Below are 56,795 nucleotides of genomic sequence, written 5' to 3' on the forward strand. Positions count from 1 at the left end.
TCGACGCGCAGCGACCGGGCGAGTTGCTGCAGGCAGCTCCATGCACCGTCGGTGAGAAGGTCCAGTTCGCGCGGCGTTGTCGGGACCTGACCGTCGGACTGCTCGCCGGACGGTGACACGGGCTCTAACACGCTGGCCATGGCCTCGTATAAACCAATCGACTTACACCCAAACCTTTGTGTTCCGAGCCGCACAAAGCGACGCGGCACCCGGTCGGGGTCTGCGCCCGCGGCGTGAACGCGGACCCCGACCGGCTGCGCTCGCGTGTCAGTGGATCTGCGGGTCCGGCGGATTCTTGGCCGCCCGGCCGCTCAGAGCGTCTCGCAGGTGATCGACAACGGCCGTGACCATGCCCAGGGTCTTCAGCAGCATGGCGCTGGGCGGGGTGTTCGGGTGGGGCCGGGTGGGAGCGACCTTCTTGGCCGTCTCAAGCCGGCGACCGATGGTTTCCAGCTCTTCGCTGCCCACAGCTGCCTGAAACTTCGGCCACACCGTTTCCTGTTCGAAGGCGATGTGCTCACGGGCCGCCGCGACGAAAGCCTGCAGAGCCCGTTGATACTCCGGCTGCCCCGGTCGGGTGTCTTCGAGTTGCTGCAGCAGCCTCTTGCCTTCCTGCTCCTGCGCGATCGCGGTGTCCGCCAGCGCGTCACCGTCTTCCAGGGCCCTGCGGACGGCCGGCCAGAAGAACTGTTCCTCGATGGCCTCGTGTTGCGACTCGGCGATGACCAAGTTCGTCACCATGGTTTCCAGGCCGCTGACCTGGCTTCCCTTCTTCGAGGGTGCCCCGTCGAGCACCTCCAGCATGCCCAGCACGCTCTTGTGGTCCTGGCGCAGAAATGTCAATGCGTCCATGTCAGTGTCCGTTCGTGTCGTCGATTGTGGTTGCGAGCGAGGAGCGGCCCGCCGGCGCCGCAACGCGCCGGCCGGCGGGCCTCGGTGATGGGTCAGGTGGTGGGAACGCGCTGCTCGTGGGTGAAAGGCTTGTCACCCTCGACGGCCGGGGTGCCCGCCGGGTTACGTTGCGCGCCGGTGTTTTTGCGTATGTCGGTGCCCAGCCATTGCTGTTCGGGCTTCTCGACGTACTCCCACTGCACTCCCTCGGGCCACGGACCCTGACCCTCGTTCCACGGACCGCGCACCGATTCGCCGCCGCCGTTGGACATGTTGAACGCGACGTTCTGAAAACGGTTGTCGCCAGCGAGAATCCCGGGCGGGAAATTGACCGGCAGCTCGTTGAGCGCGGCGGTGAATTGTTGGTAGTGCGCCACTTCGCGTGTCATCAGGAAGGTGAGCGTGTCCTGCACACCGGGGTCATCGGTGAACTGCTTGAGGTACTCGTAGACGACCTTGGCCCGCGATTCGGCCGCGAGGTTGTTGCGCAGGTCCACCGTCGGATCGCCGTTGGCGTCGATGAACGCCCCCGTCCAATTGTTGCCCGCGGAGTCCTTGACGCCCGGGCCGCCGCCACTGAGCACCAGGAACATGGGGTTGACCGCGACCTGGTGAATGGCTTGTTCCCGGCCATCGCGACTGGCCACCGCCGGCATCCAATCACACTGCTGGTGAGCGACTTTGAGGTTGTCGTTGAGCCCGTCCAACAGCATGGTGATCATGGACCCGACCATCTCGAGGTGGCTCAACTCCTCGGTGGCGATGTCCATGAACAAGTCGTAGAGCCTGGGATTCTTTTCGCGCAGCACGAACGCCTGGGTGAAGTACTGCATGGCGGCGGTGAGCTCTCCGTTGGCGCCGCCGAACTGCTCCATCAGTAGCGACGCGAAGCGAGGATCGGGCTGACCTACGCGAACTTCGAATTGAAGATCTTTGTTGTGAACGAACATGGGAGCCTCCAAACGGCAAGGTTGAGTCTGCTGATCGGAAACCGGAGAACGGGACGTGAACCAGGGACTGTAGCTCGTCCGGCGTCGAACCAGGTGCTGTAGCTCGTCCGGTGCAAATGACACGGCGCGCGCCGCGTCCTATCAGCGATACCCCGGCGTGGGGCGCGCAAACACCAGGTTCACGCGGTGCGGCGATGGGTGTCGGTCGACCAGAGATGGCCGCAATCCGAGCATTGCAGGTGGACCAGCGTCCCCCTGTTGCTCAGCAGGTACTGCCAGTGCGTATCGCAATTGCGCGTGCTCGCGCAGTCACCACACCGGGCGCGGTGATCGCAGCGCGGGCAGGGCAGCCATGCGCGGCGGCTGCGGTCGGCGGTCGGGTCAATCGGAAACACGATCGGCCGTTCGTGCGGGAAGGACGCCGGCACGGACCAACTCCTCGTAGATCCGCTGCTGCTCTGCGTCCAGGTTCGAGTAAAGCATGTCGTGGGCCGTCTGTTCTTCGCCGAGCACCGCGATGGGATCCCAGTCCTCGTTCATCGCCTCGAGCACCGCGCTGCGCCGACGCGCCTCGTCGAGGGTCATGTCGTAGGCAAAATCAAAGTAGGCCATCGCGCTCCCAGCCGTTAGATACACAAACGAACGGTTAGGATGCCCTCATTAGCGCTGGTCAAGCTATGACTCGCGTCACTTTTCGCGGTTGAAATTCGTCACATCGCCGAGCAATCTGCTGTGCGTTCCGGGTCGAATCCGGTGCCGGTGCGCAGTGGCGGTGACGTGCCTTTGCGACAGCGCCGCGACTTACTTCAACCTGTCCTTCGACCTGTCGTAGCCTCTGCCTCGTGCCCGATTCGCGGGGTGTGACATCAGCTCACTGACGACGGAGCGGCCCTGGCCCCGGGGAGACTCCTGCGCGGCCGCCATCAAAATATCGAGGGAGCGCGCGATCCCGGTCGCGAGATCGTCGACCGCAGGCACGTTGTCGGGGCACGCGCACACGCTCACATCCAGAGCGTCACCGCGGGAGGTCAGCGCGATGTTCAACCCGCTTTCCGCGGCTAGTGGCGCCACGGTGTGCATACCGACGACCTTGGCCCCCGCGCAATATGCGGGCGCCGCCTCACCGGCGATGTACGAGACACGGCCGTGACATATCGGCTCGAGCCGGTGTCGCAGGCCCGATCGGGTGTAGAGCTGCATGCCGATGCGCGCCAAGCTCGGCGGCACCAGCGAAGCCACTGTCGCCAAATCAACTGAGGGATACCCTTTTTCGCTGGCACCACTACGGATGGCATTCAGCCTTTCGGTGGCGGTATGGAGGTTGGCGAGGACTTGCACCGGGTCGTCGAGGTGTACCGGGATGCGAAGTCGCCCGACAGTCAACGACTTACCGGCGGCCGGGGGGTCCGTGGCCGGCAACTCGAACGGCATCCGCATGAGCAGCGGGTCGCTGGGCACCTTGTCGTGCTGTTTCAACCAAGCACGCAGCGAAAGGGTGCAAGCGGCCAGCACCACGTTGGGAATGCTGCCCCCGAACGCGTCGCTGACCGCCTTGACGTCTGCCAGCCGAATCGAGGAGAAGGCAACTGCACGCCGCCCGGTCAGCGGCGCGTTGAAAACTGTGTGCGGCACCGGCCCGCTCGTCGGCGATACTGCCGGCGTCATGGAGTCCCGTCCGGCGGTGCCGGACAGCCGGACGCTCATGGCCCGCAGCACGTTGGACATGGTCTCGGCAATCAGCCACACACCGGTGACATAGTTCTCGGCGATCTCGGCCATTACACCGGTGACGACTTCGCCGACGGAGGGAGCGCAGCCGAGGCTCGGCTCGGTCGGCAGGTTGCTGCTCGCGTCGGCATGCGGCGCCGTAGTCAGCAGCCGCGGCCACATGGACGCCATCCCCGCCGCGCCGTCGTTCAGCGCAGGTGACATCTTCACCGCCAGCGCCCACCGGCCACCCGCGAGACCGTTGATGCTCCAGGCTTCCCACAGCTGGTTGTATCGATGCGGTCGGCCGGTGCTCAAGGTCGCGACGAGATCGGCCAACTCGCGACGGCCGCCTGGAGCGCGCACCGTTGCGCAGTGAATTTGCGGATCGGGGTCGTAGTCCTCAATCTCGGCCCACAAGGGTTGCCCCACCCCGAACGGCTTGGTCACCAGTCGGCTGCGGAACCGCGCCAGCCGCGGCAACGACCCGGCTAAGAGCCGGCGTAGCCGCTCATGGCTGAGCTGATCAGACGCTTCGATGATGACCAGCGATACCGTGTGGGCGGGAACGGTTGAGCTCTGTGTATGCAGCGACAGCGCATCAATGCCCGACAACCGCGTAACCATCAGCGCACCATCCCTTTTCCCACGAAACCTGCTGCGGCCCAAGCCCGACGGGCGTCGGTGACGAGTGCGTCACCCCGCTTCGGACAGCTACTTGTTCAACTCGGCAAGCTGAGGAGCTCAACGAGCACGACAACCTTATTGTCTTTGGCGTCAAAAACGGTTGAGGCACTGGACGGTCGGCCGCAGGATGCGTCACCGCGTGGCCACCCGGCACGCGTGAAGTGATTGCGGGCACTCACCTGCGTCACGTCGACGCTCCCGTCTTGACCGCGACACCGGCCAAATCAAATCGGATCGGCGACGACATACCAAGAACGGGGACGAACGGGAATACCGCCAATTGCTTTTCAGCCTACTCTGATCCGGTGCAGAAAACAGCGTCATGGCCGACGGGTCGAGCCGAAATCGCGTCGGCTCCAGCGGAGAACTTCTGCGTTTGTGCACACAGCGAAGAGTCGATGGCGGCCAGCCTGGTGCTGGCTGCTTAACACCACAGTTGCGCACCAACGGCCATCTAGCAACGGACTACAAACGCAACCTGCCCAATCAGTTGCTGCCTTCCACGGTAGACGAGACGCGCTGATATTAGAAGATTCGGCGAGGACGGCGGTATCGCAGATGGAGCCGACACGGCGGCGGCGGCAGACCCTCGGGTCAGTGCTGCAGCGACGACGTCGGCTGACCCGCCGGCCCGTAACAACGCTGCCCCTCGCCTGGCGGATCGCCGATATTTGGCGCAGTATCGCGGGATGAGACGTGAAGTGGGCGCCGAGATCGAAGTCGAAATCACCGCCCCCACCACGCTGGAGTTTCAGATTGCCGTTGCACCGCATCCGCGAACCGAGGTCTTCGAATCGCTACGATTCGTCTTGAACGGAAGACCCGTCCAGCCGTTGGAGGTCAGCGGGGTGCATGGCAACCGCATCCACAAGTTCGATGTGGAAATGGGCACACTGAAGGTCGACTATGCGGCGACGATCGTGGGGCAGACCGACCCGGCGCCGGTGACCGAATACGACCTGTCCATGTATCTTCGACCCAGCCGCTACGCCGAGGCCGATAAGTTCTATGGTTTCGCTGCAACCGAATTCGGCACATACGACGATTCGGCGACGCTGTTGGAGAATGTAAGCTCGTGGGTGGGCACCAGGCTGAACTACGTGCCCGGCTCCAGCGATCCGATCGACGGGGCGGTGGACACCCTGCTCTCCGGCAAAGGTGTCTGCCGGGACTACGCGCACCTGGTGGTGGCCCTGCTGCGGGCGGTCAACGTCCCTGCCCGCCTGGTGGCCGTGTACGCGCCGGGCCTGTACCCCATGGACTTTCACGCGGTGGCCGAGGCTTTCGTCGAGGGGCAATGGCGGGTGGTCGACGCGACGTTGCTCGCGCCACGGCAAACCCTGGTGCGCATAGCCACCGGCCGCGACGCCGCCGACACGGCGTTCCTCGACAACCACAAGGGCCAGATCGAGCTCAAGCAGCTGACCGTGACCGCGGTCGTGGACGGCGACCTGCCGGCGGACTCGATCGACCAATTGATTTCCATCCGCTGAGACGCGCCCACCGGGCCAGCCGAGTAGGGTAAACGCATCGGCGATCTTTCGTACCTGACTATTCAGAGCCATGTCGTCGCCGAATCGAACGATCTGACCGGTCTCGCGGTCAAGACGGGAGCGTCGCTATGACGCTGAAAAAAGACAACCTCGACGTTGGGCACCGGCATGCTCCGCCCGAACGCACGCCGCGTCTGAGGCTGAAGTCCAAGGCCCCCCGCAGCGGTTACGTCGACGGTGCATGGTGGCCCCACAGTGACGACCTCACCGCAGAGCTGCCGGACCTGTTGTCGGTCCTCTCAGTCAGGCTCGGGCCGATCGGGCGCGTGGTTTACCGCATGTCCGAATGGGACACGCCGCCAACCAAATTGGCGACGGACGGGCGCACGGTACGACTCGACGGATATCGCCTCCAGCCGGCCAATACCGTCGAAGTGATTGGCCTTGATTCCACGAAGATCGTGTTGTTGGTTGTCCCCCCGCACGCCGACCCGGCCCAGGCACATGCCGTCATGATGACCTCGGCAGGCCCCGGCAACGACTCGACCGTCGAGAAGCTCCTCATCACCAGTGTCGCCGACGGCTGAGAACTCGTCATCAACCGCGCGTAAAGCCTTGGGACATCGACGGATTCCCGATGCGGCCCGGTCGGGTGCGTCCCTGGCCGGCGCCGCATCGGCGGATGTCAGGCGGAACCGGGCTCGTTTCGATCCTGACAACTTTGAGCTATCGCTCCGGAGTTAACCCGGGCCGTGGCGCGCGCTTCGAACATTCGCTCACCGCGGGCCACCCGGACGATGGATTCGGCGATATGAAAGGCGCGTGAATCACGATGCGCCTCCAATACGGGCAGGCCGGCGGCTTGGCGCAGCACCATGACCGCAAGCGCGGTAGCAGTCCGGTGCGGAACGATCAGCAAGGTCGCCCGCGCATCCCGGCCGCCAACGGTCATGAGGTGTGGGCGTATCCCCTGCCACCAGTCCCAATTGAGGTCGTGCTGGCGTTGCAACGATGACCAGTTGACGTCGATCTCGGTGATCGGGCCCAGCCGGGCGTCCATTATGGCCACCAATTCAGCCAACTCCCGCGAGATCATCGAGGTGCGGGGCCACCACGCGCCATCGATCTTGCTCCCGAGCCGGTGTGCCAGAGTGAGCCGCACCGGGCTGGCGGGGCGCCTGGGTCCTGTCCTGATCGCGCACGCCAAGGGATCCGCCAGCGCTGCAGTCGTCCACTCGTGCGGTTGCTCGATAGGGCCTGCGATCACGTCTACCGGCGAATTCCGTCGAGAAATAGTGGCACCTGACGGCGCACCTGCTCGCTTCATGCGGCAACCCTTCGCAGTTCGATTCGGTCATCCCGGAAACGGGCCGACGGCGAATCACATTGGCCCGTGATCTCGATGGGAATGCCGTACGAGGCACCGAGCCTACCGTTGACGACGAAACGGCTCGTGTTAACGACGCTACGCCGCGATTCAATTTTTTGCGATCACACGGGTGGAGCGACCGCACTCGCGCGGGCCATCGTGCTGCATGGCTTCACCCGTCCGAATTCAGTTGGCCACCTTGGAAGACCATTGCATCGTACGGCGTACGCCGCTGCGGTACAAGTGATTTCGCCGAAGCAACCGCAGCTTGTTCCGGGCCCACTCGCAGTCGAGCCCCGCGCCGTCGGATCGCCGACCGGCGGGGCGTACACTCTGGGAACAGGGACCGACACAGGCCCCAAAAATCAAAGGGCCGCAATGTCTGACAAATCCCCAAGACAGAGCATGACCAAGAAATCGGCTAAATCTTTGAAACAGAAACGTGCCGCCAAGCGCACGAAGGCAGCCGAGGCGCTACCGGGAGATGCGCTGGTCCATTCCAAGAACCGTTAAGGCCCAACGCATCTGAGTGCCCTCGGCATCCGGTGTGCCGTTGCGACGCGCGGCTGTGACGTCCGGCCGAGTAAATTCGAACTCGTGGTAAACCGCGTCCGCATTCGAATTCCGCCGAGCTTTCCGGGCGTAACCCCCGCGACGATCGACGACCGCTCCGCGACCTCCACGCAAAATAAATTTGCGGTGCGGGGCGTGTTACGCTCCTGGTTGTGGATGTATCGAAATTAATGTCCACACTGAAGTAGAGAGAAGTCGCTATGACGCAGGGAACCGTCAAATGGTTCAACAACGACAAGGGTTTTGGTTTCATCGCCCCTGACGGCGGCGCAAAGGATGTGTTCGTCCATCATTCCGAAATCCAAGGGGACGGCTTTCACTCCCTCGAGGAGAATCAGCGAGTCGAGTTTGAAATCAATCAGGGTCCTAAAGGCCCACAAGCGGTGGGAGTGACCGCCATCTAGCAACGGACAGAAACCTCCGGGAGCATCACCCCTGGCTGCACTACCGGCCTCGTCACCCAGCCTCCGAGGGTCTGAGCAACGTTTCGAGCGGCTTCCGATGGCGGATGAGGAGTCCGCATTTTCGTGCGCCGTGCGCATTGCACTTTTGTCGTCCGGTGTGACTTTGCGCGCGTATCCGCCGCCTGACACGGCTGCGGTCGACCGGCCTGGCGTCGCGGATTAAGCAGCGCGCCCGTCCGGCGACGGTCGCCGACAAAATTTTTTCGAAGAAGCGCGTCTCTGGGTCCGTCAGAATCCGCTGCTCGCGCGAAAACACGGGCGGCACTCGCACGGCAACGGAGGTTTTCCATTACGGAATGCGCCGCTGCGATATCGTTGATGGTGGTTGACTCCCCAGCCTGTCGGAAACGACCGGCGGCGATCCGTTGAGGTCCCCGCCAGTAACGGTTCCGCATCGCCTGAATGGCCATACGGTCACGAATTCGTGCTGTGGGCCAGACATCGACGGAGTCGTATGCCCGGGGGCTCAAGGGCAGTCACTGAAGTTAACGGCGGCTTGAGCGCGCCTTCGCGCCTCTTTGCCGGTCGTTACGTAGCATCAACGCGTCTGAACTGCTCGACCCCTCGCTTTGACCGGCGTGACGGTGCGCGCTTCAAGGGGGCAGGCGTACCGGCCGTAATAGCGGTCAGCCTCCGTCTCCGTCCGCGGCAGTCACGCCCATTCAGCGCTTTACCGCATCACGTGTGTCTGCCATCCAAAGCCTCAGTCGTCCCCTGCGGGCACCCGCCGGGGGCGAAGCGAAAGGGAGATCTTGAGTAAGTTCACCGAAACCATGTACGGCACCGCGCAGTCCAGTTGCAACGGGCTGGTCACCGGGGAGCCGAACTGCCCGGTCCGGCATACCTGGGGCGAGGTGCACGAGCGGGCCCGTTGCATCGCGGGTGGCTTGGCCGCCGCCGGGGTCGATCGCGGCGATGCCGTGGCGGTGCTGGCCGGTGCCCCAGCCGAGATTGCGCCCACAGGTCAGGGCGTGTGGATGCGCGGTGCCAGCCTCACCATGCTCCACCAGCCCACCGCCCGCACCGATCTTGTGCGCTGGGCCGAGGAGACCACCGCGGTCGTCAAGATGATCGGCGCCGAAACGGTCGTCATCTCGGATCCGTTCATGGCCGCGGCGCCGTTGCTGTCCCAGCTGGGTATGCGGGTGCTGACCATCGAGCGGCTGCTTGGCAGCCGCCCGGTCAATCCGGTCGACACCGACGACGACGACATCGCGTTGCTGCAATTGACGTCGGGTTCCACCGGATCGCCCAAGGCCGTGCGGATCACCCACCGCAATGTCGTTGCAAACGCCGAGGCGATGTTCGTCGGCGCAAAGGTCGACATCGACACCGACGTGATCGTGAGCTGGCTGCCGCTCTTCCACGACATGGGAATGACCGGCTTCTTAATCGTGCCAATGTTTTTCGGTGCCGAATTGGTCAAGGTCACCCCGATCGACTTCCTGCGCGACATCCTGCTGTGGGCCAAGCTGATCGACAAGTACAAGGGCACCATGACCGCGGCGCCGAACTTCGCCTACACACTGCTCGCCAAACGCCTCCGCAAGCTGGCCGAACCGGGCAAGTTCGACTTGTCCAGCCTGCGATGGGCGCTGTCCGGTTCCGAACAGGTCGAACCGGCCGACGTCGAATACCTCTGTGAAGCGGGGCGACCGTTCGGGTTGCGTCCCGAGGCGATCCTGCCCGCCTACGGAATGGCCGAGGCCACCGTCGCGGTGTCGTTCTCTGAGTGCGGCGCGGGCCTGTTGATCGACGAGGTCGACGCCGACCTGCTGGCGCTGCTGCACCGAGCCGTCCCCGCGACCAAGGGCAAGACCCGGCGGCTGGCCACACTCGGACGCCTCCTCGATGGGCTGGAGGCGCGCGTCGTCGGCGAAGACGGCAGCATCCTTTCGGCCCGCACCGTCGGGGTTATCGAGGTGCGTGGAGAACCGGTGACGCTGGGTTACGAGACGATGGCCGGTTTCGTCACGGCGCAGGACGCACAGGGCTGGTACGACACCGGCGATCTGGGCTATCTCACCGAGGCGGGCCGCATCGTCGTGTGCGGCCGGGTCAAGGACGTGATCATCATGGCCGGGCGAAACATTTACCCGACCGACATCGAGCGCGCCGCCGCGCGTGTCGCCGGCGTGCGGGCCGGCGGTGCCGTCGCAGTGCGCCTGCAAGCAGGTCACTCCCGCGAGACGTTCGCGGTCGCTGTGGAGTCCAACGAATGGCAAGACGCGGCCGAGGTGCGTCGCATCGAGCAACAAGTGGCACACGAGGTGGTCAGCGAGGTCGATGTCCGGCCACGCAACGTCGTGGTGCTCGAGCCCGGAACGATCCCGAAGACACCGTCGGGCAAGCTGCGGCGCGCCCATACGTTGGCGCTCATCGGCTGATCTCGGGTACCGACGGCGACTATGTTGTAGACCGAGAGTGCACGCGAGGAGGCGTATTGGCCGACTTCGACGCCCAACCCAACCGCATGGTGCCGCCAGTACCGAAACTCTCCCCCACTCAGCGGGAGGCGGACGAGGCCGAGCTCTACGCGGGGCTGCGCGGAGTGGCCGGGATTGTGGCCGGTGGCCGTGTGGTGATCGACATCCTCCGGGACGTGGCGGAGTTCGCCGCGCAGGCGATTCCGGGCGCCGACGGTGTCGGCGTCGCGTTGATCGATCCGGAGCACGGTATATCCAGCATCCACACCTGGGCGGCGACGGCGGTGATCGTGCACGACATCGACACGGTGCAATACGGCGAACTGCACGAGGGCCCGTGCATCACCTGCATGGAGTCCAAACGCCCCACCGTGAGCGGATCGCTGGGCAGTGACATCCGTTGGCCGCACTTCGGTGGGCGGGTGGCCCGCATGCGCATGCACTCCGCGTTAGCGTTGCCGCTGATCGTCGGCGACCAGGTGATCGGTTCGATCAACGCCTACGCGGCAACCCGCGACGCGTTCGCCGATCACGCGGTCCAGTTAGGGTCGCAATTCGCCAAATCCGCAGCCGTTTCGGTGTACAACGCCCAGCTGCTGGCCGTGGCGCATGAACGGACACTGCGATTGCAGCGCGCTTTGGACAGCCGGTCGGTGATCGATCAGGCGATCGGCATCATCCGTAGCCGATCGGGCGCGGGTGCGGACGAAGCGTTCGAACGACTGGCCCACATCAGCCAGACCGAAAACGTCAAACTCCACATCGTCGCCGAACGGCTGGTCGAGGAGGCCGCGCGGCGCGCCCGGGCGCGCCATCGCTGAGGCGCCATCTACTGTGGCCCGGCGCGGAGTTCGTCTAACTCGGCCACGATGAGCAGCCGCGAGTACCGATCTGTCATCAACCTGCGGGCAACGTCCGTCATATGCTCGCCGTTGGCGCGTGCATAGGTCCGCAACAGCTTGAAGGCATCCTGCACGGAGACATCCAGCATTTGACGAAGCAGGCCCTTGGCCTGCTCGACAACGACGCGACCGGTCAGTACCGAGCGCAGTTGCGGGAGCACGGTCGACGGTGTGGGCGGGCGTTCCTGCAGGATCGCCACGGATGCGATGTGAGTGAGGGTTTGCCCCACCAGAAGGTCGGCCTCGCTGAGTTCGCCGCGGCGGGTGCCGAACAAGCCGAGCGCGCCCAACACGATGCCGGCGGCCCGCATCGGCACCGCGTGCACCGACGCGAAGCCGGCGTCGATCGCGGCCGGAACGAACCGTGGCCACCGCGCCACCGCTCCCTGCACGTCGGCGACGGACACCGGTTGACCGCTGGCATAGCAGTCCACGCATGGGCCCTCGTCGGCCTGCAGCTGGAACAGCTCCAGCTCGCGGGCCTGCTCCGAGGTGGCGGCCAGCAGGCGGAGCTGGTTCAGCGGGTCGGCCAGCAGAAAACCCGCGGCTTCGATGTCTAGCAAGTCAGCACAACGCTCTGTCAGGCCGGTCAGCAGGTCGACCACATCGAAGTCGTCGAGCAGGCTGTCGACGATCGATACGACAGCGTCCAGCACACGCGTTTCACGAGGAGCCCCAGTCACGCTGTCCTCCTTCCTGGCTGTGGCGGCCATCAACGCACATCAGTCCTCCTCGAGCCGCAGACGCCGGTCGAGGATGTCTCGGGCGACGTCGGTGGCGCTGCGGCCGGTGGCGTAGGCATGGGCCCGCAGCCGGATCAACGCCTCGGCCGGCTCCACTTCGAGTTGGGCGACGAGCATCCCGGTTGCCTGGCTGACCTCCGCGCGACTCAGCGCGTTCAGTTCGGCCCAGGCGTTGCTGTGGGGGTCTGCGACGGCGGCCTGCAGGTCTGCGTCCAGGAGATCCAGCAGGGGAATGCCCGCGAGTTCCGCGGCGGCGACGGCACTGGCCAGTTCGTCGCCTGGCAGCGGACCCGGCTGCGCGCGGAACAGGTCGAGCGCTCCGACGAACTCACCGGCGACCACGACGGGTATGGCATAAACGCCCCTGATCTGGTTGGCAAGCATCGCGGGGCCGTAGGCGGGCCAACGTGCCTCCTCGGGATCGGCGAGGTCCACGACCAGAATCGGGATCCGCCTGACGACAGACTCCAGGCAGGGTCCCTCTCCCAGAACGAACTGGAGTTCGTCGTACCTGCGGGCGGGCTCGCCGCTAGCTCCCAGTGTCCCGTTGCTCGCACCGTCGAAGACGATCGAGATCGCAGCCGCGTCAATGTCGAGTAGGACCACACAGGCCTCGCACAAGCGGTCCGCGGCGTCTACCCCGCGCCGGCCTTGAACAGCAGCGCGGAGTTGCTCGGGGATTGCCACATTTAGCCGAACAGGCGCCGGGCGGCCGTGCCGGCGCCCTCGCGGCTCGTCGGGGAAGTCATCCCCCCAGCCTTTCACTAGTTGGACGCTTTTACGAGCGTGTGCCGCTGTCGCTTCTGGCGTTGTCGAGGGCGGTCAGCGGTGAACCGACCGAGGGCTTCGGCGCCCGACGGAGTTGTTGCGGGCCAGTATCGCCGTCGACAATCCTCGTCGCTTTGTGTTGTTGCCGGGTCCCGATCGTGTCACCGGCTCCCCCGCGGACCGAAACCTGTTCTCCGAAGCGGTTTCCGGCGCGTCATCAGAGGACGCGAACAGAAACCGGTCCGGGAGCGCCAGCTTGCAGATTGTGCGCACCGTGAGCAGGAGCTGGCGGACCAACGGACCGGTCGTGTACGGCAGGTCGTATGTGACGCACAGAGCGCGCACCTGTGCGGCGATCTCGGCATACCGGTTACTCGGCAGATCGGGGAAGAGGTGGTGTTCGATTTGGTAGCAGAGGTTTCCGCTCATGAACGCCATGACCGGCCCGGCGTTGAAGTTCGCCGCGCCAAGCATTTGGCGCAGATACCATTCGGCCTTGGTCTCACCGTCGAGGACCGATGCGCTGAACTTTTCCGCACCATCCGTGAAGTGACCACAGACGATCACCAGATATGCCCACACATTGCGAAGCCCGTTGGCCACCACGTTGGCGCCCAGGGTCCGGCGCCACCGCCCGCGGCTGAGTGCCGGGAACAGCACATAGTCCTTGCAGGTCTGCCGAGCGATCTTGCGGCGCAGGGCTTTTGCATGGGCCGATCTGCCGGATTGCGTCTGCTCGCGCTCCTGGACCGAATACAAGCAGTGCAGCGCCACGCCCCACTCGAACAGGAGCGCCAGCAGAGCCGCGCGCAACGGCTGCGCCAGCGCGACGGGCCGCCATGCGTCGTCCCGAGTGACGCGCATGATGCCGAATCCCAGGTCGTCGTCGACGCCGACGACGTTCGCGAAGACGTGGTGCCGGTAGTTGTGGGAGTGCCGCCACTGCGACGAGAGACCTGCCATGTCCCACTCCCAGGTACTGGAATGGATTTCGGGGTCGTTCATCCAATCCCATTGGCCGTGGCTGATGTTATGGCCGAGCTCCATGTTCTCGATGCACTTGGCCGCGGCCAGGGCCGCGGTCCCGACGGCCCATCCGCGCCTGCCCCGGCTCGCGGCGATGACCAGCCGCGCCGCGGCCTCGAGGCACCGCTGAAAAGCGATCGCGCGCACGATGTATGCCCGATCCTTGGCACCGCGCGAAACCGCGATCTCGGAACGGATCGCGTCCAGGTCGGCCGCGAACGCCTCGAGGTCTTCGTGGCTCAGATGTGCGTAGGCAGGTACGTCGGTAATAGCCATTGAAATCAATGCGAGTCGGGCACGCTGAGCGGCGTACGCGCGACGACGCGCGGCCAGGGGCAGTTCGCGAACCGCAGCATGAGGAGTTACGTCCGATCAGTGGGTCGTCAGTCGCCAGTGAGACGCGACGTCAGGGTCGGGGTCAGTGAGGCCGGATGGTTGCGGGTCAGCAGAACTGCGGCATCGCGTGACGAATCACTGTTCGTCGGCCGCGAATACGGCTGAACTACTGCTGCAGTCGCCGCGTTGCCCTCGTCACCGGAGTCGGACGGTACGGCGGCCTGCTCGGTCCCTAGGGATCCAGTGAGCGTTGAGCCATCTGCTCTCTACACCTGCCTTAGCCGGCTCTACGCCATGAGCCCTGACCGCATGGTTCGGGGCACACTCATGCTGGTGCATGGTCGACCTCGAAGCTACACGAATGTGCGGATCCGCGGCAGTGCGCATGGCGGATGGCGATCGCATGAGTTCCCGGGCCGGCGCGGCTTACCCGGCCTCACCGGCGCACAGGGGCACGCCGAGCGCGAGCACCGCGACGTCGTCCTCGACCCCCGGACCGAGGCGGTCGAGTAAAGCTTGGACGGCTTCGACGATGGCTGACGCCGTCGCCGGCGCGTTGGATGCTGCGAATCGCAGCAGGGCGCCTCGATCGTCGAATCGTTCGCGGCCGACCCCGGTACCGGCCTCGGTGAGTCCGTCTGTGTAGAGCACCAACGTGTCGCCGGGACCGAGGTGGAAGCGGGTGGCCACGAAGCGCGGTTGCGTGATGAGACCCACGGCGTGACCGCCGACGCTGTCTACGTAGTGGGCACCGCCGTCAGCGTCCAGGCGCAACGGAGGTGGATGGCCGCCGCTGCCGAGCTCGACGTCGAAGCCATCTCCCCGCTTGGTCAGATTGCCGTAGACGACGGTGCAGAAGCTCTCGTGCCGGGTGCCGAGCTTCTGCCCAAGCACGGCGTGCAGATTGTGCAGCACCTGCTCCGGGTCGTCGTCAGACACGGCCGCCGAGCGCAGCACATACCTGGTCAGTCCGGTGACCACGGCCGCCTCGACCCCTTTGCCCACGACATCGCCGAGAAAAAAGCCCCACTTGGTGCGGGACAGCGGAAAGAGATCGTAGAAGTCGCCGCCCACGTCGTCGTCGGAGGCGGTGTAGTAATAGTCCGCCGCGTCCAATCCGCCAGGAGGTGACAGCACGGGCGGCAGCAGCGAGCGACGAAGTGTGTCGGCGAACAACCGCACCCGGTCGTGCTCGGCCTCGGCTCGCCGCCGTTCTTCCAAGAGCTCTCGCTCGTAGGCCCGGCGGTCTGCCGCATCGACCGCGCTGATTCGCAGCAGTTCCGGCCGGCCGAGCGCGCTGGTCTTGACGTTGATGGTGAGAAACATGGGCAGGCGTCCGCCGTCGGCTGCCACGAGGTCGACCGTGACACCGTTGAGCTCACCGCTCATGCGAAGTAATGGCTCGAAATGGGTTTCGTAGTGGATGCGACTCCCAGCGGCGAACAGGTCGCTGAATAATCTGCCCTGCAGCGCATTTCGATCGAAACCCAACCAGCGCATCATCGTCACGTTGGCCCGGACGATGCGACCATCGGGTTCGGCGATGAGGTGGCCGCAGGGGCTGTTCTCCCAGAAGTCCTCCAGGCTCGGCTCGGTCATGCCCATCTGGCGAAAGCCGAAATCGCCGATGCGGTGGCATCAGGGGCGCTCAGTTGGGGGCAATGGCCAGTTGCCTCCAACGTGACCAGTCGACTGTCCGGGATATGTTCATTGACGTAGGCGCCGACCTCGCGCGGCGCGATCGCGTCCTGTGCGCACTCGATCACCAGCGTGGGAACGGGGATCCGGCCAAGGTCGTCGCGGTTGTCGGAGAGGAACGTGGCGCGGGCGAAAACGCGGGCATGCGCGGGATCGTTGCGGCAGAAGGTCTCGACCAGTTCGTCCTGCAGTTGCGGGCGGTCCGGGGTTCCCATGATGACGGGTGCCATCGCGTGCGACCAGCCCAGATAATTGAGCTCCATGGACTCGAGGAGTTCGTCGATGTCGGATTGCGAAAAACCGCCCCGATAGCCGTCGTCGTCGACGTAACGCGGCGAAGGCGTGAGCATCACCAGCTTGGCGAAACGGTCGGGTTCGGCGATGATCGCCAGCGCACCGATCATGGCCGCGACGGAATGCCCGACGAACACGACGTCGCGCAGGTCGAGCTCACGGACAATGTCGACGATATCGGCGGCATATCCGGCCAGCGACGAGTACTTCCGTGCGTCCCAACAAGCCGGATCGGACTCACCGCAGCCGACGTGGTCGAGGAGCAGCAGGCGAAAGTCCGGCTTCAGCCGGTCGACGACCAGACGCCACAACTGCTGATCGCAGCCGAACCCATGCGCCAGGATGATCGGTGGGCCGCCTGGCGCGCCGACGACCTGGATATTGTTCCTGGCGCAAACATCCACGCTCCCACTCTAGGCTGTCCCGGCCTTGGGCCCCGGATGCTTGCGCGGGCAGGGTAATCGTGCACAAAGTCCCGATTCCACCGGCGACGGTGGTCGTGTCAGCGACTCAGCGGACGCGCCCCGGCCGGGCAACGCCAAGCGATCCACGCGCGGCGAAAATCACTGCCGCACAGTCGATAGGCGTCGTGCGTGTTGCAGCGTCGAGATCACCGCCAAGGTCGCCTCAGCACCCTGGTTACTGTCCACCCCGTCCGCGTGCAGCGCGTCATAACCGCCACCCGTTTCCGGATCCCACATCGGCTCCCCCGCATCGTTGTCGCCCATGAACCAGTTCGCCGCGGCCTTGACCCCGCCGGGCCAGATCGGGTTGGCGTCGATCGCCGCGGCACGTGCACACGCGTCGGCAAGGGTGGAGACTTCGATGGGCCGCTGGTCGAAGCCGGGCCGGACGTCCCCGTGGCCTCTACCCCCCACGGGGGTGGGCGACAGATGGCCGTCCGCCGTTTCGACCGCGACCAGCCACGCCAACAAGTCCAGGCCGCGCTGACTCAGCGTCGCATCGCTGAGCGCAGTACCGGCCGCGATCATCGCCTCCGGCAGAACGGCATTCGCGTGCGTGAGTCTTGCCTCGGGCCACGGCCACGTCGAGTCGACGCGTCCCGGGGGTAGGGAAGCGGCAAAGTCGATGAGCAGCGCGCGAGCCGCACGGTGGTGTGGGTCGAAGGCAAGGAGTTCGGCGGCCCCCAGAGCCGCGAACGCCATCGCCCGGGGCTGGGCCGATCGCTCCTGGGCGGCGCGCTCGAATTGCATGATGGACGAGTCGCGTGCCCAGGCGACGTTACTGCGGGCAGCCGCGGTCCCGAGACCCCAGATGCAGCGGCCCCAGGCATCTTCGAAAGCGGGTTCGTCGACCCAGCCGCCCGTGTCGTCCATCCGATTTCGGCACGCCCCGGTCAGTGCCTGCGCGTCATTCAAAAACCGGAGGGCGAGCCCGGCCAGACCGTTCAATGCTCGGTTCGGACCGTGGTCTCGGGTCGCGACTACGAGCACCCACGCCACGTTGTCGGTGCAATAACCACCCTCGGGTGACGGCTCGGCGGAGCGCGCATGCGTCAAAGTGCCGCGCCGATCGGTCAGCCGCAGCAGATGACCGAATATCGGCTCCGGTGACGGCGTGGTCATGCCCACGCGCGTAGCTGAGCACGTACTCGACGCGCCAGCCCCAGGTACGCGCCGGCGACCACCGGCCAGGCCATCCCGGGCGCCAATCGGCGCGCCTCGGCCGCCATGGCACCGGCAAGGCGCGGCTCGGTCAGCACCCGACGCAGGGCGGCCGCCAGCGCACTCGCGTCGTCCTGTGCGACGACGATTCCGGCCCCACTGCCGAGCAACTCGAGGGCGTGCGGGAACGCGGTGGCCACGACTGGTCGGCCGCTCGCGACGGCGTCGACCAGTGCGCCCGAAGTGACCTCGTCGGGCGAGTCGTACGGGAGAACGACGACGGCCGCGGCCTGCACGAGGGCGGTCAGCGTCGGACCGTCGCGATAACCGGCATCGAAGCACACCGAATCCGCGACGCCGCCGCGCAGCGCTCGTGCGATAAGGGCCTCGCGATAGGCCTCGCCATCGGCGGCGAGCACCTTCGGGTGTGTCGGACCCGCAACCAGATAACGCGGCCGGCCGGGCAAATTACGCAGCGAGGCCATCGCGTCGATGACCCGCTCGATACCCATGCCGGGGCGCAACAGACCGCAGGTCAACAGGGTCGGTCGCCCGCCCCGTACGCACGCCGTCGCCGGTACGGACGCCCCGTGCGCGATGACGGCGACTTTGCGGCGGTCGATATCGAAGCCGCAACACAATCTCTCTCTTGCCACGTCGGACATCACGATCACCCGATTTGTCCGTGCGACAATGGCCTCGAACACGAAACGCTGCCGTCGCGTCGGGCTTTTGAGGACGCTATGAGCAATCACGAGCGACGGGACGAGCAGCCCGTCGAGGATACCTACCACTTCGTCGCCGTCGACGCCGCCGTAGACGCCTTGCTGGTGCTGGATGACGGCAACGTCGCTTCGGTTCAGCAAGTCGGTGCACGCAGAGACGGACGCCGGTGAGTCGTTGGTCAGGTCCCCGATGACCCTGGTGCTCGAGGACGGCGTGCCGTCGGACACTCGCACGATGCTGACATCGGCGCCGTGAGCGCTCAACCAGGAGGCCAGCGCGGCGCTGAACCTCGCCAGCTCACATCGCGTCGGTGGATAGGTACTCAGGATGCCGAAGCTCGGGACGTCAGAACATCCTTGGTCCACAACAAAATCCGTCGACCTTTGAATTGGAGCCAAAGCGCTCACAGCGATCCCAACTGCGGTTGACACCGGCGTGTCCGGCGTGAGCGGTTGCTCGGCGTGGCCAGCTTGAAACGGCTGACCCATCCCGGACTAGCTGGGTTTCTCGATTACCTGACGATACACCTCTGGACGCTGGATGACGCCGACGCGCAGCACGCAGGCGCCCCCGGAAGCCGCTTCATGACTCCCGGAGGCTAGGCAACACGGCACTCCCGGGGACACCGTTTGCCCTAACAGGCGGGCATACCCGCCACCACACCGGTGAAACGCCGAGAACTGCGCGCGCTGTCCGGACCGGCCCCGGGCTTCGCAGATGGCTGACTCGAGATCAGCTGCCCTACAATATCTTTCAGGCAGCGCCTCGCTCGCATCCGTCACAGCTCCGAGGCAGGCGGGCGCTCGGCGCCGAAGCAGTTGCCAACGCGATCCACACAATGCAGTTCGATGCGCGATGCCGAAGGCGCGCGGACTACGGCGCGGGGCGCTTCAGGCGCTCCTCTTTGGCCACGGCCCGGTCATTGTCGGGGCAACCGGCCCTGAAGCAGCGCCGACTGCTTTCACCCTCCGGTATTTCTTCGCCGTCGACCAGCATGTAGCGGTATTCGATTTGCTCGGGGTGGTTGCCGCCACAGTACGTGCCCGTAGGCACCTGTCGCCGGTTGAGGTGCATGTCGTGAATCCTAGACGTCGTAGCGGTCGCAGGGTGTGGGTTCGGACGCATCACCGAGTTATGACGACGTGGTGACAAACGCGTCCGGTCGCCCTCGTCGGAGCTGGCGTCGTCCGCCCAAGGGCAAACTCGTCGATGGTTCCACCGCGCAAGCCGGAGCGCCACCGGCGTGGCGGTCCCGGGGAGCTCAGTCACCCCGCGGCGGCCGGGGTGAACCACCACCGCCGAATCCCAAGTGCGGGTTAGGCGTCCGTCTCATTTCGAAGCGGTCGCACTGGGTCAGTGTGAGCCGGGCAATGATCATGTACCAAAGCCACTATGTCCTCAGGCAATTATCAGGTTTGGGTGCTTTGACCTTGGATATTCGTCTCCCAGAACACACTTCGCCACCAGCGATGGTGGAAACGTCGCCGCCAGGATCCGGGAGTCGCCATGAAAGATACGAAAGGGCCGATGCCGCCTGCAACATCCGACTTGCGCCGAGTCAGCCTCAATCCCGCGCATTGGCGTCAGTCACGGTGGTTGCTCGCGGCCGAAGCCGGCGCGACCGCGGCCCTCGGACTGGTCGGTCTGGTGGGCGTCTTTCTGGTCGCGCCAGTCGGCGTCGGCTTCTCCGTCGCCGGCCTACCTCTTACCCCCACGCTGAGTTGGGTGCTGCTTGGCGTCGGGGCGACTGCGGCAGTGTCAATGATCAATCGCCGAGTGGCATTGATGTTCACCGCGGCCACGGGTATCTGTGCCGGCGGGTTGGTCATCGTTACCGCGGTCGCCACGACTCATCAAGCTGGTGGACCAATGGGATTAGCAGCCGGTGGGATTGTTCTATGGGGCCTGCTGGCCTGCTACAACCTCGCCGTTCTGATGTGGCTTGCTCCCGACCAGCTGGAGGGACCCGAATGGATACTGAAGCGACGAAAGGCGCCGCGCAGCGCCTTGCCTGAAGATAAAGCCCGCGAGGAAGCGGGCTAGGAAGCAGCTGTCGCACCCCGGTGGCAGCCCAACAACGGTTATCAGTCGGGCGTATTCGGCGGCCTGAGGGTCAGAAGGTAGTGGTCGATAGGCGCGCGCAAGGCAGGTTGGTGATTGAGGAGTTCTGGCAATTCGAGTGTCAGTTGTTCAGCGACACTGAATAGCTTGACGTTGAGTTCTTGGGAACGCCACTTCAGCAGTTCGAAGGCGGCGTCGGCGTCAACGCGGTACGTCAGCATCAGCATTCCCTTCGCCTGCTCGATGACCTCGCGGTGGCCGACGATGACCGGCAATTCTTCGGTGATCGTCTGCTGAAGATCGGTGTGAAAGCTATCCGTGACGTCGATATAGAAGCCGCGGGTGGCGACGGTGCGACCGTCGGCATCAGTGACCGGTTCGCCGACTACCACCACCTTGCGCATTTCTCCGGTCGTGGTGCGGATCCTGTGCCGGCTGCTGAACGGGGCCGCCGACTGGGCCAACAATGCCTTGACCCTCTCCAGGTCGTCCGGATGCTTGTGACTCAAGATGAGTTCGGTGGTCGGTTCGATTTCACCGGGCTCGTAACCGTGCATCCGTGCCACGGCGTCAGTCCACGTCCACGTGCCGTCGTCGTATCGATAGGTGAAGCGGCCGACTTTCTGGGGTTCACCGCCGAGCAGAGCCTTGTCGATGGCGCGGACAGCTTGGCCGTCCGTCGCGGGGCCCTCGCTCCCGGTGGGCGACAACTCCACAGTCGTAAGTTGCTCATTAAACTGTTTTTTGCCGTCAGCCATTTTTGTGACCTTCTGCCATCGATTCGTGCCCGAATTGGCGGCGTCTGTGCGCGGGCAGGCCGGCGCACCACGCGACCTCGGTCGGAGAGTCTAGATCGCCGAAGCATTAGATCATCGTTCTGCTGCGACGGCGCATGCTAGCGCAACCCGACCAGCTTAGGTCCGAGGATACCCTGAAGCGATGGCCCTGCCCCCCGGGCTGTTGGACGTCTGGGCTGATTGGTTTCGGTCTGGATATGGCGCAAGTAGTGGGCTATCTGCCAAACGACCCTCTGGTCGTTCAGACGTCACTGCGGTGGACCGCCGTCAGTGCCCGCATCGAAGAACTGTGCGCGGCCGGAGCATCGACCGCGCCCCAGGACCCGCCCCGCCAACGTTGCCGGCGACATCGGCCCTTCGTCAACGGGAGCGGGCCACGCCGCGCGGATCGTGCCGTAGTGATCCGGGGCCGCCGTCCTGGCCAACCTCTCGCTCAACCGACCGTATGGGCGCACACTTGAGATGTCCCGTCTGATTTAGGGGAGCTGCGATGAGCGAGCAACTGTACGACTTCTTCGGCGAGATCTTCCAGCGGTACTTCAGACCCGCCATCGACGCATATCCGCGAACGGGGGGTGCGCTCGTCGGAAGGTTACTCGCGCTGAGTGACGACGTCCCCGACAGATTGGCACAGCCGCGGTGCGCCGCATTGGCATGGGGCAACACCGAGACCCCGAACGCCAGGATCACCTCGGAACTTTTCGTGATCACCCAACATGGACTGATGTATGCCGCCCGGCTGAACGAGTCGCGCCGGGCGTTGTATTACCTGGCCACGCCCCCCGTACTGTTCGATCCTTTCGTCGATCAGGCCGACACCGCCGAACTGCAACAGGGCACGGTAGTCGTGGTGGACAGCCGGTTCGGCCGCGACCTCGCATCCGCGCATCCGATGGATGCCGCGCTGCGCCGGATACTCGATGAGCACCTGGCGCTGCGGGTGGACCTGCCCGCGTGAATATTTAATTCCACCGCACGCGCCAGGGTGACCGGTCGCGCGCGGCGCCGTATGGGAAGTGGACCCACCGCAACCTGGTCAGTCTGCGGGCAGTGCGCGGCTCGGTAGGATCTGTGAGGTCCAGGGGCCAGCCGGCAGAGAGCGCGGCTCCGTCCGTCCGCTGTATGCGCGCGACAGGAGAGTTCATATGCCAGTGCCCAACCCGTACGTCGACCAAAAAACAGGACGGATCAAGCTCCCCGAACACGGCAGCCTGGTCCGTCATGTGGAGCAGTGGGCCAAGCTGCGTGGGGATCGACTGGCCTACCGCTTCCTCGATTTCTCCACCGAGCGGGATGGTGTCTACAAAGACCTGGCCTGGGCGCGGTTCAGTGCCCGCAACCGCGCCGTTGCTGCGCGCCTACAGCAGGTCACCCGGCCTGGCGATCGCGTCGCCGTGCTGGCTCCGCAGGGCCTGGACTACATGGTGGCGTTCTACGGCGCGCTGTATGCCGGCGTCATCGCGGTGCCGCTGTTCGACCCGGCGGAACCCGGGCATGTGGGCCGGCTGCACTCGGTTCTCGACGACTGCACGCCCTCGGCGATCCTGACCACCACGGATTCCGCGGAAGGAGTGCGCAAGTTCTTCCACCACCATCGTCCGGCCAAGGAACGACCCCGCGTCATCGCCGTGGATGCCATCCCCGACGAGGTCGGTCAAAGCTGGCAGCCGCCACCGGCGGACCCCGATGCCATTGCCTACCTGCAGTACACCTCAGGGTCCACCCGGGCGCCGGCCGGTGTGCAGATCACCCACCGGGCGGTGGCCACCAACCTGGCCCAACTCCTCACCGCGCTGCAGGTCGAAGAGGGCCAGCGGGGCGTAATGTGGCTGCCGCTGTTCCACGACATGGGCCTGGTCACCGCCATGGTTCCGTCGGTCATCGGACACTGCATCACGATCATGAGCCCGGCCGCCTTCGTGCGCCGCCCCATCCGGTGGATGCGAGAGCTCGGGGTCCTGGGCGATGACGACAGCCCGACTTTCTCCGCGGCGCCGAACTTCGCCTTCGAGCACGCCGCGTTGCGAGGCCTGCCCAAAGACGGTGAGCCCGAACTCGATCTGAGCAACGTGTTCGCCTTGCTCAACGGCAGCGAGCCGATTTCCACCTCGGCGATGCGCAAGTTCAACGAGGCGTTCGCCCCATACGGGCTCCCGGCCACCGCCATCAAGCCGTCCTACGGCATGGCGGAGGCGACGCTGTTCGTCTCCACCACCGACATGAAGCGAAAGGCCACCACCATTCACGTGGACCGCGACGAGCTGAGCCGCGGCCGTTTCGTTGTGGTTGCCGAAGATTCGCCTACGGCTGTTACCCAGGTGGCGTGCGGCGCGGTCTCCGTCGACCAGTGGGCCGCCATCGTCGATTCCGATACCGCCACCGAGCAACCCGACGGCCAAGTCGGCGAGATCTGGCTGCACGGCGCCAACATCGGTTCGGGCTACTGGGGCCGCGAGCAGGACACTCAGGACACCTTCGGCAACATCCTGCAGTCGCGGTGCAGTCCCTCGCACGCCGAGGGTGTGCCCGACGACGGGCTGTGGATGCGCACCGGCGACTATGGCACCTACTTTGGGGGCGAGCTGTACGTCACCGGCCGGGTCAAGGACCTGGTGATCGTCGACGGCCGCAATCACTATCCGCAAGACCTCGAGTACACCGCGCAGGAGGCCAGCCGTTCGCTGCGCGCCGGGTACGTGGCGGCCTTTTCAGTGCCGGCCCACCAGCTGCCGTCCCGGGTGTTCAATGATCCTTGCTCGGGACTCAACCATGACCCTGAGGACACTTCCGAGCAGCTGGTCGTCGTCGGCGAACGCGCCCCTGGCGCCCCCAAATCCGACATCCAGTCGATCGCCGACGATATCCGCGCCGCGGTCGCGTTGCGCCACGGCCTCACCGCGCGAGACGTGCTCCTGGTCCCGGCCGGTTCGATCCCACGCACCTCCAGCGGCAAGGTCGGCCACGCCGCCTGCCGGGCCGCCTACCTCGACGGCAGCTTACGCGGCGGCCAGATCCAAGACGCTTTACCCGCCCGCGGTTGGTCACCATAGATTCATAGCCTGCGCCGACACACCAGCGGAATCGCCGGACGGGTCTGCACGGTGAGACCTGCCAACCCCCCGGCGCCCACAGGCTCCACACGGAAAGGGTCCGAACCTAACGTAGGTTCAGGGCAATCGTTCGTCTGACTCGGGGTCAAGTGGTCGCAGGTTCAAATCCTGTCAGCCCGACGCAGGTCAGAGGTGGTTTTGGTTTGCGTTCGCATTCCAGTTCGGGGGCCAATACGCCAACTATGATCCGACGAACGTTCAGAGGACCGGGGATCATGCCGACGCCCAACCCTACCGGGTGGCTGAATAAGCTGGATCGAAGCGACCTCGCGGACATGCTGTACGACCCGGAGCCAGCCGTCGAGCTGCTGAGGGGCCTTCGCGCCGTCCTCACCACGTGGTGGAACGAGCTGTCGGAAGACGTGCAGGATGGTTTGAGAGACAACAAGGCGGGGATCGTGTCGGGTGCCTACCGCGAAGACGTCGCTGCGCTGGGACCGCTCGGGGAGATCGACAGCTGGGGGCGAGACCTGCGGTCGGATTTTAGGCTGCCGCTCGTCGTATGGGCCTTTTTGGACTTCATGAACAGCGAGCAGCGGAAGTAACTACTGGCAACCAAGCGCCTAGGTCCCAGCCGCTGCGCGAGCTTGTCGACAGCGGCTATCGCCCTGTCGTCGCTGGTATGCCCATAGACATCGCCGGTCACCGCGATGGGAGTGCCCAAGCAGGTCGGATACCGCACCCGAAAAAGTTCGGCTCAGTTAGTAGCGGTTAGGCGTATCCCTGGCTCGGCGGATGCGCGGTGTCGAAAACGTTGCGAATTAAGCACTTTGGGTCTGAACCGGGTGAGTGAGCAGAAGATCGAGGAAGCCTTGTCGAACGCTAAACGACGCGATCTAGGCTAGTGGCTCGTCAGGTTGATCGCGAGAATCGCGACGACTGAGTGAGCGTCACCATCGTCAGTTGTCTTGAACGCCTTGTGGTGCTGATAGTCAACGCGCGCCATCGACGAGACTTCAAAGTGTATTGTCCTTGACCAGCCGACGCCTTGCGGCAATCCAGCCTTTCCGCGGAGGATGCATGAGGTGCCGGCGGCTGGCCATACATCCGGCGTAGACGCGACATGGTCCCAAAATTGCTGCGCTTGCTGCAGCCCGACGGCTTCGGTCATCCGCGAGTAGTGGTCGACATAGTGCCGATGAACCAGCACGCGGTACTTTGGAGCCTCTTTTGGCTTGCCCCCAGGTCGCTTGGCTGGCTGAAACGGCTTGTACGCGCTGTCAACCATCACGGGCGTTCAACTGGTACAAAGTTTGACGGCGAGAACTCCCCCATCAGCACGGACCGGCGAAGGGGGTCATCGATTTCTTTCGCAGTTATCCGCCATGCGCGAATAGCTTCACTCAAGACGTCAGCGCTTTCATCGGAGATGGCGGCGACAAGCGCTTGGTGGAGTTCGTCCGCAAACTCCTTGAGGTCGTCGCGGTCGAAGACTCTCAGCCAGGCCAGGTCGCCCAAATCGCTTAGGCTCGGCTGACCGTCTCTGGCTAGCAGATCCTGGAGCCGAAGCAGGTGCTTGGACCACTCCGCCACCAGCCGCAGAGTTATCACTTGTGACTCGGGCAAGGTGAGGAGGCTAGTGCCGTCCTTGTCTCGAATACGCGCGGAACCCTCACGCGCCATCTGCAGAAATTTCGTTCGCTTTGTGCCCGCGAGATCGCTTGGTTGGAAGATCGTGTCTTCGCTCATGGGAAGCCCCTTGGAAGATGTAGTAAGATCCTGACCAAGATCTTACATAGGATCATAGTAACCGAACCTGTAAGCTGAAGCGTAGGGGGTGATGAAAATTACTCGGCGTAAGTGGACTGTTGAGCCAGGCGACAGCCTCTCGATAGTCGTGCGCAAACTTCACGATGCGCTGATAGCTCATAACATTGAAGATGCTGACGAGGACTGGCCAAAAATCATCTCCGCGCTGGTCAGCAAGGTTACCGATGCCGGCATTGACGGTGAGGCTCTTGTGAGATTTGGACTGTCGGAGGCGACGGCGTTCGCGCTCATCGTCGACGTTGTGTTGGGCAATCATGTTGACGGCGCCAAGCAGCGCGAGTGGCGGGATGCTTTGGAGATCCGACCTGCCCCTGCGGACACACGCGATCGCAAAGCTATCACCAGGGCACTTACTAGGGCGGTAGACGACCGGCTATCTGTAGCGCGCCGATGGATACACCATGCGCCCTTCAACGACATCCTCGCGATGACCCCGCCGTCTAGCGATTTGGCGAAGCAGATCGCAGAAAGTCCTGACCCGCCGTCAGAGGTTTGCGTTCAGTACACCTGGATTGCCGAGCGCTTGAGCGGACAACCCCTCAAGCAGTGGTCGACGGAATCACTTGAGGCTGAGTATGAGTGGCGGCGCGGACGGCAACCGGCGCAGATACCCTCGGCCGCGTTGATCGAGTTGGAGCATACGACTGAAGACTTCGCGTTGCAGATCGCGGACCGCAACGTTTCGCGCAAAAGGGATCCCTACGACCCGATCGCAGAACATGTGACCGATAAGGCTCGGTCTTTACTTCGTGACCGCCGGTACTCGGATGCTGCTGCACTCTTCGAGTTCGTAGGTGATCACTCGAAGCTGCGAAAATCTAATTGCCTGAATAATCGGGGATTCTGTTGGATCCCACCAGACCCGAAGAAGGCGATGTACTACCTACAGCAGGCAGCGTCGCGTGGCTACGAAGACAGATCTGTTAACACCTACAACCAGATGTGTTGCGCCGTCTCGTTAGGCGATTACCCGGAATTCCGTGCGTTGTCTGAGCGCTACTGGGCCGAAGAGTTCGAAGAAGAAAAGACGCCAGCGACCTTGTGGGTGCGTGATCAGGGGCAATGGACTCTTCAAGAGGTGCCTGATGCCCGAGAGCAGATCGCGCGACTTGCCCTCTACCAAGCTGAGGCGGAGGGTTGGCCTACGCGTGTTGATCGGTGGACAATGCGCCTGGAAGCCCTTTTGAATGGTGAGTACGTCCTGTAAAGCCGCGGTGAGTCTGGGTAATCGACCGCCAGAGCCATTCGACATCTGGGAACGCGCCTCAACCCGATGTCGTCCGACATGTGTCGGGCTGACAGGGTCGGGCTGACAGGATTTGAACCTGCGACCACTTGACCCCCAGTCAAGTGCGCTACCAAACTGCGCCACAGCCCGGTGCCGGTGGACTCCACCGGCAGCGGTCGAAAGCCTACCGCAACCGGGCCGCCGCCCCGTCATGGCCTTCGAGTGTGCGCTCCGGGGCGTCGAGTGTGCACTGAGCGCGGGAAAACGCCGGTTTTCTCGCAGTGGGTGCACGTTCGAAGCAGGCACGCTCAACGCCGCTTGGCGCCCCGCTTCTCGCGGACCCGCACGTTGATGCGGATCGGACTGCCCTCGAAGCCGAACGTCTCGCGCAGCCGGCGTTCCAGGAATCGCCGGTAGCCGGCCTCGAGGAAACCGGTGGTGAACAGGACAAACGTCGGCGGCCGCGCGGTGGCCTGGGTGGCGAAGAGAATCCGCGGCTGTTTGCCGCCGCGCACCGGCGGCGGTGTGGCCGCCACCACCTCCTTGAGCCACGCGTTGAGCGGGCCGGTCGCGATCCTGGCGTCCCACGACTGCAGCGCGGTCTCCATCGCCGGCACCAGCTTCTGCACCGCGCGACCCGTCTTCGCCGAGATGTTGACCCGCTGCGCCCAGCGCAGCTGCGCCAGCTCGCGGTCGATCTCACGCTCGAGCAGCTCGCGGCGATCCTCGTCGACCACATCCCACTTGTTGAACGCCAGCACCAGCGCGCGCCCGGCCTCGATCACCATGGTCAGCACGCGCCGGTCCTGCTCGGTCAGGGGTTCGGACGCGTCGATGAGCACCACCACCACCTCGGCGGCGTCGATGGCCGAGTGGGTGCGCACCGAGGCGTAGTACTCGTGCCCGCTGGCCTGCCCGACCTTGCGCCGCAACCCCGCGGTGTCGACGAACCGCCACACCTTGCCGCCCAATTCGATCAGCGAGTCGACCGGGTCCACCGTCGTGCCGGCAACGTCGTGCACCACCGAACGCTGGTCACCCGCAAGCTTGTTGAGCAACGAGCTCTTGCCCACATTGGGCTTGCCGACCAGGGCCACCCGTCGCGGCCCGCCCGCCGCCGGCGCCACCTCCGACACCTCGGGCACCGCCGCGAGCACCGTGTCGAGCAGGTCTGCCACGCCGCGACCGTGCATCGCGCTGATCGGGTGCGGCTCACCGAGGCCCAGCGACCACAGCGCCGCCGCGTCCGCCTCGGTTCGGTCGCTGTCGACCTTGTTGGCCGCCAGGAAGACCGGCTTGCCCGAGCGCAGCAGGATGCGCGCGGCGGCCTCGTCGGCGGAGGTGGCCCCGACGGTCGCGTCGACGACCAGGATCACCGCGTCGGCGGTGCGCATGGCGATCGACGCCTGATCGGCGACCAGCTGCTGCAAACCCTTGGCGTCGGGCTCCCAGCCCCCGGTGTCCTGCACGACGAACCGGCGACCGGTCCACAGCGCATCGTAGGAAACCCGGTCGCGCGTCACGCCGGGCACGTCCTGCACCACCGCCTCGCGGCGGCCGAGGATCCGGTTGACCAGCGTCGACTTGCCGACGTTGGGCCGGCCCACCACCGCCACGACGGGCGCGGGCCCCGCCTCTGCGGTGTCCTCGACATCGAATTCGACTGACTGCCAGTCGCTTTCGTCGGACCAGGTGCCGTCGTCGCTCACCGGACCGCCTCGCTTTTCTGCCGCACCAGATCCAGCAGGTGGTCGATCACTTCGGACTCGGTCATGTCGCTGGTGTCCACCACCACCGCGTCGGAGGCCGCACGCAGCGGCGACACCGGCCGGGTGGAGTCGAGGTGATCGCGGCGGCGCACGTCGGCCAGCACGCCGGCATAGTCGTCCGGCAGGCCCGACGCCACGTTCTGATCGTTGCGCCGCCGGGCGCGGGTCTCGGCCGACGCGGTCAGGAAGATCTTCAGCGCCGCGTCCGGCAGCACGACGGTCCCGATGTCGCGGCCCTCGACGACCACGTTGCCGGGGCCCTCGGCCATCGAGCGCTGCAGCCCGACGAGGCGGGCGCGCACCGTGGGCACCGCCGACACCGCCGAGACGTTGCGGGTGACCTCGTCACCGCGAATTTCGGCCGAGACATCTTCTCCGGCAAGGTAATAGCGGTCGCCGTCGTGGTCATGGCCGACCGACATCTGCACCGTCGAGCCGATCCGCCCGACGGCGTCGGCATCGAACGGGTCGACGCCAGCGCGCAGCACCGCCAGTGTCACCATTCGGTACATCGCCCCGGTGTCGAGGTAGCGTGCCCGAATGGCCCGCGCCAATCTTCTTGAGACCGAGGATTTTCCCGTCCCGGCGGGGCCGTCGATAGCGACCACGACGCCATTGCCGGCACTCACAGGCCCACCGCTTTGTACAGCTGCCCGACCTCTTCGCGGGTCAGCGCCCGGATGCTGCCCGGACGCTGCTTGCCCAGGGACACCGCGCCGATGTCGGTGCGCACCAACGCCTCCACCGGGAATCCCACCGCGGCGAGCAGCCGCCGGACGATGCGATTCCGCCCCTCGTGCAACGTGACCCGCACCAGCGTCTTGCCGGGGATGGCGTCCACGACCGCGAAGTCGTCGACGCGGACCGGCCCGTCGTCCAGCTCGATCCCCGCGCGCAGCCGCTTGCCGAGGCCGCGCGGCACCGACCCGGTCACCGTCGCCAGGTAGGTCTTGGGCACCTCGTGCGACGGGTGCATCAGCCGATGCGCCAGCTCGCCGTCGTTGGTCAACAGGATCAGCCCTTCGGTGTCGGCGTCAAGCCGCCCGACGTGAAACAGGTTCTTGTTTCCCCGCACCTTGTGCTGGATCAGGTCGCCGATGCACGGCCGGCCGCGGTCGTCCGACATGGTCGAGTGCATGCCGCGGGGCTTGTTCAGCGCCAGGTACACCAGCGACTCGTCGAGCACGATCCGGGCGCCGTCGACGCGCACCACCGACACGTCGGGATCGACGCGGGTGCCCAGCTCGGTGACCACCTGCCCGTCGATCTCGACGCGGCCGTCGCGGATCATCTTCTCGGCGTTTCGCCGTGACGCGATTCCGGCCTGCGACAAGACTTTCTGCAGGCGGATCCCTTCGATCTCGGCCATCAATCCCGGTCCACGTCGAAGGTCAGCGGCTGGTCGGTCGCCGCGCCGCCGGTCAGTTTGATGAAACGCGGCTCGGTGTCCAGGGATTCGCTCAGGTCCTCGATCGTGTCGACGTCGGGAAGCAGCGGGGCGATGTCGGGAAGGTCGGTCAGCGACGTCAACCCCAGGCGCTCCAGGAACAGGTCGGTGGTGGCGAAGGTTGTTGCGCCCGTGTCGCCGTCGACGCCGGCCTCGGTGATCAGCCCGCGCGCCACCAGGGTGCGCATCACGGCGTCCACGTTGACCCCGCGGACCGCGCTGACCCGCGCGCGGGTCACCGGCTGGCGGTAGGCGACCACGGCCAGCGTCTCCAGCGCGGCCCGGGTGAGCTTGGAGCGTGCGCCGTCCAGCAGCAGTTTCTCCACGTAGGGCGCGAACTTCGCGCGGGTGTACATCCGCCAGCCCTCGCTGGTCTGCCGCAGGTCGATGCCGCTGTCGCGCTCGGTGAGTTCGTCGGCCAGCTGCTGCAGCCGGGCCGCGATGCGGTACACGGGTTGCTGGGTGGCCGATCCCAGCGCCTCGGCGGTCACCGGGGTGTCGACCACCAGCAACAGCGCCTCGAGTACGGAGCCGAGTTCGCTGGCATCCATGGGTGCCGCCTCGGCGATGTCCGGGATGCCCTCGATACCGGAGCCGAGGTCGACCTCCGGCTCGTATTCACTCATCACTCGTCCCGCACTTCTACCAAGGCTTCGCTGCTGGGACGTTCCCCGGTCCACGAAATTTGGAGCACGCCAAGCGGCTCTGACTGATCGAATGCTACCGCCCGGGATCTGTACAGTTCGAGCAGCGCCAGGAACCGGCCGACCACCTCCATCGGCGTCCCGCAGTCGGCGACCAGTTCCGAGAACGTCGCCCATTGGCCGCTGCCCCGCGCTTCCAGAAACTCCAGCAACCGCTTGGCCTGCTCGGGCACCGAGACCGCGACCTCGTGCAGGTGCCCGATGGCCACGGTCGGGACCGGCCGCGGGCTGAACGCGATCGCGGCGATCTGGGCGAACCGCTGCGCGTCGACGCCGATCATCACTTCCGGCAACAACTCGGTGAACCGGTCCTCCAGCGAGACCGACCGCGGGTAGCTGCGCAGCGCGGTGGCCTCGAGCTCGGCGAACATCTCTGCGACGTGCTTGAAGGCGCGGTACTGCAACAGCCGGGCGAACAGCAGGTCGCGCACCTCGAGCAGCGCGAGGTCCTCCTCGTCGTCGACCTGCCCGGCCGGCAGCAGCCGCGCGGCCTTCAGGTCGAGCAGGGTCGCGGCGATCACCAGGAACGCCGTCGTCTCCTCCAGGCTGAGCTGAGAACCGATCTCGCGGGTGTAGGCGATGAAGTCGTCGGTGACCTGGTGCAGCGCCACCTCGGTGACGTCGAGGCGATGGGCGAAGATCAGCTGCAGCAGAAGGTCGAACGGCCCCTCGAAGTTGGTGAGGCGGACGCGAAAGCCGTTCTGCTGCGGTGCCTCACCCGTCAAACTGCCGGTCACGCGCCGAATCGGTCGATGAACTCGCGGGCCAGCGCGCGATAGGCGATGGCGCCGGTGGACTTCGGCGCCCACGTGGTGATCGGTTCGCCCGCGACGCTGGTCTCCGGGAATCGGACGGTCCGCGTGATCACGGTGTCGAACACTAGATCACCGAATCGCTCGACGACGCGGGCCATCACCTCGCGGGCGTTGACCGTGCGCGGGTCGTACCGGGTGAGCAGGATGCCGCTGATATCCAGCTTCGGGTTGAGCCGGTCGCGCACCTTCTCGACGGTGTCGGTCAGCAGCGCCAGCCCGCGCAGCGAGAAGAACTCGCACTCGGTGGGGATCACCACGCCGTCGGCGCAGGCCAGCCCGTTGATGGTGAGCAGGCCCAGCGACGGCTGGCAGTCGATCAGCACGTAGTCGTAGCGGTCCAGCACCGGGTGCAGCGCCCGGCCCAGCGTCTGCTCGCGGCCGACCTCGTTGACCAGCTGGATCTCCGCCGCCGACAGGTCGATGTTGCTGGGCACCAGGTCGAGGTTGCGGTAGCGGCTGTGAATCATCACGTCGTCGATCGACACGCGCGACTCGACCAGAACGTTGTGGATGGTCTTCTCCAGCTCGTAGTGCGGAACACCCAGGCCGGCCGACAGCGCGCCCTGCGGGTCCATGTCCACGAGCAGGACACGCCTGCCGTATTCGGCGAGCGCGGCGCCCAGGTTGATCGTGGACGTTGTCTTGCCGACGCCACCCTTCTGGTTGCACATCGCGATGACCTTGGCCGGGCCGTGCGAGGTGCGCGGCTGCGGCTCGGGGATCGGCCGCGGCGGCCGTCCGGTCAGGCCGAGCGGGACGCCGCCGTCCGGCTGATCGCTCATGGCGAGGGTGTTCGGCAGGTGAACATCGTCGGAAAGTCTAACGGGTGGGCCCGCCGAAGCCGGGCGACCCGCAGGGCGATTACCAGCCGATATCTGCGAATTTCGCAGGTCGAAGGCACTTGAGTTAGCAGGGTTCACAGCAGTCACACCAGCCCCAATGCCGAGGTGCTGGGGTGCTCGGCGGACATGCCGGCACAGTCGTCGACGGGTGCGACCCAGGCCTATCGTGGGGTCTATGGATCTGAAGCGACGGCTCCCTCTGCTGCGGTGGTCGGTGTGGCGAATGGCCGCCGGGGCCCGCAACATCACCACCACCGGCCAGATCGGTGACGGACGCGAGGCCGCCGCCGTGGACTACGTCCTGGCCCATGCCAGGCCCGGCGACATCGACGACGTGCTGAGCGCCATCGACACGTTCGCCTACGAGAAGTCGATGCTGATCAACGTCGGCGACGAGAAGGGGCTGCTGCTCGACGCCGCGGTGCGACGCGCCAATCCCGCGCTGGCGCTCGAACTGGGAACCTACTGCGGCTACGGCGCCCTGAGGATCGCCCGGGCCGCCCCGAACGCGAAGGTCTACTCTGTCGAACTCGCCGAGGCCAACGCCGCCAACGCCCGCCGGATCTGGACCCACGCGGGCGTCGCCGACCGGGTGACATGCGTCGTCGGGACCATCGGCGACGGCGGGCGCACCCTGGACACGCTGGCGAGCAAGCACGGATTCACCTCGGGCGCATTGGATTTCGTATTCCTCGACCACGACAAGGACGCCTACCTGGACGACCTGAAGAGCATCCTGGAACGGGGGTGGCTGCGGCCGGGATCGATTGTGGTCGCCGACAACGTCCGGGTGCCCGGCGCGCCGAAGTACCGCGAGTACATGCGCCAGCAGCAGGGCACGCTGTGGAACACGAAGGAACACAAGGCGCACCTGGAGTACCAGTCGTTGGTGTCCGACCTGGTGTTGGAGTCCGAGTACCTGGCCTGAGCCCGCTCACTGCGCTCGCGGGTGGGCTCCCGCCCACACCTCGCGCAACGCGTGCACGGTGACCATGGTGTAGATCTGCGTCGTCGTCACCGAGGCGTGACCCAGCAGCTCCTGCACCACGCGGACGTCGGCCCCACCCTCCAGCAGGTGGGTGGCGAACGAATGCCGCAGCATGTGCGGAGACACACCCGAGGTGATGCCGGCCCGCTCGGCGGCGTCCTGCAGCACCTGCCACGCGCTCTGCCGCGACAACCGCCCGCCGCGCGCATTGAGGAAGATGGCCGGCGTCGCCGACACCTGCCGGCCCCGCCGCGCCAGCTCGGGACGGCCCCGCACCAGGTAGGCGTCCAGCGCCTGCACGGCGGGACGGCCCACCGGCACCAGCCGCTGCTTGCCGCCCTTGCCGCTGAGCAACACCGATCGGGCGTGGGTGTCGACGTCGTCGACGTCGAGGCCGACGGCCTCCGAGATCCGCGCGCCGGTGCTGTACAGCAACTCGAGCAGCGCACGGTTGCGCAGCGTCAGCGGGCCGTCGGCCGGGCTGTCGCCACCCGCGCCCTCCAGCAGGGCGAGCACCTCGTCGATGGTCAGGCTCTTGGGCAGCCGCCGTCCCGGAGTCGGCGGCCTGACCGCCCGCGCCACGTCGAGCTCGGCGAGTCCCTCGGCCGCGGCAAACCGGTGCAGGCCGCGCACCGCGATCAGCGCCCTTGCCGCCGAGACGGCGGACAGCGCCGCGGCGCCCGAATCGGGGTCGCCGCGGCGCAACGCCACCAGGAACTCGCTGACGTCGTCCTCCCCCACCTTGGCCAGGTCGTGAATCCCGCGGTCCGACAGGTGCTTTGAGTAGCGGCGCAGATCGCGCCGATAGGAGCTCAAGGTGTTGGCCGCGACGCCCCGCTCGATGGTGAGGTGGTCGAGATAGCCCTGGAGTTGAGTCTCCAGGGTCAGCGTCGTCACCGCGCGGACTTTCGCGCGGCGAACGCCGTCGGCCTGTCGGCCCAGGGGCTGTCGACGGGCCGCGGTTGCGCGAGCCCGGTCTGCACCGCGTGGGCGGCCAGGATGCCCGCCACGGCAATGGCGTTCACGATCTCACCGCCCAGCACCTTGCGGACCGCCTCCGCCAGAGGGAACCACCGCAGGGTCATGTCGGCCTCTTCGTGGTGCGCCTCGGGCCGCTCCACCTGGCTGATGCCGGTGGCCAGGTACACGCGCACCGACTCGTCACTGAAGCCGGGCGTGGAGTCCAGATCGACCAGCACCTGCCAGGTTTCGGCCCGCAGGCCGGCCTCCTCCTGCAGCTCGCGCGCGGCCGTGTGATGCGACGGCTCTCCCGCGGCGTCCAGCAGTCCCGCGGGCAACTCCCACAGGCGCCGGCCGAACGGGTGCCGGTACTGATAGACCATCGGGATGTTGCCGCCGTCGTCCATCGCGACCACGGCCACCGCGCCGTAGTGCTCGACCACCTCGCGGACCGCGGTGGTATCGCCCGGCATCGCGACCTCGTCGCGGCGCAGTGCGAAAATCTTTCCGGTGTAGAGGGTTTCGGACGATACCGTCTCGAAGACGTGATCAGCCACGGGTAGCGGGTTCGGGCACCGGGCGCTGCATGCCGTCTTGATGCTGGACGCCGTTGGGTGAGTGCTCGGAGATGTCCATCGGCAGCAGCTCGCCCGACTTGTAGTCGATGGCGGCCCCGATGAACGCCACGAACAGCGGGTGCGGCCGGGTGGGCCGGCTCTTCAGCTCGGGGTGGGCCTGGGTGCCGACGAAAAACGGGTGCACTTCCGGGGGGTACTCGACGAACTCGACCAGATGGCCGTCGGGCGAGGTGCCGGAGAATCTCAGGCCGCTCTCGGCGATCTTGTCGCGGTAGGCGTTGTTGACCTCGTAGCGATGCCGGTGGCGCTCGGAGACCTCGGTGGCGCCGTAGGCTTGGGCCACAATCGAATCCTCCTGCAGCACAGCGGGATAGGCGCCAAGCCGCATGGTGCCGCCCAGGTCCGCCTGGCCGGCGACGATGTCGAGCTGGTCGGCCATCGTGGAGATCACGGGATCCGGTGTGTCCGGGTCGAATTCGGCGGAGCTGGCCTCGGTCAGCCCGGCGGAGCGCGCCGCCTCGATGACGATGCACTGCAGGCCGAGGCACAGGCCCAGGACGGGAAGGCCCCTGGTGCGCGCGTACTGGATGGCGGCGATCTTGCCCTCGATCCCGCGGATGCCGAAGCCGCCGGGGATCAGCAGGCCGTGCACGTTGTCCAGGGCGGCGGCCATGTCACCGGTGGCCTCCGAGCCGTCGGCGGCCACCCAGTGCATCTCGACCTTGGCGTGATGCTTGAAGCCCCCCGCGCGCAGCGCCTCGGCCACCGACAGGTAGGCGTCGGAGAGTTCAACGTATTTGCCCACCAAAGCGATCCGGACGGTCTCGTGCGGCTCGTGCACCCTGTGCAGCAGGTCGTTCCACTGCGTCCAGTCGACGTCACGGAACGGCAGGTTGAGCCGGCGCACCACGAACGCGTCGAGTTCCTCGCGGTGCAACACCTTGGGGATGTCGTAGATGGACGGGGCGTCGGGGGTGGAGATGACGCCGTCGATGTCGACGTCGCACATCAGCGCGATCTTGTTCTTCAGCGCTTCGGGCACGTCGCGGTCGCAGCGCAGGATCAGCGCGTCCGGGGTGATACCGATGCTGCGCAGCGCGGCGACCGAGTGCTGGGTGGGCTTGGTCTTGAGCTCACCCGACGGGGCCAGATAGGGCACCAGCGACACGTGCAGGAAGAAGACGTTCTCCCGGCCGAGGTCGTGGCGGACCTGCCGCGCCGCCTCCAGGAACGGCTGCGACTCGATATCACCCACGGTGCCGCCGATCTCGGTGATGACGACGTCCGGGCGGTTGCCGTCCTCGTCGGGCAGGGCCATCGCCATGATCCGCCGCTTGATCTCGTCGGTGATGTGCGGGATGACCTGGACGGTGTCGCCGAGGTACTCGCCGCGGCGCTCCTTGGCGATGACGGTCGAATACACCTGTCCGGTAGTGACATTCGCCGACCCGGACAGGTTACGGTCCAGGAACCGCTCGTAGTGCCCGATGTCGAGGTCGGTCTCGGCGCCGTCCTCGGTGACGAACACCTCGCCGTGCTGGAAAGGGTTCATGGTGCCGGGGTCGACGTTGAGGTAAGGGTCGAGCTTCTGCATCGTCACGTGCAAACCGCGTGCGGTCAGCAGCTGACCCAGGCTGCTGGCGGTCAGCCCCTTGCCGAGCGACGACGCGACGCCGCCGCTGACGAAGAGATGCTTGGTGGCGGTTTGCGGGTGCTTCCGCACAGGCGACCTCCGTGAAGACGGGCAGGGCTGAAAAGTTTTCTGGCATCAACCTGGCGATTGACCAGATGGGCCTGCCGACCCACGGAAACCCACCCTAACATCCACCACGCTATGTGGTGGGGAACACGCCCGCCACTTCAGATTTACTGAGGCACTGTGATCGACGTCGCCCCGTGCCCGGTGCCGTACTGCCCGACGTGGCCGCCGTTGATCAGGTCGTGCAGGCCCAGGACGGCGGTGATGCGGCCGGGGGCGACGTCGATGTCGTCGACGGTGCTGACCGCGGAATTCATGCCGGCGTCGGCGCGGGCCACGGCCACCGCCGCCCCGCCCGTCGCCGAGCCGTCGCGACCGGCGAGCAGGGCACCGGAGCCGTGCGGCGCCAGCGCGGCCGAGAAGCGCGCCACGCTGACTCCCTGGTTGCCGGCGTCCTGGGGCAGCGCGCCCCCGGTGACGATCAGCGCGGCGTTGGCCGCGCCCAGGTGCTCGCTGGGCTGGTAGGTGATGAAGCCGGTGTCGCGCAGCGCCGCCAGGACGGTGTCGCGCTGGGGATCATCGACTGGCGGGACCGCGGGGTTGGCGTTGACCATCAAAGCGATGCCCAGCAGGTCGCCGGCCTGCGAGCCCTGGTCGACCAGCTTGGTGCTCAACTGCTGGCCGGCCGGCAGGATCGACGAGTTCACCACCGTCTGCAGCTTCTCGGCGGAATTGGCGTCGACGAATTCCTGCGTCAGCGACACCGTGCCGGTGATGGTGCCGCCGGCCTGGCCGATGAACTTCGAGACCGCGGCGACGTCGTCGTCCCTGGCGTCCGGGGTGCGGAACACCACCACCGACTTGCCGCCCAGCGCGTCGTGCACGATGCGGCCAACCAGTTGGTTGTCGAAATTGTTTGCGGCGCTGAGCTTCTCGTTCAGTACGTTCTTCTGGTCGTTGAGCCCGCTGATCTGCGTGTACAGGTCGCGCTTCTCGTCACGCAGGCTGGAGAGCAGGGTGTCCGACAGAAAGCCGGAACCCAGGACCACCCCCACGGCCAGCGCCAGGAAGACCGCGGCGAGTGAGAGCGCGTGTTGGCGTAACGAGATCATGTGCGTGAACGCCCCCCGCGGTAGTTACGTCACCCACTTCTGCACCATCACGCAGAAGTGGTTCCAGTACTCGGTGACCCACTGCAGCACCACCCCGTCGGTGCGTGACACCCACAGGGCCACGATGACGGCGATCAGCATCGTCAGGGCCAGCAGCGCGATGGCGCCCGCCGAGATGTGGTTGCGGTACAGGGTGGCCACCGCCTTGGCATCGACCACCTTCTCCCCCACCCGCAGCCGGGTGAGGAAGGTCGAGGGGTTGCTCTGCGAGCGGGTCCGGTCGAAGAACGTCTCGATGTTGGCGGTGTGCCCGGCCGTCACGAGCAGCGCGGCGCCGTGGTGGTCGGCCAGCAGCAGAGCCAGGTCGACCGCCGAGCCCGCGGCCGGGAACGTCATCGCCCCGACGCCGAGGTCCTGGATCCGCTCCAGCCCCGGTGCGTGGCCGTCCGCGTCGGCGGGCAGCACCACCTGGGCGCCGCACTTGAGGGCCTCGGCGCTGATGTGGTCGGGGTCGCCGACGATGATCTGCGGCCGGTAGCCCGCCCTGCGCAGGACGTCCGCGCCCGTCCCCACGCCGATGAGCACCGGCTGGTACTCCTTGATGAACGGCTTGAGGGACTTCAGGTCGTCCTCGGCGCTGGGCTCGTCGGCGACGACCACCACGTGCCGGCGGCGCAGGTCCACGTCGACGTCGGGGATGCCGATGCCGTCGATCAGCAGCGGGCTCTCGCTCTTGATGAACTCAATCGTGTTGCCCGCGAACGCCTCCAGGTGGGCGGCCAGTCCGCTCTTGGCCTCGCGCATCAGGTCGGCGATGTCGTGGTCGGTGCGCTCGGTGCCGCGGACGAGGCGGCGGTCGCCGGAGTACACGCCGCCCTCGTGCAGGCGGATCTTGGCGCCGTCCTTGACCTTCTTGAAGACGTCGGGCCCGGTCTCGTCGATCAGCGTGACCCCGTTGTTGACCAGCACCTCCGGACCGAGGTTGGGGTAGCGGCCCGAGACCGACGGCGACGCGTTGACGACGGCGGCGATGTCGGCTTCCACCAGCGCGTCGGCCGTGATGCGGTCCAGGTCCAGGACGTCGAGCACCACGATGTCGCCGGGGCACACCCTGCGCAGCAGTCGGTCGATATTGCGGTCTACCCGGGCGGTGCCGGTGAGGCCGGGCCGGGTGGGGTTACGGGAGAGGAGGCCTGACATCTTCATGGGCCTCGATTCTGTCGGTGAAGGCCCGGGCCGGGGCGGAGGCGCGCCGTAACATCAGCCACAGAAGTTATCTAGAGTCCCATTAGTCACAGGAGCGTCTCGCTTCCGTTGCGCGAGGGTCCGCAAATGCACGGGCTGCGCGGCGTGTCGTTGTACAGACACGCGCGCTCGCGGAATCGGGGGCGTCAGGCCTGGTCGTTCTGCGCCGTGTCGAGCAGTTCGCGGGCGTGGGCGCGGCCGCTGTCGGACTCGCCCAGCCCGGCCATCATGCGCGCCAGCTCGGCGACGCGCTCGTCACCGGTCACCGTCCGCACCACGCTGGTCCCCTTGGGCCCGGCGCCGTGCACCACCAGGTGCACGTCGGCGTAGGCCGCCACCTGCGGCAGGTGCGTGACGACGATGACCTGATGCGTGCGCGCCAGCCGCGCCAACCGCCGCCCGATCTGCACCGCGGCCCGCCCGCCGACGCCGGCGTCGACCTCGTCGAAAACCATGGTGGTGCCCGCCGCGGAGGCGGCCAGCACCACCTCCAGCGCCAACATCACCCGGGACAGCTCGCCACCCGAGGCGCTCTTGGCCAGCGGCAGCTGATCCATCCCGCGGTGTGCGGCGAAGCCGAACTCGACCTGGTCGACACCGTCGGCGCCGGCCCGGGCCAGCTCGCCCGAGGGCAGCCGCAGCGCCGCGGGATCGTCGGGATCCGGCGCGACGTCGGGAGTCACGTCGATGCTGAACTGCGCGTCGGCCATCGCGAGGCCGGACAGCTCGGCGGTGACCTCCTTGGCGAGCCGCTTGGCGGCCTTACGCCGGATCGCACTGAGATCAGTTGCGGCCTCTGCCAATTCGCGGGCGAGCTCGTCGACCCGGGCGCCCAGCACCGCGAGGCCCTCCTCGGAGACGTCGAGCTGGGCCAGCCGTTGCCGCGACTCCTGCGCCCAGGCGAGCACCCCGTCGATGTCCGCGGCGTACTTGCGGGTCAGCGTCCGCAGTTCGCCCTGCCGGGCCAGCCTGGACTCCAGCGCGCTCGCGTCGACCGGCAGCTCGTCGAGGTATCCGCTCAGGTCGCGGCCCGCCTCGACCACCACGGTCAGCACCTCGCCGATCTGGCCGGCCAGCGCCAGCAGCTTCGCGTCGTCGGTCGATTCCAGCGCGGCCCTGGCCTTCCCGAGACAATCGATGGCGCTGAAGCCGGCGCCGTCGGCGTCCTCGGCGGACAGGGCCGCGCGGGCCGTGGCCGCCGCATCGCGCAGCGTGTCCAGCTCGGAGAGCCGCACGATCTCGGCAACCAGCGCGTCATCCTCGCCGGGTTGCGGGTCCACGGCGTCGATCTCGTTGAGGGCGAAACTCAGCCGGTCGGCCTCCAGGGCGAGCTCGCGCATGCGGTTGCGCCGGTCGAACAGGTCGCGCCGCGCCGACAGCCACGCGTCGCGTAGTTTGCCGTAGCGCTCCAGCGCGGGCCCCGCCTTGGCGAAGCGGTCCAGCGCGCCGCGTTGCTCCTCCGGCCGCATCAGCCGCAGCTGGTCGTTCTGCCCGTGCAAGGTCAGCAGCCCGGTGGTGAAGTCGCCCAGCGACTTCGCGGGCACGCTGCGGCCGCCGAGGAAGGCCCGCGACGGCCCGTCACGGCTCACCGAGCGCAGGGCGATCACGCTGCCGTCCTCGTCGCGCTCGGCCCCCGACGCGTCCAGGATCGCGTCCAGCGCGGCCACCGATGAATCGTCGAGATCCGTTGTGCTGAACCGCCCCTCGACGACGGCGCGCTCGGAGCCCGACCGCACCCGGGTGGGGTCGGCGCGCGCGCCGCCGAGCAGGTGCAGCCCGGTCACCACCATCGTCTTGCCGGTGCCGGTCTCGCCGGTCAGGACGGTGAGCCCGCGGCCGAACTCCCCGACCGCGGCGCTGATCGCCCCGAGCGACTCGATGCGGATTTCGGTCAGCATTCCGTCAGCACCGCGGGCAGGCCGTCAGTTCCCGCGCCAACCGGTCACCGGCAACCGGAACTTGCGCACCAGACGGTCGGTGAACGGCGCGCTGTCCAGGCGCGCCCACAACACCGACACGTCGCACCGCTTCACCTCGATTCGGCTGCCGGCCGGGATCAGCATCTCGCGGCGGCCGTCGCAGAACACCAGCGCGTCGTGGCCGTCGGCCTCGACCTCGATGGCGATCGTGGCGGCGGGGCTGGTGACCATGGGGCGCCCGAACAGCGCGTGAGCGTTGTTGGGCACCACCAGGATTGCCTCGAGGTCGGGCCACAGCACGGGGCCGCCCGCGGAGAAGGCGTAAGCGGTGGAACCGGTGGGCGTCGACACCAGCACCCCGTCGCAGCCGAAGGTCGACACCGGCCGGCCGTCGATCTCGACGACCACCCCGAGCACACCCAGCCGCGGACCTTTTTCCAGGCTGACCTCGTTGAGTGCCCAGCCGTGCTCGATGACGCGGCCGCCGTGGCGCACGACCAGGTCGAGGGTCAGGCGGTTCTCCACCCGGTAGTCGCGCGCGACGACGTGTTCGAGCACCCGGTCGATGGCCTCGGCCTCGGCCTCGGCGAGGAACCCGATCCGGCCCAGATTGACGCCGAGCACCGGGATTTCGGCGTTGCGGGCAAGTTCGGCGGCCCGCAGGAAAGTGCCGTCCCCGCCGAGCACCAGGACCAGTTCGCACCCCTCGGCCGCCCGGGGGTCGGCGTCGACCACCTCGATCTCGACCCCCATCTCGCGGATGTCGTCGGGCAATACCTGCACCGTGCCGCGGTCGACGGCCTCCGCTGACAACACGCGCAGCGCAATCCCATTGTCGTGCAAGACTTTCTGGACGCGTCGCGCCGTCTCGGTGGCCTCGCCGCGGCCGGTGTGCACCACCATCAGCACGGTTCGGCGCGCCGTCGTCTCAGAAGTCACCGGGGCCCCTCCCGCACGGCGCGCCGCACCGCATCCACCAGCTTGTCGTCGGTCAGCGCGCCGTCCGTACCGGCCCGCAGCCACAGAAAGTATTCGACATTGCCCGACGGGCCCGGCAGCGGGCTGGCGGCGACGCCCACGGGATGCCAGCTCAACTCTTCGGCCCGGCGAGCGACGGCCAGCACCGCGTCGGCCCGCAGCTCGGGGTCGTGGACCACCCCGCCCGCGCCGACCTGCCCCCTGCCCACCTCGAACTGTGGCTTCACCATGGGAACGATATCCGCGCCCGGGCAGGCGCATCCAGCGAGCGCCGGCAACACGGTGGCCAGCGAGATGAACGACAGGTCGGCGACCACCAGGTCGACCGGGCCGCCGATGGCCGCGGGCGACAGGTCGCGGGCGTTGGTGCGCTCGACGACGGTGACCCGCGGATCGCAGCGCAGGGGCCAGGCCAGCTGCCCGTAGCCGACGTCGACGGCGACCACGTGGGCCGCGCCGCGGTCCAGCAACACCTCGGTGAACCCGCCGGTGGACGCGCCGGCGTCCAGACAGCGCCGGCCCGCCACGGGAATCCCGAACGTATCCAGCGCACCGATGAGTTTGTGGGCGCCGCGGGATACCCAGCTGCGTCCGGTGTCGGCGGCGACGGTCAGGGCCGCGGTGGCGGCGACGGCGGTGGCGGGCTTGAGCGCGGGCATTCCGTCGATGCTGACCTTGCCCGCGCTGATCAACTCGGCGGCCTGCTGGCGGGACCGCGCGAGGCCGCGGCGGACCAGTTCGGCGTCAACGCGGGCATGTCGAGACACGCGGGCACTCAGCCCTTCTCCGCCGACTCCAGCGCGGCCAGCAGCACGTCGTGCGCCTCCGAAAGGCGGCGGGCGATCTCCTCGAGCTCGGCCAGCGACGGACCGTCCTCGGCGGAATCCGGGTTCTGCGGGTCGGGCAGCCGGGCGAGCAGGGAGTCTATTTCAGCGCGAATCTGAGCGGGATCGATAGTCATTGCGTTTCCACGCTAGTCATCCGCTACCCGCCGTGCACCAACGACCAGCGCTGCAGCGCGTCGCGGGCCCGCCCGTCGGCGGCCTCGATGCGCACCGGCGGCCCGCCGGGCTGGGCTTTCCACACCTCCCACGCGACCGCGCGGACGACAGCCAGGCCGTCGTCGTCACGGTCGTCGCCGGCGCCGTTGGCGCCGACGGTCACCACGCCGGCGCGCAGTTCGGCGCGCCAGCCCCGCTGTGGGCCCACCTGCAACCGCGTCGCGTCGGCATGCAGCGAGCGCAGGTCGTGGCCGATGTAGGTGGGCCGATGGTCGGGCCGGGCATACACGGCGTCACGCGCGGTGTTGACGCCGGTCAACACCATCAGGCTGGGCAGCCGGGCGGCGTTGGCGCCCTCGATGTCGGTGTCCAGCCGGTCGCCGATCACCAGCGGCGCCCGGAAGTCGCCCCGGGCCACCGCGTCGGTCAACAGCCCCGGGGCCGGTTTGCCCGCGACCCGGGGCTCGGCGCCGGTGGCAGCCCGCAGCGCGGCCACCATGGACCCGTTGCCGGGCAATAGCCCGCGCTCGGTGGGCAGCGTGGGGTCGACGTTTGCCGCCACCCACTGCGCGCCCGACCGGATGGCCAGCGCGGCCTCGGCCAGTTCCGGCCAGCCGAGGGTCTTCGACAAGCCCTGGACGACGGCCGCCGGGTCGTCGTCGTAGCTGCGCACCGGGCGCAGGCCCACGGCGGCGACCTCGTCGGCGAGCGCGTCGGTGCCCACGATCAGCACGCGCGAGTTCGCCGGCAGCAGGTTGGACAGCAGGCGGGCCGCGCTTTGCGCGCTGGTGACGACGTCCGCGCCGGTGGCGGTGAACCCGAGTTCGGTCAGATGCGCGGCGACGTCGTCGGCGCTGCGGGACGCATTGTTGGTGACGAACAGCTTGCGGCTGCGCACCTCGTCGAGCGACTGCACGGCGCCAACGGTCGGCTGGGCGCCGCGGAAGACCGTGCCGTCCAGGTCGATCAGCAGGCAATCATATTGCTGTGCAATGGTTTTCATGCTCTCAACCGAGTTCGCCGGCCCGGTCTTCGGCGTCGGTGACGCCGTCGATGTCGGCGGCCGCCGAGCGCAGAAACCAGTGCAGCGCTTCGTCGTTGCGGCCCAGCGCCAGCAGCGTGTCGGCGTAGGCGTAGAACAGCCGGGCCGCAGTCGAGCCCCGGCGGTCCGGGTCCAGCTGCGGCGTGGACAGGACCGTCAGCGCCTGCTCCAGCTGTCCCAGATCCGCACGCGCGCCGGCGGCGACGATGCGCAGCTCGTCGGCGTCGTCGCCCTCGAGCCGGGCCGCCTCCTCCCCGCGCGCCAACTCGATCGCGCGCTCCGGGCGGCCAAGCCCGCGTTCGCAATCGGCGATCAACGCCAGCAGCGAGGACTTGCTGCCCATGCGCTTGGCGGCGCGCAGCTCCGCGAGCGCCTGGGCCCAGTCGCCGGTGTAGTAGGCGGCGATGCCGACGGCCTCGCGGATCGCCGCGATCCTGCTGGAGCGGGCCCGCGCCGCGCGGGCGTGCTGCAAAGCGGCCTCAGGGTCCTCGTCGAGCAGGGAACCGGCGGCGACCAGGTGGCGCGCGACCGCGTCGGCCGTGGCGCGGTCCAGGGTGCTTAGTTCGCGCCGCACCTCGGGCGCCAGCTGCCGGGCCTCCACACCTTCCGGGATCGCCGGGCCGTCCTGGGGCTTGGCCTCGGCGCCCTGGGCGGCGCGGGTTCGCGGCTGCGCCGAACGGGCACGGCCCGGCCCCGACCAGTTGCCGGATCCCGGACGCCGTTCGCCGCTGCGCCCCCGCCTGTCGTCGACCACGCTGCCGAGAATACGGGCAGCTACCCCTGAAGCCGGTGGGGCATCAGCGATGCCAGGACCGCCGGGCAGTAGGTGGCGATCGCCACGATGGTGAACAGCCCCGCCGCCTGCTCGGGCATGCCGTTGCTGTCGCGCACCCTGGCGACCACCCCGTCGAACGACCCGCCCGGCGTGACGAGCATGGGGCAGACCGACTCGCCCAGCGCCGTCGCGGCCGCGGGCTCGGAAAGCGACAAGCCGGCGTTGGCCAGGGCCGACAGGAACGCGTTGCCCATCATGTCGGCGCGCACGGGCGGCGCCGACGTCGAGGCCAGCGCAGCCAGGGCCGCGAAGACGCCGAAGGTCCGCAGAACGGCCGGGTATGCGTGCGTCTGGGAAATCACCGTGACAACAGTGGCGCCCGAGGGTCACGTCGACGACACGGACAGGTCAAGGTTGGGACAACACCGCGTTTTGCGGCTGCGGTCGCGCCGGTCGCCCGTTCTAGAGGCGCTGGACGCCGGCGACGTTGCGCTTGCCGCGGCGCAGCACCAGCCAGCGGCCGTGCAGGAAGTCCGACGGCTGCGGCGCCCAATCCTCGCTTTCGACGCGGGTGTTGTTGACCGAGACGCCGCCCTCGCCGATGGTGCGGCGCGCGGCTTTGCGGCCGTCGGAAAGACCGCTGGCCACCAGGAGGTCGACGATGCCGTCGGGCTCACCGGGTTTGAGTTCGGCGACCGACGTCTCGCGCAGGGCCGCGGCCAGCGTCGCCTCGTCGAGGCGGTCCAGCTCGCCCTGCCCGAACAGCGCGCGGCTCGCGTGCTCGACCGCCTCGGTGGCGTGTTCGCCGTGTACCAGCACCGTGAGCTCGCGGGCCAGCCGCCGCTGCGCGGTCCGCTGCTGCGGACGCTCGGCCGTCGCCTGTTCGAGCTCGGCCAGTTCGTCGGCCGACAAGAAGGTGAACCAGCGCAGGTACCGGATGACGTCGGCGTCGGCGGTGTTGAAGAAGTACTGGTACCACGCGTAGGGGCTGGTGAGCTGCGGGTCCAGCCACAGGCTGCCGCCGCCGGTGGACTTGCCGAACTTGGTGCCGTCGGCGGCGGTGACCAGCGGCACGGTGAGCGCATGCACCGTCCCGCCCAGCTTCTGGCGGACCAGGCGAACCCCGGCGATGATGTTGCCCCACTGGTCGGACCCGCCGATCTGCAGGTTGCAGCCGTACCGGCGGTGCAGCTCGACGTAGTCGTTGGCCTGCAGCAGCATGTAGCTGAACTCGGTGTAGGAGATGCCCTCGCCCTCCAGGCGGCGGCGGATGGTGTCGCGGTCCAGCATCACGTTGACCGAGAAGTGTTTGCCGATGTCGCGCAGGAACTCGACGGCCGACAACGCGCCCGTCCACTCGAGGTTGTTCTCGACGATGGCACCGGTGGGTGAAACCCCCGAATCCGAGAAGTCGACGAAGCGCTCCAGCTGCCCGCGGATCCGCTCGGTCCACTCGGCGACGGTGTCGGCCTCGTTGAGGGTGCGCTCGCCGACGTCACGCGGGTCGCCGATCATGCCGGTGGCGCCGCCGGCGAGCACGATCGGGCGGTGGCCCGCACGCTGGAAGCGCCGCAACGCCAGCAGCGGCACCAGGTGCCCGGCATGCAGGCTCGGGGCCGTCGGGTCGAAGCCCGCGTAGACCGTCATCGGCCCGCGCTGCGCCTCGGCGGCCAGCGCGTCCAGGTCGGTGGACTGCGCGATCAGCCCGCGCCAGCCCAGCTCGTCGATGATCATGGGATCGATCCTTCCAAAATCGTCGAGGCTAGTCGCTGGCACCCGGCGCCGGCGCCCGGGGACTGCGCCGGTAGGCCGACACCTCCGGCCGGCCGGCGAGCCACAGCCGCCACGGCCGGTCGGCGGCCTGGCTGACGCCGACGCGGGGACCCGCGACGGCCGTCAGCGGTTCGCTGAGCTCCAGCGCCACCGGGCTGTCCGGATCGAACAGGTCGATCCCGTTGTCGTCCATGGTGATTCCCAGGGCCGAGCACAGGTTGCCCGGGCCCCGCGCCAGTGCCGCGGTGCGGACCAGCTCGCCACGGCGGGCGCGCGCGACGTCGATACCCCCTTCGAGCGCCGCGGCCCGCAGCAGGACGGCAGCGGCGGTCCCGTCGGGTCCGCAGGAGACGTTGGCGCAGACGTGGATGCCGTGGCTGCGGTAGGTGTAGAGCCGTCCGGGGGGCCCGAACATCACGGCGTTGCGGCCGCTGCGCCCGCGGTAGGAGTGCGCCGCGGCGTCCGGCCACGGCCCGTCGGGCACCCCGCCGTAGGCCTCGACCTCGACCACGATCGCGCGCACACCGCGCCCGACGAGCGTGGCGCCGAGCAGCCGGCGCGCGGCCTCGACCGGATCGACCACCAGCCGGTCCGCAACCACCCACCGAACCTACCGGCACGGCGACCGTGGCAATATCCCGGTGTCCCGGGCCCCCCGGGGCGCTAGGAGGAGCCCGGACCGTGCACCCCATCGACCCCGCCGCCACCGCGTGGCTGCTGGCCAGCACCGCGCTGGTGCTGCTGATGACCCCGGGCCTGGCGATCTTCTACGGCGGCATGGTCCGCACCACCGGGGTGCTCAACATGATCATGATGAGCTTCATCTGCATACCGCTGGTCACGGTGGTCTGGCTGCTGGTCGGCTACACCATCGCGTTCTCCGAGGACGGCGCGGGCGGGCTCGTCGGCAACCTCCGGCACCTCGGGATGCTCGGCATCGGCCCCGGCAGCGTCCACGGCACCGTTCCCGAACTGCTTTACGCCACCTTCCAATTGACCTTCGCGATCATCACGGCCGCGCTGGTCAGCGGAGCGATCGCCGACCGCGCCAAGTTCGCGGCATGGGTGGTTTTCGTCCCGGTGTGGGCAATAGTCGTGTATTCGGTTGTCGCGCACTGGGTGTGGGGTCCCGGTGGCTGGCTGGCCAGGCTCGGCGTGCTCGACTACGCCGGTGGCTTGGTCGTCGAGATCGTCTCGGGTTCCTCCGCGCTGGCGCTGGCGCTGGTGCTCGGGCCCCGCATCGGCTTCAAAAAAGATGCGATGCGCCCGCACAACCTGCCGTTCGTCCTGCTCGGGGTGGGCCTGCTGTGGTTCGGCTGGTTCGGGTTCAACGCCGGATCCGCGCTGGCCGCCAGCGGGACCGCCGCGGCCATCTTCCTCAACACGCTCGTCGCCGGGTGCCTCGGGATGCTCGGCTGGCTCTCGGTCGAGCAGATCCGCGACGGCAAACCCACGACGTTCGGAGCGGCCTCCGGCGTGGTTGCCGGGCTGGTGGCCATCACCCCGTCGTGCGGCACCGTCGACACGCTGGGCGCCGCGGTGGTCGGCCTCGCCGCCGGCGTGGTGTGTTCGTTCGCTGTGGGCGCGAAATTCCGCTTCAACTACGACGATTCGCTCGACGTGGTCGGGGTGCACTTCGTCGGCGGCGTGGTGGGCGTGTCGCTGATCGGGCTGCTCGCCACCGCGGTGATGACGTCGGGTCCCCGCGGCCTGTTCTACGGGGGCGGCTTCGACCAGCTGGGCAGGCAGGTGCTGGCGATCGTCGTCGTCGCGTGTTACGCGTTCGTCGTGTCGTTCGTGCTGGCGAAAGTGATCGACCGGTTCATGGGCTTCCGGCTCAGCGCCGAGGAGGAGACGACGGGCGCTGACTTCACCCAGCACGCCGAGACCGCGTACGCCGAAGGCGTGCAGGGGCATTCGCCGCTGCGCCGGCCGGTGCCGCCTTCCGCCTGACCGCGAGAGTGCGCCTACCGACGCGTTTCGCGAGTGGACCCGTCGCTGGCTGCACTGTCGGTACCCCTTGACAAGCACGGGGCCCCGGACGATTATTCATCACATGATGAGTTCATCGGCTGATGAATTAATGCCGAGGGACCGGGCTCCCGCGGTCAGCATCGAGCATCTGCGTGTTGTGCGTGGTAATCGTCCCGCACTGCAGGACTTTTCGGTGACGATCGCCCACGGCGCCATCACGGGTCTGCTCGGTCCGTCCGGTTGCGGCAAGACCACACTGATGCGCAGCATCGTGGGCACCCAGATCGTCAAGTCGGGCACCGTCATGGTGTTGGGCCGGCCCGCAGGAAGCCCGGCACTGCGGCGCCGAGTCGGATACATGCCGCAGGATCCGACGATCTACAACGACCTGCGCATCGTCGACAACGTCCGCTACTTCGCCTCGCTCTACGGCGTCGACGGCCGCGCCGCCGACGCCGCCATCGACCGGGTCGGCCTCACCGACCATCGGACCGCCCTCTGCGCCAACCTGTCCGGCGGCCAGCGCACGCGGACGTCGCTGGCGTGCGCCCTGGTCTGCCAACCGGAGCTGCTCATCCTCGACGAACCCACCGTCGGTCTGGACCCGGTGCTGCGGGTCGATCTGTGGGAGCAGTTCACCGACCTCGCCCGCGCCGGAGCCACACTGCTGGTCTCCAGCCACGTGATGGACGAAGCCGACCACTGCGACGACCTGCTGCTGATGCGCGAAGGCCACCTGGTGGCCCACACCACCCCGACCCGACTGCGAGAGGACACCGGATGCACGTCACTGGAGGACGCGTTTCTGTCCGTCATCAGGCGCAGCACGAAGCAAAAGGCGGGCTAGGGCTCAAGGCGTACGCGGCGACCACGACGCGGATCCTGCGTCAGCTGGGCGCCGACCGCCGCAGCGTCGCGCTGATACTCGTGGTGCCGGTTCTGGTGATCACGTTGATGTATTACATGTTTCACAACGCCCGGCACCAACCGGGCATGCCGTCCCCGTTCAACAACGCCTGCCTGATCCTGCTGGGCCTGTTCCCGCTGTTCGTGATGTTCATCATCACGGCGATCACGATGCAGCGCGAACGGGCCTCAGGGACGCTGGAGCGGATTCTGACCACTCCCCTGCGCCGGCTGGACCTGTTGATCGCCTACGGCACCGCCTTCTCGATCGCCGCGGCGGCGCAGGCGACAGTGGCGTGCACCGTGGCGTTCTGGTTCCTCGGCTTCGACACCTCGGGCAGCTGGGTGTGGGTCTTCGTGATCGCGATCGTCAACGCGGTGCTGGGCGTCGGCCTCGGCCTACTGTGTAGCGCGTTCGCCCGCACCGAGTTTCAAGCCGTCCAGTTCATCCCGCTGGTGATGGTGCCGCAACTGCTGCTGGCCGGCATCATCGTCCCGCGATCGTTGATGCCAGACTGGCTGCAATGGGTCAGCAACGTCATGCCCGCGAGCTACGCGCTGGAAGCATTGCAGCAGGTCAGTTCGCACACGGAACTGACCGGGGTCGCGGTGCGCGACATCGTCGTCGTGGCAGGTTCCGCGTTCGCGGCGCTGTGCCTGGCCGCGGCGACTCTGCGTCGGCGGACCGCGTAGCGTGACGACAACCAACACCGGGCGCCGGCGGCCGGGGCGGCCGGCCGGCAGCTCCGATACCCGGCAGCGAATTTTGACGAGCGCCCGAGAGCTTTTCGCGCGCAATGGTATTGGTAATACCTCGATTCGAGCGGTGGCCACGGCGGCCGGTGTCGATTCGGCGTTGGTGCATCACTACTTCGGCACCAAGGAAAAGCTGTTCGCCGCGGCCGTCCACATACCGATCGACCCGATGGACATCATCGGCCCGTTGCGCGAAGTGCCCATCGAGGAACTCGGGCACCGAATCCCGTCAACGTTGTTGCCGCTGTGGGACTCCGAGATCGGCGCGGCGTTCATCGCCACGCTGCGATCCGTGCTGGCCGGCACGGAAGTCAACCTCTTCAGCACGTTCATCAAAGATGTGATCGGCGTGGAAGTTGGCTCCCGCGTGGACAATCCACCCGGAAGCGGGATTCTTCGCGTCCAATTCGTCGCGTCGCAGTTGATGGGCGTGGTGCTGGCGCGCTACATACTGAAATTGGAGCCGTTCGCGTCGCTGCCGGCCGAGGAGATCGCACGGACCATCGCGCCCAGCCTGCAGCGCTACCTCACCGGGGATCTGCCGGACGGGCTCGCTCCATGAGCCGGGCGTGCTCGTCGTCGTCGACGTCGCGGGCCTCGTCGACGAGCAACACCGGGATGCCGTCCTCGATGCGGTAGGCGCGCCGCAGCCGCGGGTTGTAGAGCAACTCCCCATCGGCTGAGTCCACGAGGACCAGCGGACCGCGGTCGGCCGGGCACACCAGGATGTTCAGCAGTGCGTTGTCGAGCATCAGTGGGCTCCGCTCAGTTGGGATCGCACGCCGGGGGTCAGCCGGCGAAATTGGTTGGCGTCGGAGTCGAAATACCAAACGTGGCGGCCAGGTTTGGGGATACCCGCCGCGCGCAGGCCGCTGACGGTGGGGCGGAAGGTCGCGCTCAGCGCCATCTCCGGCACCACGTGCACGATGTCGGGACCAACCCCGACGGGGATTTTCGCCACCGCTTCGGTCAGATCGGCCGCCGTGATGCTGGCGCCGGGCAGCAACGTCACCGCCGACACCGCGACCTCCCGGCTGCCGACGGGGACGTTGTAGGTGACCGCCAGGTCGACGCCGTTGACCCAGCCGAGCGCGTTGGTGACCGGCTCCGGGAACACCACTCCCCGCGCGGTATGCACCACCGAGCCGCGCCGGCCGGCAAGCCAATAGTCGCCGTCGTCGTCGCGGAAGAACAGGTTCTCCGTGGAGATCCAGGTGTCGCCGGCGGCGAACACACCCCGCTTGATCGAGGCGGTCGGGTCGATCGGGCCGTTCGACGCGGCGAGCAGCACGCCGACCTGCCGGGGCGCGGCGACCTGCACGAAGCCGCGGTCGGTCTCGAGGATGAGGTCCTGCTCGGCGTCGTAGGCACCCAGCTCGATGCGCCCCGCGCCGGGCAGCGGGCGTCCGCTGCTGCCGGGCTTGGCACCGGACACGTTGGCCAGCACCGCCTGCCCGTCGGTGGTCGCGAAGAATTCGACCACCCGCGCGGGCGAGAACGCGTCGATGACGCGCTGCCAGAGCCCGGTCGGCATGCCCGAGCCGATGAAAAGCCGCACCGGATGGTTGCCGTGCAGCACGAACGCCGGGTCGTCGACGACGTCGCGCAGCATGGCCCAGGTGTAGGACACGACCGTGACGCCGTACTGCCGGACCTCCTTGACGAACCGGTCCGGGTCCAGGCCGCGCGACAACGCGATGCGGGTGCCGCCGACCACCGCGCCGCCCAGGCTCACCAGCAGCGCCGACTCGTGGTGCAGGGGCGTCAGGCAGTAGACGGTGTCGCGCCGGTCGAGGGCGGCCGTCGAAGCGGTCCCGAACGCCGACACCGCCCACCGGTAGTTGGTGATCTGCTTGGCGACCAGCTCGCCGCCGGCGGAGCTGAACGCCACGAACGCCAGGTCTCGGGCCAGTCCCGGGTTGGGCCGGTACCACGCGGGCAGTCTGACGGCGTCCGGATCGATCTGTTCCATGTCGATGACGTCCGCGTCCTCGGGCAGGTGCAGATCGCGGGACTCACCGCCGCCCAGCACCAGCACGTGCCCCGGCAACTGGCGGGCCGCGTCGAGATTGGTTGGATCGGTGAGGATCTCGCTGACTCCGCCGAGCCGGACCGCCGCAGCCAGGTCGGCGTCGGGCCGCATCACCACCGCGACCGCGCCGATCCGCGACAACGCGGCGATCGCCACGAGCGCGCTGGGCCGCGTCTCCATCAACACCCCGACCCGGTCACCCTGCCGCACCCCGACCTCGATCAGCCCGCGCACGACGTTGTCGATCCGCCGGTTCACGGCCTCGTAGGTGTGCACCCGCCCATCGAACAGCAGGAATTCGCCCTGCGGTGCGGCGTCCGCCTGCTCTTCGATGATGCGCCCCAACGAGATTCGGGTGTGGTCGTTGAGCTGCCCGAGCCTGGCCAGGCGCGGCAGCGTGCGGTAGGTCTCGACGGCCAGGGTGCGCATCGACTTGTTGGCCCCGGCGACCGTGCCGGCCGCGCCGCGGGCCACCGCCAGGGCCGCCTCGGAGACCTCCCCGATGCCGTGCGCGAGGCGAGAGCTCAGCGCGACGCCGCTGTCGGTGCGCTCCTCCGGCTGGTCGGCCATCAGGTCGATGCTGTCCGGTTTGTCCCCGCCGGTGGACAGCCACTTCACCCAGTCGACGACGGTGGGCCAACCGTGCTGCGCAGCCTTGGAACCCACGACCAGCCCGAAATGTCCCGTGCGGATGCGGCTTTCATAGACCTCGGCGTAAGGGGCGGCACGCCGGATGCCGCGCACCGACGCCGGCTGGCCGATGTCGTCGACTTCGCCCACGAACGCCAGCACCGGGCAGGTGATGTCGGTGAGCGTGACCATCTGCCCGTTGATGGCAAAACCGCCTGTCATCATGCGGTTGTGCGCGATGAACTGCTTGAGCAGCTCGGAAACCGCCGGCCCCGACCACGCGATCCAGCCCTCGCGCTCGAGGAACCTACGCTGCTGTTCGCGCGGCAGTAGCGCCTCCCGGTCGTGCAGCTGACGCACGAAGTCCACCCGCGCCTTGGCGGTCTTGAGGGGGTCCAGCATCTGAAACCCGGTGCGCGCCAGCCAGCTCGGGATATCCAGCCGGTTGAAGACGTGGTCGGCCATGAAATTCGCGGCGGCCGCGCCGAAGTTCGGCGGGATGCCCATGGGCAGCGCGGCCAGCGTGTCCACCGGAGAGCCGAACGTCACGATGCTGGCGATGTTCTTCGAGCGCCGGTACGCCGCGGCCTGGTAGCAGAACATCCCGCCCTGCGAGTAACCCACCAGGTGGACGTCCTGGCCGGTTGCGTCGCGCACCGTGTCGATCGCCTGGCTGAGCGCGACGATGTGGTCGGCCAGGTTGCGCCGCATCCCTCCCTCGATCTTGTCGGGCGAGCCGAAGTCGATCACCCAGGGGTCCAGGCCGTGGGCGTGCAGGATGCCCACCGCCCCGTCGGCCTGGGTGACGTCCCACATGTCCGCCGACATCATCATCGGGTGCACCATCAATACCGGGGCGCCGATTTCCGCCTGACCGGGGAGGCTGGCCGGGGGGAAGTACCGCCGGAGCTTGTACATCGGCACGCTCTCGACGATCTGGGACGGCGACGGGACGCTGCCGGTTTCCAGGCCGCCCAGTCGCAGGACCTCCAGCCCGTTCTGCGCGGTTGCGATCAAGCGCTCCACCGGTCGCGTAACGACCGAGAAATTGAGATTCACCGCTGCTCCTGACGTCCCACCTGCACAGCCTGGCAATCATGGCACACCGGCCTGCCGGGCGGTTCTGATCAGGCGCTTCGCCCGCGCGAGACGCCGCGCGGAGCGGCCGCGCGTGCGCGCCTGGCGGGACCGGCCGCACCGGCCGCAATCGGGGGCGTTGGTCGCCGGTCTCACGCGTGGACGATCGGCGCCGACGCGTTGCGTGGGCGCTATCGAATGGATGTCGAACAAAGTTCAGGAAAGTTCAAATAAATCTGGAAATTGTGGATCGTTGGGATCATACTAACCCCCGTAACATACCGAGCACCCTTAAATGCGCCCAGGAGGCCGCGTGTCGTACGTAATTGCCGCACCGAACATACTTGCGGCAGCAGCGGCAGATCTGTCAGGAGTCGGCTCCCTGGTGAGTGAGGCGAACGCGGCCGTCGTTGCGCCGACCACCGGCATGGCGGCCGCCGCGCAAGACGAGGTATCGGCGGCCATCGCCGCGTTGTTCTCCGACTACGGCCAGCAGTACCAGGCGCTCAGCGCGAAGGCGGCGTCGTTCCATTCCGAGTTCGTGCAGGCCCTGACCGGGGCCGGAAACGCCTACGCCCAGGCCGAGGCGGCCAACGTCTCACCTCTGCAGACCCTGCAGCAGGACGTGCTGGGCGCGATCAACTCCCCCACCCAATTGCTGCTGGGCCGCCCGCTGATCGGCAACGGCGCCGCCGGCGCGGCCGGGACCGGCGCGAACGGCGGCGCCGGCGGGCTGCTGTGGGGCAACGGCGGCGCGGGCGGTTCCGGCGCGGCCGGCCAAAACGGCGGCGCCGGCGGGGCGGCGGGACTGCTCGGGACCGGCGGCGTCGGCGGCGCGGGCGGGCTCGGGGCCAACGGCGGCACCGGCGGCACCGGCGGCATGCTGTGGGGCGCCGGCGGTGCCGGCGGCATCAGTGGCGCCGGTGGCACCGGCGGGACCGGCGGCAACGCGGTGTTGTTCGGCAACGGCGGCGCCGGCGGCGCGGGCCTGGCCGGCGTGAGCGGCGGCGCCGGCACCGGCGTCAGCGGCACCGGCGGCAGCAACGGCGGCACCGGCGGTAACGCCGGCATGTTGTTCGGCAACGGCGGCGCAGGCGGCGCCGGCGGCCAAGGCGGCGCGGGTGGTTCTGGCATCGACGCGACCGTTGCCGGGGCAACCGGCGGCGACGGCGGGAACGGGGCCAGCGGTGGTAACGCGGGTGCCGGCGGCCAGGGCTCGGCCTTGTTCGGCCACGCCGGCGCCACCGGCACCGCCGGCGCCGGCGGCCAGGGTGGCCAAGGCGGCATGGGCGGCGTCGACGGCGGCACTGGCGCCGGCACCGGTGGCAACGGCGGCAACGGCGGAGCGGCCGGAACGGGCGCGGCCCCCCTCGTGGGCGCCGGCGGCCAGGGCGGCACCGGCGGTACCAGCACCATCGGCCAGGGCGGCACCGGCGGCAACGGCGGCGTGTCGGGTGACGGCCTGACCGGTGCCCAGGGTGGCACCGGCGGCGAAGGCCTGACCGGCGGCCAGGGCGGCACCGGCGGCGTCGCGGTCAGCACAACCAACGCCAACGCCGTCGGCGGCGTCGGCGGTACCGGCGGCGTCGGCGACACCGGCGCGGGCGGCGCGGGTGGCACCGGCGGCGACGCGTTCGGCTCCGGAAGCGGAAACGCCACCGGTGGTGTCGGCGGGGCCGGCGGGGCCGGCACGAACGGCGGCGGCGCCGGCGGCGTCGGCGGCGACGCGTTCAGCTCCGGCACCGGGAACGCCACGGGCGGCGCCGGCGGTGCCGGCACCAGCGGCGGCAGCACCGGTGCGGGCGGAGCGGGCGGCACCGGTGGCGCCGGGGTGGTTGACGGCACCGCCACGGCGACGGCCCTCGGCGGGCACGGCGGCGTCGGCGGCGACGGCACCACCGGCGGCGCCGGCGGCGCGGGCGGCACGGGCAACAACACCGCCGACGGAACCGCCACCGGTGGCGTCGGCGGCCAGGGTGGCGTCGGCAGCAGCGGCGCCGGCGGCCACGGCGGCGACGGCGGCGCGGCCACCGGCCTGGGCGCGGGCAGCGTGACCGGCGGCAACAGCGGGGCCGGTGGCGCAGGCGCCACCGGCGCGGGCGACAGCGGCACCGGCGGGGCGGCGACCA

The 56,795-nt window shown here is 67.6% G+C and carries 56 protein-coding genes and 1 tRNA gene (2 of these 57 cut by a window edge); 16 read left to right on the forward strand and 41 right to left on the reverse strand.

The window, feature by feature from the left end; all coding sequences use genetic code 11:
- The 6 genes from G6N48_RS07845 to G6N48_RS07870 form a co-directional block, all read right to left on the reverse strand.
- Positions 1–140: the beginning of a GAF and ANTAR domain-containing protein gene (locus tag G6N48_RS07845; RefSeq protein WP_085271570.1), read on the reverse strand. Its footprint begins 628 nt before the window's first position; the window shows 140 of its 768 coding nt (coding positions 1–140); its start codon is at positions 138–140; the stop codon falls past the left edge of the window.
- Positions 141–267: 127 nt separating this feature from the next.
- Positions 268–852, reverse strand: a complete 585-nt coding sequence (locus G6N48_RS07850) for a hemerythrin domain-containing protein (RefSeq protein WP_085271571.1) — start codon at positions 850–852, stop codon at positions 268–270.
- A 92-nt stretch (positions 853–944) separates the two neighbouring features.
- Positions 945–1,841 (reverse strand): manganese catalase family protein, encoded by an 897-nt coding sequence (locus G6N48_RS07855; protein WP_085271572.1) that lies wholly within the window; start codon positions 1,839–1,841, stop codon positions 945–947.
- Between the two features lie 179 nt (positions 1,842–2,020).
- Positions 2,021–2,269, reverse strand: coding sequence for a hypothetical protein (locus tag G6N48_RS07860; protein ID WP_232066568.1), 249 nt, complete (start codon positions 2,267–2,269; stop codon positions 2,021–2,023).
- The gene (locus G6N48_RS07865) at positions 2,223–2,453 is read right to left on the reverse strand and encodes a DUF6400 family protein (protein ID WP_085271574.1); all 231 of its coding nucleotides are present in this window, start codon (positions 2,451–2,453) and stop codon (positions 2,223–2,225) included. Before G6N48_RS07865 ends, G6N48_RS07860 begins: the two co-directional genes overlap by 47 nt.
- Positions 2,454–2,642: 189 nt before the next feature.
- The gene (locus G6N48_RS07870) at positions 2,643–4,217 is read right to left on the reverse strand and encodes a wax ester/triacylglycerol synthase domain-containing protein (protein WP_232066569.1); all 1,575 of its coding nucleotides are present in this window, start codon (positions 4,215–4,217) and stop codon (positions 2,643–2,645) included.
- Positions 4,218–4,924: 707 nt separating this feature from the next.
- Between G6N48_RS07870 and G6N48_RS07875 the strand changes: the two genes are divergently transcribed.
- Both G6N48_RS07875 and G6N48_RS07880 read left to right on the forward strand, forming a co-directional pair.
- Positions 4,925–5,728, forward strand: coding sequence for a transglutaminase-like domain-containing protein (locus G6N48_RS07875; RefSeq protein WP_179969858.1), 804 nt, complete (start codon positions 4,925–4,927; stop codon positions 5,726–5,728).
- A 128-nt stretch (positions 5,729–5,856) separates the two neighbouring features.
- Positions 5,857–6,315, forward strand: coding sequence for a DUF5994 family protein (locus tag G6N48_RS07880; protein WP_085271577.1), 459 nt, complete (start codon positions 5,857–5,859; stop codon positions 6,313–6,315).
- Positions 6,316–6,413: 98 nt separating this feature from the next.
- Here the strand turns inward: G6N48_RS07880 and G6N48_RS28130 are convergent, their stop codons facing one another.
- Positions 6,414–7,055 (reverse strand): DUF5994 family protein, encoded by a 642-nt coding sequence (locus G6N48_RS28130; RefSeq protein ID WP_232066570.1) that lies wholly within the window; start codon positions 7,053–7,055, stop codon positions 6,414–6,416.
- An 815-nt stretch (positions 7,056–7,870) separates the two neighbouring features.
- On the opposite strand from G6N48_RS28130, the gene G6N48_RS07890 reads away from it, so the two are divergent.
- The 3 genes from G6N48_RS07890 (at position 7,871) to G6N48_RS07900 (ending at position 11,381) form a co-directional block, all read left to right on the forward strand.
- The gene (locus tag G6N48_RS07890; RefSeq protein ID WP_085271578.1) at positions 7,871–8,074 is read left to right on the forward strand and encodes a cold-shock protein; all 204 of its coding nucleotides are present in this window, start codon (positions 7,871–7,873) and stop codon (positions 8,072–8,074) included.
- Between the two features lie 812 nt (positions 8,075–8,886).
- On the forward strand, positions 8,887–10,521 hold the full coding sequence (locus G6N48_RS07895; RefSeq protein ID WP_085271579.1) for a fatty acyl-AMP ligase: 1,635 nt from the start codon (positions 8,887–8,889) through the stop codon (positions 10,519–10,521).
- A gap of 56 nt (positions 10,522–10,577) precedes the next feature.
- Positions 10,578–11,381, forward strand: coding sequence for a GAF and ANTAR domain-containing protein (locus G6N48_RS07900; protein ID WP_085271580.1), 804 nt, complete (start codon positions 10,578–10,580; stop codon positions 11,379–11,381).
- 8 nt (positions 11,382–11,389) lie between these two features.
- On the opposite strand, the gene G6N48_RS07905 is transcribed toward G6N48_RS07900, so the two are convergent.
- From G6N48_RS07905 to G6N48_RS07940, 8 genes are all read right to left on the reverse strand, one after another.
- Positions 11,390–12,145, reverse strand: a complete 756-nt coding sequence (locus G6N48_RS07905) for a GAF and ANTAR domain-containing protein (protein WP_085271646.1) — start codon at positions 12,143–12,145, stop codon at positions 11,390–11,392.
- A 39-nt stretch (positions 12,146–12,184) separates the two neighbouring features.
- Positions 12,185–12,892, reverse strand: coding sequence for a GAF and ANTAR domain-containing protein (locus G6N48_RS07910; protein WP_085271581.1), 708 nt, complete (start codon positions 12,890–12,892; stop codon positions 12,185–12,187).
- A gap of 135 nt (positions 12,893–13,027) precedes the next feature.
- Positions 13,028–14,275 carry a fatty acid desaturase family protein gene (locus G6N48_RS07915; RefSeq protein ID WP_085271582.1) on the reverse strand — a complete coding sequence of 416 codons (1,248 nt, stop codon included), beginning with the start codon at positions 14,273–14,275 and terminating at the stop codon, positions 13,028–13,030.
- Between the two features lie 486 nt (positions 14,276–14,761).
- Positions 14,762–15,934, reverse strand: a complete 1,173-nt coding sequence (locus tag G6N48_RS07920; RefSeq protein ID WP_139825999.1) for a PP2C family protein-serine/threonine phosphatase — start codon at positions 15,932–15,934, stop codon at positions 14,762–14,764.
- Positions 15,931–16,731, reverse strand: coding sequence for an alpha/beta fold hydrolase (locus tag G6N48_RS07925; RefSeq protein ID WP_085271584.1), 801 nt, complete (start codon positions 16,729–16,731; stop codon positions 15,931–15,933). Before G6N48_RS07925 ends, G6N48_RS07920 begins: the two co-directional genes overlap by 4 nt.
- Positions 16,732–16,890: 159 nt before the next feature.
- Entirely contained in the window at positions 16,891–17,913 is a 1,023-nt protein-coding gene (locus G6N48_RS07930; protein ID WP_085271647.1) for a glycosyltransferase, read from the reverse strand.
- Positions 17,910–19,043, reverse strand: coding sequence for a glycosyltransferase (locus tag G6N48_RS07935; protein ID WP_232066571.1), 1,134 nt, complete (start codon positions 19,041–19,043; stop codon positions 17,910–17,912). Before G6N48_RS07935 ends, G6N48_RS07930 begins: the two co-directional genes overlap by 4 nt.
- A gap of 508 nt (positions 19,044–19,551) precedes the next feature.
- Positions 19,552–19,752 (reverse strand): hypothetical protein, encoded by a 201-nt coding sequence (locus G6N48_RS07940; protein ID WP_085271586.1) that lies wholly within the window; start codon positions 19,750–19,752, stop codon positions 19,552–19,554.
- Positions 19,753–20,184: 432 nt separating this feature from the next.
- On the opposite strand from G6N48_RS07940, the gene G6N48_RS07945 reads away from it, so the two are divergent.
- Positions 20,185–20,721, forward strand: coding sequence for a hypothetical protein (locus G6N48_RS07945; protein WP_085271587.1), 537 nt, complete (start codon positions 20,185–20,187; stop codon positions 20,719–20,721).
- Positions 20,722–20,762: 41 nt separating this feature from the next.
- Here G6N48_RS07945 and G6N48_RS07950 read toward each other — a convergent pair whose 3' ends face one another.
- Entirely contained in the window at positions 20,763–21,497 is a 735-nt protein-coding gene (locus tag G6N48_RS07950) for a PAS and ANTAR domain-containing protein (RefSeq protein ID WP_085271588.1), read from the reverse strand.
- A 529-nt stretch (positions 21,498–22,026) separates the two neighbouring features.
- On the opposite strand from G6N48_RS07950, the gene G6N48_RS07955 reads away from it, so the two are divergent.
- The 3 genes from G6N48_RS07955 to G6N48_RS07965 all read left to right on the forward strand — a co-directional run bounded on the left by G6N48_RS07955 (position 22,027) and on the right by G6N48_RS07965 (position 25,191).
- On the forward strand, positions 22,027–22,494 hold the full coding sequence (locus G6N48_RS07955) for a glucose-6-phosphate dehydrogenase (RefSeq protein WP_085271589.1): 468 nt from the start codon (positions 22,027–22,029) through the stop codon (positions 22,492–22,494).
- Positions 22,495–22,681: 187 nt separating this feature from the next.
- Positions 22,682–24,586: a long-chain-fatty-acid--AMP ligase FadD32 gene (fadD32, locus tag G6N48_RS07960; protein WP_085271590.1), complete on the forward strand. Its 1,905-nt coding sequence runs from the start codon at positions 22,682–22,684 to the stop codon at positions 24,584–24,586.
- A 275-nt stretch (positions 24,587–24,861) separates the two neighbouring features.
- On the forward strand, positions 24,862–25,191 hold the full coding sequence (locus G6N48_RS07965; protein ID WP_085271591.1) for a hypothetical protein: 330 nt from the start codon (positions 24,862–24,864) through the stop codon (positions 25,189–25,191).
- A gap of 296 nt (positions 25,192–25,487) precedes the next feature.
- Here the strand turns inward: G6N48_RS07965 and G6N48_RS07970 are convergent, their stop codons facing one another.
- On the reverse strand, positions 25,488–25,874 hold the full coding sequence (locus G6N48_RS07970) for a hypothetical protein (RefSeq protein ID WP_139826000.1): 387 nt from the start codon (positions 25,872–25,874) through the stop codon (positions 25,488–25,490).
- Positions 25,874–26,335: a hypothetical protein gene (locus tag G6N48_RS07975; RefSeq protein WP_085271593.1), complete on the reverse strand. Its 462-nt coding sequence runs from the start codon at positions 26,333–26,335 to the stop codon at positions 25,874–25,876. Before G6N48_RS07975 ends, G6N48_RS07970 begins: the two co-directional genes overlap by 1 nt.
- Before the next feature lie 91 nt (positions 26,336–26,426).
- Between G6N48_RS07975 and G6N48_RS07980 the strand changes: the two genes are divergently transcribed.
- Entirely contained in the window at positions 26,427–27,623 is a 1,197-nt protein-coding gene (locus G6N48_RS07980; RefSeq protein ID WP_163670806.1) for a hypothetical protein, read from the forward strand.
- 97 nt (positions 27,624–27,720) lie between these two features.
- On the opposite strand, the gene G6N48_RS07985 is transcribed toward G6N48_RS07980, so the two are convergent.
- The 7 genes from G6N48_RS07985 to G6N48_RS08015 all read right to left on the reverse strand — a co-directional run bounded on the left by G6N48_RS07985 (position 27,721) and on the right by G6N48_RS08015 (position 33,161).
- Positions 27,721–27,794: transfer RNA gene (locus tag G6N48_RS07985), tRNA-Pro, on the reverse strand.
- Between the two features lie 158 nt (positions 27,795–27,952).
- Positions 27,953–29,353: a ribosome biogenesis GTPase Der gene (gene der / locus G6N48_RS07990; protein ID WP_085271595.1), complete on the reverse strand. Its 1,401-nt coding sequence runs from the start codon at positions 29,351–29,353 to the stop codon at positions 27,953–27,955.
- Positions 29,350–30,042 (reverse strand): (d)CMP kinase, encoded by a 693-nt coding sequence (cmk, locus tag G6N48_RS07995; RefSeq protein WP_232066572.1) that lies wholly within the window; start codon positions 30,040–30,042, stop codon positions 29,350–29,352. Before cmk ends, der begins: the two co-directional genes overlap by 4 nt.
- Positions 30,039–30,782: a pseudouridine synthase gene (locus tag G6N48_RS08000; protein WP_085271596.1), complete on the reverse strand. Its 744-nt coding sequence runs from the start codon at positions 30,780–30,782 to the stop codon at positions 30,039–30,041. The genes cmk and G6N48_RS08000 overlap by 4 nt, the downstream gene beginning before the upstream one ends.
- Positions 30,782–31,486, reverse strand: coding sequence for an SMC-Scp complex subunit ScpB (gene scpB, locus G6N48_RS08005; RefSeq protein ID WP_085271597.1), 705 nt, complete (start codon positions 31,484–31,486; stop codon positions 30,782–30,784). Before scpB ends, G6N48_RS08000 begins: the two co-directional genes overlap by 1 nt.
- Positions 31,486–32,301: a segregation/condensation protein A gene (locus G6N48_RS08010; protein ID WP_085271598.1), complete on the reverse strand. Its 816-nt coding sequence runs from the start codon at positions 32,299–32,301 to the stop codon at positions 31,486–31,488. Before G6N48_RS08010 ends, scpB begins: the two co-directional genes overlap by 1 nt.
- Positions 32,298–33,161: a ParA family protein gene (locus tag G6N48_RS08015; RefSeq protein ID WP_085271599.1), complete on the reverse strand. Its 864-nt coding sequence runs from the start codon at positions 33,159–33,161 to the stop codon at positions 32,298–32,300. The genes G6N48_RS08010 and G6N48_RS08015 overlap by 4 nt, the downstream gene beginning before the upstream one ends.
- A gap of 235 nt (positions 33,162–33,396) precedes the next feature.
- On the opposite strand from G6N48_RS08015, the gene G6N48_RS08020 reads away from it, so the two are divergent.
- Positions 33,397–34,149, forward strand: coding sequence for an O-methyltransferase (locus G6N48_RS08020; RefSeq protein ID WP_085271600.1), 753 nt, complete (start codon positions 33,397–33,399; stop codon positions 34,147–34,149).
- 6 nt (positions 34,150–34,155) lie between these two features.
- On the opposite strand, the gene xerD is transcribed toward G6N48_RS08020, so the two are convergent.
- From xerD to G6N48_RS08090, 14 genes are all read right to left on the reverse strand, one after another.
- On the reverse strand, positions 34,156–35,106 hold the full coding sequence (xerD, locus tag G6N48_RS08025; RefSeq protein ID WP_085271601.1) for a site-specific tyrosine recombinase XerD: 951 nt from the start codon (positions 35,104–35,106) through the stop codon (positions 34,156–34,158).
- A complete protein-coding gene (locus G6N48_RS08030) occupies positions 35,103–35,726 on the reverse strand; it encodes an NUDIX domain-containing protein (protein WP_085271602.1) in 624 nt (207 codons plus the stop codon). The genes xerD and G6N48_RS08030 overlap by 4 nt, the downstream gene beginning before the upstream one ends.
- The gene (locus G6N48_RS08035) at positions 35,719–37,470 is read right to left on the reverse strand and encodes a CTP synthase (RefSeq protein WP_085271603.1); all 1,752 of its coding nucleotides are present in this window, start codon (positions 37,468–37,470) and stop codon (positions 35,719–35,721) included. The genes G6N48_RS08030 and G6N48_RS08035 overlap by 8 nt, the downstream gene beginning before the upstream one ends.
- A 143-nt stretch (positions 37,471–37,613) precedes the next feature.
- The gene (locus tag G6N48_RS08040) at positions 37,614–38,558 is read right to left on the reverse strand and encodes a copper transporter (RefSeq protein WP_085271604.1); all 945 of its coding nucleotides are present in this window, start codon (positions 38,556–38,558) and stop codon (positions 37,614–37,616) included.
- A gap of 24 nt (positions 38,559–38,582) precedes the next feature.
- The gene (gene steA / locus G6N48_RS08045; protein WP_085271605.1) at positions 38,583–39,764 is read right to left on the reverse strand and encodes a putative cytokinetic ring protein SteA; all 1,182 of its coding nucleotides are present in this window, start codon (positions 39,762–39,764) and stop codon (positions 38,583–38,585) included.
- 185 nt (positions 39,765–39,949) lie between these two features.
- The gene (recN, locus tag G6N48_RS08050; RefSeq protein WP_085271606.1) at positions 39,950–41,701 is read right to left on the reverse strand and encodes a DNA repair protein RecN; all 1,752 of its coding nucleotides are present in this window, start codon (positions 41,699–41,701) and stop codon (positions 39,950–39,952) included.
- A gap of 24 nt (positions 41,702–41,725) precedes the next feature.
- The gene (locus G6N48_RS08055; RefSeq protein ID WP_139826001.1) at positions 41,726–42,661 is read right to left on the reverse strand and encodes an NAD kinase; all 936 of its coding nucleotides are present in this window, start codon (positions 42,659–42,661) and stop codon (positions 41,726–41,728) included.
- A complete protein-coding gene (locus G6N48_RS08060; protein WP_085271608.1) occupies positions 42,658–43,467 on the reverse strand; it encodes a TlyA family RNA methyltransferase in 810 nt (269 codons plus the stop codon). The genes G6N48_RS08055 and G6N48_RS08060 overlap by 4 nt, the downstream gene beginning before the upstream one ends.
- Positions 43,468–43,475: 8 nt before the next feature.
- Positions 43,476–43,661 (reverse strand): hypothetical protein, encoded by a 186-nt coding sequence (locus G6N48_RS08065; protein ID WP_085271609.1) that lies wholly within the window; start codon positions 43,659–43,661, stop codon positions 43,476–43,478.
- Positions 43,662–43,684: 23 nt separating this feature from the next.
- Positions 43,685–44,704 carry an HAD-IIA family hydrolase gene (locus G6N48_RS08070; protein WP_085271610.1) on the reverse strand — a complete coding sequence of 340 codons (1,020 nt, stop codon included), beginning with the start codon at positions 44,702–44,704 and terminating at the stop codon, positions 43,685–43,687.
- Positions 44,705–44,708: 4 nt separating this feature from the next.
- Positions 44,709–45,497: a tetratricopeptide repeat protein gene (locus G6N48_RS08075; RefSeq protein ID WP_139826002.1), complete on the reverse strand. Its 789-nt coding sequence runs from the start codon at positions 45,495–45,497 to the stop codon at positions 44,709–44,711.
- Positions 45,498–45,517: 20 nt separating this feature from the next.
- Complete coding sequence (locus G6N48_RS08080; RefSeq protein WP_085271611.1) at positions 45,518–45,880, reverse strand: DUF732 domain-containing protein; 363 nt, start codon at positions 45,878–45,880, stop codon at positions 45,518–45,520.
- Between the two features lie 100 nt (positions 45,881–45,980).
- Entirely contained in the window at positions 45,981–47,261 is a 1,281-nt protein-coding gene (gene tyrS / locus G6N48_RS08085) for a tyrosine--tRNA ligase (RefSeq protein ID WP_139826007.1), read from the reverse strand.
- A 19-nt stretch (positions 47,262–47,280) separates the two neighbouring features.
- Positions 47,281–47,892 (reverse strand): DNA-3-methyladenine glycosylase, encoded by a 612-nt coding sequence (locus G6N48_RS08090; RefSeq protein ID WP_085271613.1) that lies wholly within the window; start codon positions 47,890–47,892, stop codon positions 47,281–47,283.
- An 80-nt stretch (positions 47,893–47,972) separates the two neighbouring features.
- Between G6N48_RS08090 and G6N48_RS08095 the strand changes: the two genes are divergently transcribed.
- The 4 genes from G6N48_RS08095 (at position 47,973) to G6N48_RS08110 (ending at position 51,489) form a co-directional block, all read left to right on the forward strand.
- Complete coding sequence (locus tag G6N48_RS08095) at positions 47,973–49,244, forward strand: ammonium transporter (RefSeq protein ID WP_085271614.1); 1,272 nt, start codon at positions 47,973–47,975, stop codon at positions 49,242–49,244.
- Between the two features lie 103 nt (positions 49,245–49,347).
- Positions 49,348–50,112 (forward strand): ABC transporter ATP-binding protein, encoded by a 765-nt coding sequence (locus tag G6N48_RS08100; RefSeq protein ID WP_085271615.1) that lies wholly within the window; start codon positions 49,348–49,350, stop codon positions 50,110–50,112.
- Positions 50,046–50,864 (forward strand): ABC transporter permease, encoded by an 819-nt coding sequence (locus G6N48_RS08105; protein WP_085271616.1) that lies wholly within the window; start codon positions 50,046–50,048, stop codon positions 50,862–50,864. Before G6N48_RS08100 ends, G6N48_RS08105 begins: the two co-directional genes overlap by 67 nt.
- 1 nt (position 50,865) lies before the next feature.
- Positions 50,866–51,489: a TetR/AcrR family transcriptional regulator gene (locus tag G6N48_RS08110; protein ID WP_085271617.1), complete on the forward strand. Its 624-nt coding sequence runs from the start codon at positions 50,866–50,868 to the stop codon at positions 51,487–51,489.
- On the opposite strand, the gene G6N48_RS08115 is transcribed toward G6N48_RS08110, so the two are convergent.
- Positions 51,455–51,679, reverse strand: a complete 225-nt coding sequence (locus tag G6N48_RS08115) for a Trm112 family protein (protein ID WP_085271618.1) — start codon at positions 51,677–51,679, stop codon at positions 51,455–51,457. The genes G6N48_RS08110 and G6N48_RS08115 overlap by 35 nt on opposite strands.
- Positions 51,679–54,648 (reverse strand): acyl-CoA synthetase, encoded by a 2,970-nt coding sequence (locus tag G6N48_RS08120; protein WP_085271619.1) that lies wholly within the window; start codon positions 54,646–54,648, stop codon positions 51,679–51,681. The genes G6N48_RS08115 and G6N48_RS08120 overlap by 1 nt, the downstream gene beginning before the upstream one ends.
- Before the next feature lie 331 nt (positions 54,649–54,979).
- On the opposite strand from G6N48_RS08120, the gene G6N48_RS28625 reads away from it, so the two are divergent.
- Positions 54,980–56,795, forward strand: the 5' portion of a protein-coding gene (locus G6N48_RS28625) for a PE family protein (protein ID WP_139826003.1). The gene runs 1,016 nt beyond the window's last position; the window shows 1,816 of its 2,832 coding nt (coding positions 1–1,816); it begins with the start codon at positions 54,980–54,982; the stop codon falls past the right edge of the window.

It is taken from the genome of Mycobacterium parmense, assembly GCF_010730575.1.
In the GTDB taxonomy this organism is placed as follows: Bacteria; Actinomycetota; Actinomycetes; order Mycobacteriales; family Mycobacteriaceae; genus Mycobacterium; species Mycobacterium parmense.

What these genes read in the sequence shown, in the direction of transcription:
- G6N48_RS07880 (WP_085271577.1), top strand. Translation starts at nt 5,857, where the DNA reads ATGACGCTGAAAAAAGACAACCTCGACGTTGGGCACCGGCATGCTCCG.
- G6N48_RS08020 (WP_085271600.1), top strand. Translation starts at nt 33,397, where the DNA reads ATGGATCTGAAGCGACGGCTCCCTCTGCTGCGGTGGTCGGTGTGGCGA.
- G6N48_RS07955 (WP_085271589.1), top strand. Translation starts at nt 22,027, where the DNA reads ATGAGCGAGCAACTGTACGACTTCTTCGGCGAGATCTTCCAGCGGTAC.
- G6N48_RS08115 (WP_085271618.1), bottom strand. Translation starts at nt 51,679, where the DNA reads ATGCTCGACAACGCACTGCTGAACATCCTGGTGTGCCCGGCCGACCGC.
- G6N48_RS07950 (WP_085271588.1), bottom strand. Translation starts at nt 21,497, where the DNA reads ATGGCTGACGGCAAAAAACAGTTTAATGAGCAACTTACGACTGTGGAG.
- G6N48_RS08100 (WP_085271615.1), top strand. Translation starts at nt 49,348, where the DNA reads ATGATGAGTTCATCGGCTGATGAATTAATGCCGAGGGACCGGGCTCCC.
- G6N48_RS07920 (WP_139825999.1), bottom strand. Translation starts at nt 15,934, where the DNA reads ATGACCGAGCCGAGCCTGGAGGACTTCTGGGAGAACAGCCCCTGCGGC.
- G6N48_RS08065 (WP_085271609.1), bottom strand. Translation starts at nt 43,661, where the DNA reads ATGACTATCGATCCCGCTCAGATTCGCGCTGAAATAGACTCCCTGCTC.
- G6N48_RS07930 (WP_085271647.1), bottom strand. Translation starts at nt 17,913, where the DNA reads ATGACCACGCCGTCACCGGAGCCGATATTCGGTCATCTGCTGCGGCTG.
- fadD32 (WP_085271590.1), top strand. Translation starts at nt 22,682, where the DNA reads ATGCCAGTGCCCAACCCGTACGTCGACCAAAAAACAGGACGGATCAAG.
- G6N48_RS07965 (WP_085271591.1), top strand. Translation starts at nt 24,862, where the DNA reads ATGCCGACGCCCAACCCTACCGGGTGGCTGAATAAGCTGGATCGAAGC.
- steA (WP_085271605.1), bottom strand. Translation starts at nt 39,764, where the DNA reads ATGAAGATGTCAGGCCTCCTCTCCCGTAACCCCACCCGGCCCGGCCTC.
- G6N48_RS07970 (WP_139826000.1), bottom strand. Translation starts at nt 25,874, where the DNA reads ATGGTTGACAGCGCGTACAAGCCGTTTCAGCCAGCCAAGCGACCTGGG.
- G6N48_RS07890 (WP_085271578.1), top strand. Translation starts at nt 7,871, where the DNA reads ATGACGCAGGGAACCGTCAAATGGTTCAACAACGACAAGGGTTTTGGT.
- G6N48_RS08105 (WP_085271616.1), top strand. Translation starts at nt 50,046, where the DNA reads ATGCACGTCACTGGAGGACGCGTTTCTGTCCGTCATCAGGCGCAGCAC.
- G6N48_RS08000 (WP_085271596.1), bottom strand. Translation starts at nt 30,782, where the DNA reads ATGGCCGAGATCGAAGGGATCCGCCTGCAGAAAGTCTTGTCGCAGGCC.
- scpB (WP_085271597.1), bottom strand. Translation starts at nt 31,486, where the DNA reads ATGAGTGAATACGAGCCGGAGGTCGACCTCGGCTCCGGTATCGAGGGC.
- G6N48_RS07945 (WP_085271587.1), top strand. Translation starts at nt 20,185, where the DNA reads ATGAAAGATACGAAAGGGCCGATGCCGCCTGCAACATCCGACTTGCGC.
- recN (WP_085271606.1), bottom strand. Translation starts at nt 41,701, where the DNA reads ATGCTGACCGAAATCCGCATCGAGTCGCTCGGGGCGATCAGCGCCGCG.
- G6N48_RS07850 (WP_085271571.1), bottom strand. Translation starts at nt 852, where the DNA reads ATGGACGCATTGACATTTCTGCGCCAGGACCACAAGAGCGTGCTGGGC.
- G6N48_RS07855 (WP_085271572.1), bottom strand. Translation starts at nt 1,841, where the DNA reads ATGTTCGTTCACAACAAAGATCTTCAATTCGAAGTTCGCGTAGGTCAG.
- G6N48_RS07875 (WP_179969858.1), top strand. Translation starts at nt 4,925, where the DNA reads ATGAGACGTGAAGTGGGCGCCGAGATCGAAGTCGAAATCACCGCCCCC.
- G6N48_RS07980 (WP_163670806.1), top strand. Translation starts at nt 26,427, where the DNA reads ATGAAAATTACTCGGCGTAAGTGGACTGTTGAGCCAGGCGACAGCCTC.
- G6N48_RS08015 (WP_085271599.1), bottom strand. Translation starts at nt 33,161, where the DNA reads ATGAGCGATCAGCCGGACGGCGGCGTCCCGCTCGGCCTGACCGGACGG.
- G6N48_RS07915 (WP_085271582.1), bottom strand. Translation starts at nt 14,275, where the DNA reads ATGGCTATTACCGACGTACCTGCCTACGCACATCTGAGCCACGAAGAC.
- G6N48_RS28130 (WP_232066570.1), bottom strand. Translation starts at nt 7,055, where the DNA reads ATGAAGCGAGCAGGTGCGCCGTCAGGTGCCACTATTTCTCGACGGAAT.
- G6N48_RS07975 (WP_085271593.1), bottom strand. Translation starts at nt 26,335, where the DNA reads ATGAGCGAAGACACGATCTTCCAACCAAGCGATCTCGCGGGCACAAAG.
- G6N48_RS08040 (WP_085271604.1), bottom strand. Translation starts at nt 38,558, where the DNA reads ATGATCTCGTTACGCCAACACGCGCTCTCACTCGCCGCGGTCTTCCTG.
- G6N48_RS07865 (WP_085271574.1), bottom strand. Translation starts at nt 2,453, where the DNA reads ATGGCCTACTTTGATTTTGCCTACGACATGACCCTCGACGAGGCGCGT.
- G6N48_RS08070 (WP_085271610.1), bottom strand. Translation starts at nt 44,704, where the DNA reads ATGAAAACCATTGCACAGCAATATGATTGCCTGCTGATCGACCTGGAC.
- G6N48_RS07940 (WP_085271586.1), bottom strand. Translation starts at nt 19,752, where the DNA reads ATGCACCTCAACCGGCGACAGGTGCCTACGGGCACGTACTGTGGCGGC.